The organism is Desulfovibrio aminophilus DSM 12254, assembly GCF_000422565.1.
Classification (GTDB): Bacteria; Desulfobacterota; Desulfovibrionia; order Desulfovibrionales; family Desulfovibrionaceae; genus Aminidesulfovibrio; species Aminidesulfovibrio aminophilus.
Genome location: NZ_AUMA01000003.1, coordinates 281,365 through 337,925, shown reverse-complemented (window position 1 = coordinate 337,925; position 56,561 = coordinate 281,365). Strand labels below are relative to the sequence as shown.

At 64.9% G+C, this 56,561-nt stretch carries 49 protein-coding genes, 3 tRNA genes and 1 other RNA gene (2 of these 53 only partly in view); 25 read left to right on the top strand and 28 right to left on the bottom strand.

What is annotated here, in order from left to right:
- The 3 genes in view from H587_RS0101720 to H587_RS0101710 are tightly spaced (at most 25 nt apart) and all read right to left on the bottom strand, a layout consistent with a single transcriptional unit that may run on beyond the window.
- Window positions 1-186, bottom strand: the 5' portion of a protein-coding gene (locus H587_RS0101720; protein WP_027174782.1) for a 4Fe-4S binding protein. Its footprint begins 957 nt before the window's first position; 186 of the gene's 1,143 nt are visible here — the first part of the coding sequence; the start codon lies at window positions 184-186; the stop codon falls past the left edge of the window.
- Between the two features lie 25 nt (window positions 187-211).
- The gene (locus H587_RS0101715) at window positions 212-682 is read right to left on the bottom strand and encodes a hydrogenase iron-sulfur subunit (RefSeq protein ID WP_051202363.1); all 471 of its coding nucleotides are present in this window, start codon (window positions 680-682) and stop codon (window positions 212-214) included.
- A 24-nt stretch (window positions 683-706) separates the two neighbouring features.
- Complete coding sequence (locus H587_RS0101710; protein WP_027174780.1) at window positions 707-2,704, bottom strand: CoB--CoM heterodisulfide reductase iron-sulfur subunit A family protein; 1,998 nt, start codon at window positions 2,702-2,704, stop codon at window positions 707-709.
- Between the two features lie 271 nt (window positions 2,705-2,975).
- Here H587_RS0101710 and H587_RS16890 point away from each other — a divergent pair, with 271 nt between their 5' ends.
- Window positions 2,976-4,919: a hybrid sensor histidine kinase/response regulator gene (locus tag H587_RS16890; RefSeq protein WP_051202362.1), complete on the top strand. Its 1,944-nt coding sequence runs from the start codon at window positions 2,976-2,978 to the stop codon at window positions 4,917-4,919.
- Window positions 4,916-6,313, top strand: coding sequence for a sigma-54-dependent transcriptional regulator (locus tag H587_RS0101700; RefSeq protein WP_027174779.1), 1,398 nt, complete (start codon window positions 4,916-4,918; stop codon window positions 6,311-6,313). The genes H587_RS16890 and H587_RS0101700 overlap by 4 nt, the downstream gene beginning before the upstream one ends.
- 120 nt (window positions 6,314-6,433) lie before the next feature.
- Here H587_RS0101700 and H587_RS0101695 read toward each other — a convergent pair.
- Window positions 6,434-6,510, bottom strand: a tRNA-Arg gene (locus H587_RS0101695).
- A gap of 116 nt (window positions 6,511-6,626) precedes the next feature.
- Between H587_RS0101695 and H587_RS0101690 the strand changes: the two genes are divergently transcribed.
- Both H587_RS0101690 and H587_RS0101685 read left to right on the top strand, forming a co-directional pair.
- A complete protein-coding gene (locus H587_RS0101690) occupies window positions 6,627-7,205 on the top strand; it encodes a UbiX family flavin prenyltransferase (RefSeq protein ID WP_027174778.1) in 579 nt (192 codons plus the stop codon).
- Window positions 7,206-7,214: 9 nt separating this feature from the next.
- A complete protein-coding gene (locus tag H587_RS0101685; RefSeq protein ID WP_027174777.1) occupies window positions 7,215-7,895 on the top strand; it encodes a metal-dependent hydrolase in 681 nt (226 codons plus the stop codon).
- Here H587_RS0101685 and uvrC read toward each other — a convergent pair.
- Window positions 7,892-9,703, bottom strand: a complete 1,812-nt coding sequence (uvrC, locus tag H587_RS0101680; protein ID WP_034608397.1) for an excinuclease ABC subunit UvrC — start codon at window positions 9,701-9,703, stop codon at window positions 7,892-7,894. The two genes, H587_RS0101685 and uvrC, sit on opposite strands and share 4 nt — an antisense overlap.
- Window positions 9,704-9,942: 239 nt before the next feature.
- Between uvrC and H587_RS0101675 the strand changes: the two genes are divergently transcribed.
- The 14 genes from H587_RS0101675 (at window position 9,943) to H587_RS0101605 (ending at window position 23,876) form a co-directional block, all read left to right on the top strand.
- Window positions 9,943-11,352, top strand: coding sequence for an outer membrane homotrimeric porin (locus tag H587_RS0101675; RefSeq protein ID WP_027174775.1), 1,410 nt, complete (start codon window positions 9,943-9,945; stop codon window positions 11,350-11,352).
- 323 nt (window positions 11,353-11,675) lie between these two features.
- Entirely contained in the window at window positions 11,676-12,995 is a 1,320-nt protein-coding gene (locus tag H587_RS16885) for an outer membrane homotrimeric porin (RefSeq protein ID WP_156904418.1), read from the top strand.
- 146 nt (window positions 12,996-13,141) lie between these two features.
- Complete coding sequence (gene hisD, locus H587_RS0101665; protein ID WP_027174774.1) at window positions 13,142-14,461, top strand: histidinol dehydrogenase; 1,320 nt, start codon at window positions 13,142-13,144, stop codon at window positions 14,459-14,461.
- Window positions 14,462-14,465: 4 nt separating this feature from the next.
- A complete protein-coding gene (locus H587_RS0101660) occupies window positions 14,466-15,368 on the top strand; it encodes a phosphoribosylaminoimidazolesuccinocarboxamide synthase (RefSeq protein WP_027174773.1) in 903 nt (300 codons plus the stop codon).
- 29 nt (window positions 15,369-15,397) lie between these two features.
- Window positions 15,398-16,162 (top strand): enoyl-ACP reductase FabI, encoded by a 765-nt coding sequence (locus H587_RS0101655; RefSeq protein WP_027174772.1) that lies wholly within the window; start codon window positions 15,398-15,400, stop codon window positions 16,160-16,162.
- A 232-nt stretch (window positions 16,163-16,394) separates the two neighbouring features.
- Complete coding sequence (gene rpsF / locus H587_RS0101645) at window positions 16,395-16,697, top strand: 30S ribosomal protein S6 (protein ID WP_027174771.1); 303 nt, start codon at window positions 16,395-16,397, stop codon at window positions 16,695-16,697.
- Window positions 16,698-16,709: 12 nt separating this feature from the next.
- Window positions 16,710-16,970: a 30S ribosomal protein S18 gene (gene rpsR, locus H587_RS0101640; RefSeq protein ID WP_027174770.1), complete on the top strand. Its 261-nt coding sequence runs from the start codon at window positions 16,710-16,712 to the stop codon at window positions 16,968-16,970.
- A 10-nt stretch (window positions 16,971-16,980) separates the two neighbouring features.
- Window positions 16,981-17,508, top strand: a complete 528-nt coding sequence (gene rplI, locus H587_RS0101635) for a 50S ribosomal protein L9 (RefSeq protein WP_027174769.1) — start codon at window positions 16,981-16,983, stop codon at window positions 17,506-17,508.
- On the top strand, window positions 17,471-18,910 hold the full coding sequence (gene dnaB, locus H587_RS0101630; protein WP_027174768.1) for a replicative DNA helicase: 1,440 nt from the start codon (window positions 17,471-17,473) through the stop codon (window positions 18,908-18,910). The genes rplI and dnaB overlap by 38 nt, the downstream gene beginning before the upstream one ends.
- Before the next feature lie 16 nt (window positions 18,911-18,926).
- A complete protein-coding gene (locus tag H587_RS0101625) occupies window positions 18,927-20,219 on the top strand; it encodes a phenylacetate--CoA ligase family protein (protein ID WP_027174767.1) in 1,293 nt (430 codons plus the stop codon).
- On the top strand, window positions 20,219-20,728 hold the full coding sequence (locus H587_RS0101620) for a DUF456 domain-containing protein (protein WP_027174766.1): 510 nt from the start codon (window positions 20,219-20,221) through the stop codon (window positions 20,726-20,728). The genes H587_RS0101625 and H587_RS0101620 overlap by 1 nt, the downstream gene beginning before the upstream one ends.
- Before the next feature lie 19 nt (window positions 20,729-20,747).
- Complete coding sequence (gene thrC / locus H587_RS0101615; RefSeq protein ID WP_027174765.1) at window positions 20,748-22,193, top strand: threonine synthase; 1,446 nt, start codon at window positions 20,748-20,750, stop codon at window positions 22,191-22,193.
- Window positions 22,193-22,942 (top strand): TlyA family RNA methyltransferase, encoded by a 750-nt coding sequence (locus H587_RS0101610; protein WP_027174764.1) that lies wholly within the window; start codon window positions 22,193-22,195, stop codon window positions 22,940-22,942. The genes thrC and H587_RS0101610 overlap by 1 nt, the downstream gene beginning before the upstream one ends.
- A gap of 40 nt (window positions 22,943-22,982) precedes the next feature.
- A complete protein-coding gene (locus H587_RS0101605; RefSeq protein WP_027174763.1) occupies window positions 22,983-23,876 on the top strand; it encodes a DMT family transporter in 894 nt (297 codons plus the stop codon).
- Here H587_RS0101605 and H587_RS0101600 read toward each other — a convergent pair.
- The gene (locus H587_RS0101600; protein ID WP_034608395.1) at window positions 23,873-24,715 is read right to left on the bottom strand and encodes a rhodanese-like domain-containing protein; all 843 of its coding nucleotides are present in this window, start codon (window positions 24,713-24,715) and stop codon (window positions 23,873-23,875) included. The two genes, H587_RS0101605 and H587_RS0101600, sit on opposite strands and share 4 nt — an antisense overlap.
- 80 nt (window positions 24,716-24,795) lie before the next feature.
- Here H587_RS0101600 and H587_RS0101595 point away from each other — a divergent pair, with 80 nt between their 5' ends.
- Together H587_RS0101595 and H587_RS0101590 are read left to right on the top strand one after the other, a co-directional pair.
- The gene (locus tag H587_RS0101595) at window positions 24,796-25,269 is read left to right on the top strand and encodes a rhodanese-like domain-containing protein (RefSeq protein ID WP_169432738.1); all 474 of its coding nucleotides are present in this window, start codon (window positions 24,796-24,798) and stop codon (window positions 25,267-25,269) included.
- Window positions 25,266-25,688 carry a MauE/DoxX family redox-associated membrane protein gene (locus tag H587_RS0101590; protein ID WP_027174760.1) on the top strand — a complete coding sequence of 141 codons (423 nt, stop codon included), beginning with the start codon at window positions 25,266-25,268 and terminating at the stop codon, window positions 25,686-25,688. Before H587_RS0101595 ends, H587_RS0101590 begins: the two co-directional genes overlap by 4 nt.
- On the opposite strand, the gene H587_RS16880 is transcribed toward H587_RS0101590, so the two are convergent.
- The 8 genes from H587_RS16880 to H587_RS0101555 form a co-directional block, all read right to left on the bottom strand.
- On the bottom strand, window positions 25,662-26,369 hold the full coding sequence (locus H587_RS16880) for an energy-coupling factor transporter transmembrane component T family protein (RefSeq protein WP_034608393.1): 708 nt from the start codon (window positions 26,367-26,369) through the stop codon (window positions 25,662-25,664). The two genes, H587_RS0101590 and H587_RS16880, sit on opposite strands and share 27 nt — an antisense overlap.
- The gene (locus tag H587_RS0101580) at window positions 26,362-27,093 is read right to left on the bottom strand and encodes an energy-coupling factor ABC transporter ATP-binding protein (protein WP_027174759.1); all 732 of its coding nucleotides are present in this window, start codon (window positions 27,091-27,093) and stop codon (window positions 26,362-26,364) included. Before H587_RS0101580 ends, H587_RS16880 begins: the two co-directional genes overlap by 8 nt.
- 113 nt (window positions 27,094-27,206) lie before the next feature.
- Window positions 27,207-28,448, bottom strand: a complete 1,242-nt coding sequence (locus H587_RS0101575; protein ID WP_084630319.1) for an OmpP1/FadL family transporter — start codon at window positions 28,446-28,448, stop codon at window positions 27,207-27,209.
- Window positions 28,449-28,769: 321 nt separating this feature from the next.
- Window positions 28,770-29,534, bottom strand: coding sequence for a DUF4198 domain-containing protein (locus H587_RS0101570; RefSeq protein ID WP_027174757.1), 765 nt, complete (start codon window positions 29,532-29,534; stop codon window positions 28,770-28,772).
- Window positions 29,535-29,734: 200 nt separating this feature from the next.
- An RNA gene (gene ffs / locus H587_RS20115) (signal recognition particle sRNA small type) lies at window positions 29,735-29,830 on the bottom strand.
- 9 nt (window positions 29,831-29,839) lie between these two features.
- Window positions 29,840-29,930 (bottom strand) — tRNA-Ser (locus tag H587_RS0101565).
- 59 nt (window positions 29,931-29,989) lie between these two features.
- Window positions 29,990-30,907, bottom strand: coding sequence for a dihydroorotate dehydrogenase (locus tag H587_RS0101560; RefSeq protein ID WP_027174756.1), 918 nt, complete (start codon window positions 30,905-30,907; stop codon window positions 29,990-29,992).
- 10 nt (window positions 30,908-30,917) lie between these two features.
- Window positions 30,918-31,700: an iron-sulfur cluster-binding protein gene (locus H587_RS0101555; protein WP_027174755.1), complete on the bottom strand. Its 783-nt coding sequence runs from the start codon at window positions 31,698-31,700 to the stop codon at window positions 30,918-30,920.
- 44 nt (window positions 31,701-31,744) lie between these two features.
- On the opposite strand from H587_RS0101555, the gene H587_RS0101550 reads away from it, so the two are divergent.
- Window positions 31,745-33,718, top strand: a complete 1,974-nt coding sequence (locus H587_RS0101550; protein WP_245560801.1) for a peptidase U32 family protein — start codon at window positions 31,745-31,747, stop codon at window positions 33,716-33,718.
- A 4-nt stretch (window positions 33,719-33,722) separates the two neighbouring features.
- Here the strand turns inward: H587_RS0101550 and H587_RS0101545 are convergent, their stop codons facing one another.
- From H587_RS0101545 to carB, 6 genes are read right to left on the bottom strand one after another with little or no spacing between them, the layout of a single operon-like run.
- Complete coding sequence (locus tag H587_RS0101545; protein WP_027174753.1) at window positions 33,723-34,508, bottom strand: PhzF family phenazine biosynthesis protein; 786 nt, start codon at window positions 34,506-34,508, stop codon at window positions 33,723-33,725.
- Between the two features lie 25 nt (window positions 34,509-34,533).
- Complete coding sequence (locus tag H587_RS0101540) at window positions 34,534-36,882, bottom strand: penicillin-binding protein 1A (RefSeq protein WP_034608392.1); 2,349 nt, start codon at window positions 36,880-36,882, stop codon at window positions 34,534-34,536.
- Window positions 36,883-36,895: 13 nt separating this feature from the next.
- On the bottom strand, window positions 36,896-37,465 hold the full coding sequence (locus H587_RS0101535; protein ID WP_027174751.1) for a hypothetical protein: 570 nt from the start codon (window positions 37,463-37,465) through the stop codon (window positions 36,896-36,898).
- Between the two features lies 1 nt (window position 37,466).
- Entirely contained in the window at window positions 37,467-38,486 is a 1,020-nt protein-coding gene (locus H587_RS0101530; RefSeq protein WP_027174750.1) for a KpsF/GutQ family sugar-phosphate isomerase, read from the bottom strand.
- A 13-nt stretch (window positions 38,487-38,499) separates the two neighbouring features.
- Window positions 38,500-39,918 carry an amidophosphoribosyltransferase gene (gene purF / locus H587_RS0101525; protein WP_027174749.1) on the bottom strand — a complete coding sequence of 473 codons (1,419 nt, stop codon included), beginning with the start codon at window positions 39,916-39,918 and terminating at the stop codon, window positions 38,500-38,502.
- 21 nt (window positions 39,919-39,939) lie between these two features.
- Window positions 39,940-43,182, bottom strand: a complete 3,243-nt coding sequence (gene carB, locus H587_RS0101520) for a carbamoyl-phosphate synthase large subunit (protein WP_027174748.1) — start codon at window positions 43,180-43,182, stop codon at window positions 39,940-39,942.
- A gap of 308 nt (window positions 43,183-43,490) precedes the next feature.
- On the opposite strand from carB, the gene H587_RS21015 reads away from it, so the two are divergent.
- Window positions 43,491-43,718, top strand: a complete 228-nt coding sequence (locus H587_RS21015; protein ID WP_027174747.1) for a FeoA family protein — start codon at window positions 43,491-43,493, stop codon at window positions 43,716-43,718.
- Between the two features lie 55 nt (window positions 43,719-43,773).
- Complete coding sequence (locus tag H587_RS0101510; RefSeq protein WP_027174746.1) at window positions 43,774-44,739, top strand: YbgA family protein; 966 nt, start codon at window positions 43,774-43,776, stop codon at window positions 44,737-44,739.
- 52 nt (window positions 44,740-44,791) lie between these two features.
- On the opposite strand, the gene metG is transcribed toward H587_RS0101510, so the two are convergent.
- The 5 genes from metG to H587_RS16870 form a co-directional block, all read right to left on the bottom strand.
- Entirely contained in the window at window positions 44,792-46,717 is a 1,926-nt protein-coding gene (gene metG / locus H587_RS0101505; protein ID WP_027174745.1) for a methionine--tRNA ligase, read from the bottom strand.
- 29 nt (window positions 46,718-46,746) lie between these two features.
- Window positions 46,747-47,781 (bottom strand): PSP1 domain-containing protein, encoded by a 1,035-nt coding sequence (locus tag H587_RS0101500; RefSeq protein WP_027174744.1) that lies wholly within the window; start codon window positions 47,779-47,781, stop codon window positions 46,747-46,749.
- A gap of 103 nt (window positions 47,782-47,884) precedes the next feature.
- Entirely contained in the window at window positions 47,885-48,289 is a 405-nt protein-coding gene (locus H587_RS0101495; protein ID WP_027174743.1) for a response regulator, read from the bottom strand.
- 71 nt (window positions 48,290-48,360) lie between these two features.
- Window positions 48,361-49,215 carry an MBL fold metallo-hydrolase gene (locus tag H587_RS16875; RefSeq protein WP_034608391.1) on the bottom strand — a complete coding sequence of 285 codons (855 nt, stop codon included), beginning with the start codon at window positions 49,213-49,215 and terminating at the stop codon, window positions 48,361-48,363.
- A 91-nt stretch (window positions 49,216-49,306) separates the two neighbouring features.
- On the bottom strand, window positions 49,307-51,736 hold the full coding sequence (locus tag H587_RS16870; protein WP_034608390.1) for a DNA internalization-related competence protein ComEC/Rec2: 2,430 nt from the start codon (window positions 51,734-51,736) through the stop codon (window positions 49,307-49,309).
- A 93-nt stretch (window positions 51,737-51,829) separates the two neighbouring features.
- Between H587_RS16870 and H587_RS0101480 the strand changes: the two genes are divergently transcribed.
- A complete protein-coding gene (locus tag H587_RS0101480; RefSeq protein ID WP_027174742.1) occupies window positions 51,830-52,114 on the top strand; it encodes a c-type cytochrome in 285 nt (94 codons plus the stop codon).
- Window positions 52,115-52,186: 72 nt separating this feature from the next.
- Here H587_RS0101480 and murA read toward each other — a convergent pair whose 3' ends face one another.
- On the bottom strand, window positions 52,187-53,437 hold the full coding sequence (gene murA, locus H587_RS0101475; RefSeq protein WP_027174741.1) for a UDP-N-acetylglucosamine 1-carboxyvinyltransferase: 1,251 nt from the start codon (window positions 53,435-53,437) through the stop codon (window positions 52,187-52,189).
- Between the two features lie 111 nt (window positions 53,438-53,548).
- On the opposite strand from murA, the gene H587_RS0101470 reads away from it, so the two are divergent.
- A tRNA-His gene (locus H587_RS0101470) sits at window positions 53,549-53,624 on the top strand.
- A gap of 58 nt (window positions 53,625-53,682) precedes the next feature.
- On the opposite strand, the gene selB is transcribed toward H587_RS0101470, so the two are convergent.
- Together selB and H587_RS0101460 are read right to left on the bottom strand one after the other, a co-directional pair.
- Entirely contained in the window at window positions 53,683-55,602 is a 1,920-nt protein-coding gene (selB, locus tag H587_RS0101465; protein WP_027174740.1) for a selenocysteine-specific translation elongation factor, read from the bottom strand.
- Window positions 55,603-55,633: 31 nt separating this feature from the next.
- Window positions 55,634-56,561 carry the 3' portion of an aminopeptidase gene (locus tag H587_RS0101460; protein ID WP_027174739.1) on the bottom strand. 455 nt of this gene lie beyond the right edge of the window, so the window shows 928 of its 1,383 coding nt (coding positions 456-1,383); the start codon falls outside the window, past its right edge; the stop codon is at window positions 55,634-55,636.

Sequence of the window (56,561 nt, the reverse complement as noted above, 5' to 3'; positions counted from 1 at the left end):
GGGATCGGCGTCCCGCAGCTCGGCCGGATCGGTGATGAGCGCGGGCATGGTCCCATTGGTTCCGGGCAGACGCCGAGGCACGAGCACGGCCGCGATCTCATCGTCCCCCAGCAGCTGGACGCAGAGTTCTTGCACCGCGGCCACCGGATTGCCGTCCTTGACCTCGATTCTGGCGATGGTTCCCATGACGTTCCTCCGCTCGATCAGGGGTTCAGAGCAAGGGCAGGCGCCGGGTGTCGATGGGCCCCAGCTCCTTGATCTCGGCCACGAAGGAATTGACCGTGGCGGCGAATTCGTTGCCCTCGCTTGCGCCCACCCAGGTCAACTTGAGCCGCCGCTCGTCGATGCCGAAGCGCGGCAGGATCTCCTTGAGCAGCTTGATGCGCCGGCGGGCCTTGTAGTTGCCGTTGATGTAGTGGCAGTCCCCGGGGTGACAGCCGGAGACGAGCACGGCGTCGGCCCCGCTCAGAAGGGCCTTGATGACATACTTGGGATCGACCATGCCGGTGCACATCATGCGCACCAGGCGGACGTTGGGCGACTGGACCATGCGCGCGGTGCCCGCCAAATCGGCGGCGGTGTAAGTACACCAGTTGCAGACAAAGGCCACGATGGCGGGCTCGAAGCTCTCCCCCGGGACTGTCCGGGATTCCGTTTGCGGAACGACGACCAGTTCTTCCATGACTTCCTCCCGTTTCTTCCAGAATCAGACGGCTTCCGCGCCGGGCGCTTCCGGAGTCGGGCTCAGAAGCCCCTCCATCTCCGCGAAGACCTGCTTGCCGTTGAAATGGCGGATCTGGGCCGCCCCGCTGGGGCAGTGGCCGGCGCAGCTGCCGCAGCCCTTGCACATGGCCTCGTTGATCACCGAGACCTTGCGCCGCTCGTCGAACTCGATGGCCGAGTAGGCGCAGAGGTCGATGCACATCTTGCAGCCCACGCAGATGTCCGGGTTGATCCAGGAGACCGTGGGCGAGATGTCCACCTCGCCGCGCGCCGCCAAGGCCAGGGCCTGTCCAGCGCCGCCCGAGGCGTGAGCCACGGCGTCGGGGATGTCCTTGGGCCCCTGGCAGGTTCCGGCCAGGAAGATGCCGTCGGTGGCCGTGGATACCGGCCCGAGCTTGGGGTGCTCCTCCAGGAAGAAGCCGTCCTGGCCCTGGCTGATGCCGAAGACCCGGGCTACGTCCGAGGCGTCGCGCCGAGGCGTCATGGCCGTGCAGAGCACCACCATGTCCACGGGGACACGCAGGGTGCGTCCCAGCAGCGTGTCCTCGCAGACCACCACGAGCTTGCCCTTCTCGGCGGGAGTGGACGCGCGGTCGGTGATCTCGGCCGGCCGGCCCCGGATGAAGGTCACGCCCTCCTCCTGGACCCGGCGGTAAAATTCCTCATAGCCCTTTCCGAAACAGCGCATGTCGATGTAGAAATTGTAGACCCGGGTGGCGTGACCGACCTTGTCCTTGATGAGGTGGTCGTACTTCAGGGCGTACATGCAGCAGACCCGGGAACAGTACGGATGATGATTCGCGTCGCGGCTGCCCACGCAATGGATGATGCCCACGCTCTCCGGCGGACGGCCGTTCTTCATCACGATCTTGCCGCCTGTGGGGCCCACGGCGTTGTTCAGACGTTCAAACTGCAACCCTGTGTAGACTTCGGGATAGCGGCCGAAGCCATACTGCGGCAGGCTGGACGGGTCGAGGATGTCGAAGCCGGTGGCCAGAACCACGGTGCCCACCTGCAGGTCCAGGAAGGATTCGGTCTGCTGGAAATCGATGGCCCCGGAGGGGCAATGCTTCTCGCAGGCTCCGCACTTGCCTTTGACGAAATGGATGCAGACGGCGGGGTCGATCACCGGGGTGTTGGGCACGCTCTGGGGCGAGTTGCGGTGGATGGCCTTGCGCTTGCCGATGCCTTCCTCGAACTCGCTGGTCACGCTCTTGGGGCACTTCTCCATGCACAGGCCGCAGCCCGTGCAGAGATCCTGGTTCACATAGCGCGGCGCGGTCCGCACCCGCACCGTGTAGTTCCCCACGTAGCCCTTGACCTCCACCACCTCGCTCATGGTCATGAGATTGATGTTCGGTTCCTGGGCCACGGCCACCATCTTGGGCGTGGAGATGCAGGCCGCGCAGTCCAGGGTCGGGAAGGTCTTGTCGAACTGGGCCATGTGACCGCCGATGGAAGGCCCCTTCTCCACGAGGTGGACCTTGTGGCCCGACTTGGCGATGTCCAGGGCGGCCTGGATTCCGGCGATTCCGCCGCCCACCACGAGCACGTCGGGGTGTACGGCCTCCACGCGGGAATGCAGTTCGTCATGGTAATTGACCCGGGACACCGCCGCGGCCACCAAGTTGCGGGCCTTGGCCGTGGCCTCTCCCGGATCGGCCACTACCCAGGAGCAATGCTCCCGGATGCAGGTCATCTGAAAGAGAAAGGGGTTCAGCCCGCCGCGTTGGCAGGCCTTCTGGAAGGTCTTCTCGTGCAGCCGCGGCGAACAGGACGCCACCACCACCCGGGTCAGGCCCATCTCCCGGATGTCCTTGATGATCATGTCCTGCCCCGGGTCCGAACACATGAATTTGTAATCCCGGGCCACGACCACGTTCTTGAGTCCCGCCGCGAAGCGCGCCACGCCCGCCGAATCCACCCTGCCGGCGATGTTCGTGCCGCAATGGCATACGTACACACCGATTCTGCTGGCCATGCCGTGCCCTCCCGTTCCTTGCGCGGTCCCGCCCGGCGTTTCCGTTCGGGACCGCGCGGTCGCTGGCTGCATGGCTCTACTCAAGAATCATGCCCAATCCCCCCAGTCGAAAAATTGATACGCATTTCAAAATGTTGACGATTATGTTCCGATCCAGACTCCATTCCAGGGCGCAAGAAACGTCTTGCGCGGCAAGACAAAGTCTTCCATAAGAAGATAACAGCCTTTTCAGGTGCGTGCTCGGCGCACACCGAGAAGACGGGGAGGCCGCATGCGCTCCAGACGCCCTGCCGCCACGTCCCGCCGCTGCCCGCGACGGCCCGGGGAGGATCTCGTCCACACCCTGCTCAACGCCGCCTCGGACCATGCCCTGCTCCTCCGCCGGGACGGCACGGTCCTGGCCTGCAACCGCTCCATGGCCGCCATCTTCCACCTTGATCCCGGGCAACTCGCCGGAGAACGCATCTACGACTTCTTCCCCCTGGAGACGGCCCGAAAATGGGCCGAGTCCGTGGACCGCGCCCTGGACGGACAGGATTGCCGGCTGGAGGAGAACCTCATCCCAGGTCTGGACCTGGAGACGCGCATGCATCGGGTCACGGGAGCAGACGGGGAGCCGGACCGCGTGGCCGTATTCAGCCGGGACGTCACCGCGCGAAAGGCCGCCGAGCGCGAACGCACGCGTCTGGCCTCGGCCATCGAGCAGACTGCCGACGCAGTGATCGTCTACGACGAGAACATGCGCGTGGAATTCATCAACCAGTCCTTCGAAGCCCTCACCGGATACTCGCTCAAGGACGTGCGCGGTTGTGAGCCCTCCACCTTCTATGTCGGCCCCGAACAACGCCGCTGTCTGGAAGAAATCATGGATTGCCTCGCTCGGGGCGATATCTGGACCGGACGCGTGAGCAACACCTGCAAGGACAACAAGGTCATCCGCTGCGAAAAGACCCTGGCGCCCATCCGGGGCAAGGGCGGCAGCATCCTCGGCTACGTGAGCGTCTGGCGCGACGTCACCGAGGTGGAGATCCTCGAACGCCAACTGCGCCGGGCCCAGAAAATGGAGGCCCTCGGCACCCTGGCCGGGGGCATCGCCCACGACTTCAACAATATCCTGGCTCCCATCGTGCTTCTGGCCGACATCGGTCTGTGCCGCCTGCCCGAGGGCGACCCGCTGCGCTCGGTCTTCGAGCGCATTCTCAAGGCCACCAAGCGGGCAGGCGACCTGGTGCGCCAGATTCTCGGTCTGAGCCGCCGCCACGAGTCCGACCACCCCATGCCGGTGCGCCTGGCCACCATCCTGGAGGAATGCCTGAAACTCCTCCGCCCCACCCTGCCGAGCACCATCGCCATCAGCCTGGAACTGGAGACCAAGCGCGACGTGGTCCTGGCCGATCCCTCGCAAATCCACCAGATGGTCATCAATCTCTGCACCAACGCGGCCTGGGCCATGCGCGGCAGCGGCGGGGCCCTGGAGCTGCGCGTCACGGAACGGGATGTGCCCAAGGGCGGGGATCGGTCGTTTCCCTGCGTCGCGCCAGGCCCGCATGTGCTCCTCAGCGTGCGCGACACGGGCCACGGCATCGACGCCGAGCACATGGAGCACATCTTCGAGCCCTTCTTCACCACCCGGGGCGACGGCTCGGGCACCGGCCTGGGCCTGGCCGTGGTCCAGAACATCGTGGACCAGTTGCGCGGCGGGGTACGGGTACGCAGCAAGCCAGGCTCGGGCACCTGCTTCGAGATTCTCCTGCCGCGTTCGGAGGCCACGGCTCAGGCGATCCCGGAACTGTCGCCGGTTCCCCTATTGGAAGCCACGGATGGCGGCCGCATCCTGGTGGTGGACGACGAAGTGGAAATCCTGGACGCCTGCACCATGGGCCTCACGGCCCTCGGTTACGAGGTCACGGCCTGCTCCCGGGGCGAGGAGGCCCTGAGCCTGTTCCGCGATGCGCCGCATGGCTTCGACCTGGCGCTCACCGACGCGACCATGCCGGGAATGACCGGGCCAGATCTTGTGCGCGAACTGCTCAAAATCGAGCCGCATCTGCCGATCATCCTGGCCTCCGGGCACAGCGACCTGGTTTCCCGGGAAAAAGCCTGGAAACTCGGCGCACTGGAATATCTGGACAAACCCTACGGAATGGATCAACTGGTCGTTCTCGTCCGGCGGCTTCTCGGCCGTGGACGGCGCTCCGGAGGGGAAGGCGCATGACCCAGCCGCGCGTGCTCATCGTGGACGACGACGCCATGCTCCGCGACGCGCTCCAAACCGCCGTGGAGCAGATGGGCTGCACGGCGGACGGCGCGGGCACCCTCAAGGAGGGCCTGGCCATGGCGGAGGCCGGGGACTACGACGTGGTCGTTCTGGACGTGCGCATGCCCGACGGCAGCGGCCTGGACTGCCTGGGCCGTTTCCAGGAGTGTCCATCGAATCCCGAGGTCATCATCCTCACCGGCGTTGGCGATCCAGACGGCGCGGAACTGGCCATCCGCAGCGGCGCCTGGAGTTACATCGCCAAGCCCCCCACCCTGAATAAGATCCGTCTGCCGCTCCAACGGGCCATCGAGCACCACCGGGGCAAGAGCAAGCTCCTTCCCCTGGGGCTCAAACGCAGCGGCATCATCGGAGACAGCCGAGCCGTGCGGCGCTGTCTGGACCTGGCGGCCCAGGCTGCGGTCACCGACGCCTCGGTGCTCATCACCGGCGAGACCGGCACGGGCAAGGAACTCTTCGCCCGGGCCATCCACGACAACAGCGCCCGGGCCGATGAGCCCTTCGTGGTGGTGGATTGCGCCGCCATGCCGGAACAGCTGGTGGAAAGCCAGCTCTTCGGCTATGAACGGGGAGCCTTCACCGGCGCGGACCGCCGTTTCGAAGGTTTGGTGCGCCAAGCTCACCGGGGCACCCTCTTCCTGGACGAGATCGGGGAACTGCCGCTGGCGGTGCAGAAATCCTTTTTGAGGGTTCTGCAGGACGGCTGCTACCGGCCGGTAGGCGGTGTCAAGGAAGTCCGTAGTGAATTCCGCCTGGTGGTGGCCACCAACCGTGATCTGGATGCCATGGTGGAACAGGGACGTTTCCGTCAGGATCTGCTCTTCCGTGTGCGGACCATGACCCTCAACCTGCCGCGCCTCAAGAACCGACATGGGGACATCGCCTTGCTCTGCCGCCATTTCCTGGCCCGACAATGTCGGCTCAACGGCCTCCCGGCCAAGCGCATCTCGCCGGATTACCTGGACGCCCTGGAGAGCTATGACTGGCCAGGAAACGTCCGCGAACTGCTCCACGCCGTGGAACGCTCCCTGGCCGCAGCCCTGAACGACCCGGTGCTCGTCCCGGCGCATCTGCCCACGAACATCCGGGTGAGTCTGGCGCGTGCCTCCGTGCCCAACCGGGAACCATCGGTCGAGAAGCCGGGGGCGGCTGGCGACGAACCATTTCCTTCGCTGAAGGAAGTCCGGCTCCAGGCCGTGGCCGAAGTGGAGTCGCGCTATCTCCGTGATCTGTTGGCCGAAGCTGGGGGCGACATCCAGCAAGCCTGCGCCTTGTCCGGCCTGTCCCGGGCCCGCCTGTACGCTTTGTTGAAAAAGTACGATCTGCCCTGAGGGATGCTCGACGTCGATCGCCCCAGTCAACCCCAAAGAGACACGCGGGGCCAAGAGAGCCGCCTGGCGCAGAAACGAAAAAAGGACTTGCGACGCTATGTCGTAAGTCCTTGTTTTCGCTGGTGGGCAATAGGTGATTCGAACACCTGGCCTTTGGCTCCGGAGGCCAACGCTCTATCCAGCTGAGCTAATTGCCCGCGAGGGGGTTTAGCTATCCTCAGCGCCCGCTCCTGTCAAGGGCGAGGGCACGGATTCACTCTCTACGGCATCAAGGCTCCTTGTCAATGGCCGAGGGGCCGTTTACACTCTCATCATGAGCACTGAATCCCCCAAAAAACGAGTGGTTCTGGCCGTCACCGGGGCCAGCGGTCTGATCTACGCCGGAATCCTGGCCCGTGAACTCGGCTCCCGCGAGGACGTGGAGTTGTTCGCCATCATCTCGGACGCGGCCCGCGAGGTCATGCGCCATGAGGACGGACTGGACGAGGCGTTCCTGCGGAGCACCGCTCGGGCCCTCTACTCGGAAAAGGACATCGCCGCCCCCCCGGCCAGCGGTTCCTGGCGACACCAGGGCATGATCGTCTGCCCCTGCTCCATGGCCAGCGTGGCGGCCATCGCCCAGGGCCTGGGCAACAACCTGATCCACCGCGCGGCGGACGTAACGCTCAAGGAAGGCATGAAGCTCGTGCTCGTGCCACGGGAAACGCCGCTTTCGACCATCCATCTGCGCAACCTTCTGGCCGCCCGCGAAGCGGGCGCGACGATCCTGCCCGCCTGCCCCGGCTTCTATCACCGCCCGACGACGATTCAGGATATGGCCGCCCATCTCGCGGGCAGGATTCTGGACCAACTGGACATCCCCAACACGCTGTTCCAGCGCTGGGGGGAATAGGAGGCGTTCATGGAACTGACCTGGTTCGGCCACTCCAATTTCCGCCTCGCCCACGGCGGCGCGGCCTTTTCCATCGATCCCTTCTTCACCGGCAACCCCAAGGCTCCCGGACCCTGGCGCAAGACGCTGGGGTCGGTGGACGCCGTGCTGGTGACCCACGACCACGGCGACCACCTCGGGCAGGCCGTGGAAATCAGCACCGAACGCGACATTCCATTGGTGGGCGTCTTCGACACCGTGTGCAAACTCGTGTCCCAGGGCCTGCCCCAGGAATTGGGCCTGGGCATGAATCTCGGCGGCGCGGTGCGCCTGGCGGACGTGGAGGTGCAGATGGTCCAGGCCATGCATTCTTCGGCCAGCGGAACCTGCGCGGGCTACATCCTGACCTGGCCGGACGGCTTTTGCGCCTATCATTCCGGCGACACGGCCCTGTTCGGAGACATGGAGATGTTCGGCCGGTTCCAGCACATCCACTTGGCCATGCTGCCCATCGGCGGCCACTTCACCATGGACCCGAAGTCCGCCGCCCACGCCTGCGGATTGCTCGGCTGCGACATGGTCGCGCCCATGCACTGGGGCACCTTCCCGATCCTGGAGCAGGACACGGCGGGTTTCAGCAAGCAGCTGCAAAAGATCGCGCCGAGCGTGAAACTGCTCGACCTCGCGCCGGGCGGGGCGCTGACCGTCTAGCCCAGACGGGCCAGCGCCTCGACGATCTTCTCCGCGCGCCTGTCGCCGAGCCCGGGCACACTCCTCAGGTCATCCTTGGTCGCGGCCCGCAATGCCTCCAGACTGCCGAAACGCTCCCAGAGCAGCCGCGCGGTCTTTGGTCCCACGCCGGGCAAATCCAGCACCGCGCTCTTCAGGGCCTTGGAGGCGCGGCTGCGGCGCTGGCCGCCGAGTACGAAGCGATGGGCCGCGTCGCGCACGGACTGGAGAAAGAGCAGTTCCGGCCCGCCAGGCGGCAGGTCCACGGGATTCTTTCGGCCCGGGCGGAAGATGAAGTCGCCCAGTTCCCCGGCCCGGCGCGTCTCGCCCTTGGCGATGGCCGCCAGTTCCAGGATCGGGGCGTCCTCCATGCCGCGCATGGCTTCGAAAAATGCCCGCTCCACGGCCGCCAACTGACCTCGTCCACCGTCCACAAGCACGAGGTCCGGCCAGGGCGGGCCGGACTCCACACGACGCGCGGCCCAGGCCGCCAAAGCCGCGTAGTCGTCGGAGGAACCCTCGAGTTCGGGGAAGGCGTAGTGCCGGGACTCCTTGGGCAGGCGTCGGCCTTCCTCGAAGACCACCATGCCCGCGCGGGTGCCGGTGCCGCCGAGATGCGAAATATCCACGCCCTCGACGCGAACGGGACGTCGCCCCAGACGCAAACGTCGCTCCAGTCCGGCCAGGAGGTCGGCGCTCCGGCGCGGCGCCGCCCGCCGGGCCACCTCTCGGGTCAGTTCGAGCAGGCCGCGTTCCGCCTGCCCCCGGGGACGCGCCAACCGCACGTCTCCACCCCGGCGCTCGGCCAGCACCTCGGCCAACAGGTCCGGCAGCGCCTGTTCCGCCACGATACGCGCGGGGATGAACCGTTCCTCGTGGTAGAACTGCACGAGGAACCCCTCCAGCACCTCGGCGGCCTCCTGTCGGCTCATGTCCGGAAAGTGGAAGGCCTGCTCGTCCAGAACCCGGCCCCGGCGCACGAAAACCACTCCCAGGCCGAGGCCCTCCTCCACCGGCTCCAGCCCCAGCACGTCGAGGTCGCCGCCGCCGGGCAGCACCACGGCCTGGCGCTCCACCGTGCGCCGGATCGCGGCCATGCGGTCGCGGATCACGGCCGCCTGCTCGAAGCGCAACGCCTCGGCCGCCTCGTTCATCTCGCGCTTGAGTTCGGCCAGAACGGATTCCGCACGGCCGGAGAGAAAACGTTCCACCCGGCGCACCAATTCGCGGTAGGCTTCCTCGTCCACCTGCCGCACGCACGGGGCCAGACACTGATTCAGATGATGATGGAGGCAGGGGCGCACCCGGTTGCGGAAAACCTTCTCGGAACATTTGCGCAACGGGAATATCCGCCCCAGGAGCTTCCACGTTTCGCGCGCGGATTGGGCCGAGGTGAACGGGCCGAAATAAAGCGCTCCGTCGCGCGTCACCCGCCGGGTGATCTGAAGCCGGGGAAATTTGGAAGTCTTGTCCAGACGGAACAAAAGGTATTGCTTGTCATCACGCAGAACCACGTTGTAGCGCGGCCGGTGTTTCTTGATCAGGCTCTCCTCCAGGAGCAGGGCCTCCTTCTCCGTGGTCGCGGCCAGCACGTCCACCCGGGCCACCCGGGCCACCAGGGCGCGCGTCTTGGCCGAGAGGTTGCGCGGCCCACGAAAATAGGAAGCCAGACGCTTGCGCAGGCTGATGGCTTTTCCCACATAGATGATGCGCCCCCGTTCGTCCTTCATGAGATAGACCCCGGGCGAGTCGGGAAAATCCGCGGAGCGGAAGTGAAACAGCGCGGCCATGCTCATTCCTTTCATGAAGCGGTTCGGGGTTCTCTACGCCCCTCCCGGAATCATGACAACGTTCGTTCCCAGGCGCGGATTTCCGGCGGCGAGGGGTCGTCCCGTCTCATTGTAAAAATTTTGATACTTTTTGCCCCTGGAGGCTTGTAAAAATTTTTGAACCTTGCTAGAAGTCGACTCAGGGCATGGCGTTGGAAGGGCAATCGCATTACGCAACCGCAAAAGAAAGGAAGGATAACATGAAACGTTTGGTTCTTTTGGCCACGCTTCTGGCCTTCGTCTTCGGCATGGCCGCTTCGGCCCACGCCGTCAAGGTGGAGGCTTCCGGCGCTTGGGCCGTGGAGTTCCTGTTCTCTGAGAACTTCGACATGGATAAGAACGGCGGTGCTGGCGACGGCCAGGGCGACTTCAACGTCTACCAGCGTCTCCGCACCCAGTTCGACTTCATCGCCAACGAGAACCTCCGCGGCGTGCTGGCCACGGAAATCGGCTCGACCGCTGCGGAGCAGCGTTGGGGCGGCGACAACTACCGCTTCCATGACCGCTTCAACGGCATCAACGTGCGCCGGGCCTATGTCGACTTCGCCATCCCGGGCACCAAGATCACCAACCGCATCGGCTACCAGAACATCAACCTGCCCGCGGCCGTCGGCGGCGGCAGCATGATCCTGGACGACGAAGTGGCCGGCGTGGTCACCGCCATCCCGGTCATCGACGAGCTGAGCGTGGTGGCCGGTTACGCCCGCCTCTACGACTTCGACAACGACGACAACATTAGCGGCACCCAGAACACCTCGCTTGACGCGGGCGTCCTGATCCTGCCCGTGACGTTGGACGGCTTCAAGTTCGCGCCCTTCTTCATGTATGCCTACGCTGGCTCCGCTGCCGTCAACGAAATGGTCCGCACCGATCCGGTTACTCTCGACCTCATTGGCCCCGGCACCTGGGGCCTGACCGGCCCCGGCGCCATCAGCACCGCCGGCCGCAAGGTTTACTGGGGCGGCACCAGCTTTGAGATGACCTACTTCGACCCGATCAAGGTCATGGCCGACGTCAACTACGGCAAGGCCACCGGCAGTGACAAGGTCGACAACCGTTCCGGCTGGATGTTCGACCTGGCCGTGGACTACACCGGCTTCGACTTCATGACCCCCGAGCTGTTCTTCGCCTACACCTCTGGCGAGGACAGCGACGTGACCGACGGTTCCGAGCGTATGCCCACGCTGAACGCTCGTAACTGGGCTCTCGGCTCCTTCTTCTTCGGCGGCGACACCCTGCTTCAGGGCTCCAAGGGCTACGGCGTCGAGCAGACCGGCTTCTGGGCTCTCGGCCTCAGCCTGAAGGACATCAGCTTCCTCGAGAAGCTGTCCCACACCTTCACCGTCATGTACGCGAAGGGCACCAACGACAAGGCCCTCATCGGCAACGCGGCCATCACCTACGGCCAGACGCTGACCGAGGAAGACCACATCGTGGAAGTGGACCTGAACACCAAGTACCAGCTCTACGAAGAACTGTGCCTGACCCTGGACCTCGGCTACATCAACAACGGCTACGACAAGGACAAGTGGCGTGCGGCCCCTGGTATGGGCGGTCTGGACAAGAACGACGCCTACAAGCTGAGCACCGGTATCCTGTACCAGTTCTAGTCCTTGCTTCCAGCCCCACGTCTTTCCCACGCCTGACCCGGGCCGGGGCGTAAGCCCCGGCCCTTTTTTTTCATCTTTTGAATGGGATACCTCGAGTTAAAAAATTTTAACTTTGTAACGAATTTCCTCTTGTAAAAATTTTTGAACATGGATACGACAAGTGCAAGGGTATCGGCGAAGGATCGGACATTTATTTGCGAACACCGCAAAAGAAAGGAAGGATAACCATGAAACGCTTGGTTCTGCTGGCCACCCTCCTGGCCTTCGTGCTCGGCATGGCCGCTTCGGCCCACGCCGTGACCATGAAGGCCTCCGGCCAGTAGATCATCGAGTTCCTCGTTTCGGACAACTTCGACCTGAACGAGAAAGCCAACACGGCGAGCGACCGCAACGGCGACTTCAACGTGTTCCAGCGCTTCCGCACCCAGTTCGACTTCATCGCCAACGAGAACCTGAAGGGCGTGCTGGCCACGGAAATCGGCTCCACGGCCGACGAGCAGCGTTGGGGCGGCGACCAGTACCGCTTCCATGACCGCTTCAACGGCATCAACGTGCGCCGGGCCTATGTCGACTTCAAGATTCCGGGCACCAAGATCGCCAACCGCATCGGCTACCAGGGCATCAACCTGCCCGCGGCCTACGGCGGCGGCAGCCTGATCCTGGACGACGAAGTGGCCGGCGTGTTCACCACCATCCCGGTGATCGACGAGGTGAGCGTGGTGGCCGGTTACGCCCGCCTCTACGACTACGATAACACCACCACCCCGCGTGGCACCTCGAACACTTCGGTTGACGCCGCCACCCTGATCGTGCCGGTGAAGCTCGACGGCTTCAAGTTCGCGCCTTTCTTCATGTACGCCTACGCCGGTTCCGCCGCCGTCAGCGATCTGGCCACCGACACGAGCTACTCCAACAGCGCGCGCCGCATGATCCGCGGCCTCACCGGCCCCGGCGCCCCGACCATCAACGGCCGCAACGCCTACTGGGGCGGCACCAGCTTCGAGATGACCTACTTCGATCCGATCAAGGTCATGGCCGACGTGAACTACGGCAAGGCCACCGGCAGCATCGACTCCGATGACCGTTCCGGCTGGATGTTCGACCTGGCCGTGGACTACACCGGCCTCGACTTCATGACCCCCGAGCTGTTCTTCGCCTACACCTCCGGTGAAGACGACAAGACCAGCAACGGTTCCGAGCGCATGCCCATGCTCACCGCCCGTAACTGGGGCGTCGGCTCCTTCTTCTTCAACGGCGACACCCTGATCGAGGGCACCCCCAACGGCACCACCGACGCCCGCAACCTGGGCTTCTGGGCCGTGGGCCTGCAGTTGAAGGACATCAGCTTCATCGAGAAGCTGAAGCACACCTTCATCGTCATGTACGCCCAGGGCACCAACGACAAGGATCTCGTCGGCGTCGCGGGCAGCAACTACTACTCCTACGGCTACACGCTGACCGAGAAGGACCACATCTGGGAAGTGGACCTGAACACCAGCTACAAGCTGTATGACGAACTGACCCTGAGCTTCGACCTCGGCTACATCAACAACGGCTACGACAAGGACGTGTGGGCCTCCTCGGCCACCCGCGATCCCGCCGACGCCTACAAGCTGAGCACCGGCATCAAGTACGAGTTCTAGTCCAGACTGGGACTCGGATCCCACGCCATACCCGGGCCGGGGCGCAAGCCCCGGCCTTTTTTTATGCCCTGGCCCGACTCGACTTTCCAGGCCGCCTCCCGTATATTTCCGCTTCGACGACAACCCCTCGAACCACGGAACACCTCATGCCCCTCAAACAGATCATCTACTCCAGTCCTGACGACTGGCCCGCCCTGAGCGGACGCCTCGCGGGCCGCCGCAATCCGGAATCCAAGGTCCGGGATGTCGTCCGCGACATCCTGGCCGACGTGCGCGAACGCGGCGACGTCGCCCTGGCGGACTACACCCGCCGCTTCGACTGTCCAGGCTTCACGGCCTCCCGCCAGCGCGTCCCCAAGACGGCCATCACGAAGGCCCTCAAGGCCATTCCCGCCGAGGACGCGGCCATCCTGGCCGAGGCCATCGCCAATGTCCGGGCCTTCCACGAGCGCCAACGCGAGAATTCCTGGCTCACCACGGCCCCGGACGGCACCATCCTGGGCCAGCTGGTCCTGCCGGTGGACCGCGTGGGCCTGTATGTCCCCGGCGGACAGGGCGGCGAAACGCCGTTGGTCTCCAGCCTGATCATGAACGCCGTGCCCGCCCGGGTGGCCGGAGTGCGCGAGATCGCGGTCGTCTCCCCGCCCCGGGCCGACGGGACGCTCAATCCATATATATTGGCCACCGCCGCCCTGCTCGACATCGACGAGGTCCACCTCTCGGGCAGCGCCTGGGCCGTGGCCGCCCTGGCCTACGGCACCAAGACCATCCGCCCCTGCGACGTCATCGCCGGGCCGGGCAACATCTACGTGGCCACGGCCAAATCGCTCCTGGTGGGCGAAGTGGGCATCGACATGGTGGCCGGACCGAGCGAGATCGCCGTCCTGGCCGACGCCTCCGCCGATCCCGCATGGCTGGCGGCGGACCTGCTCTCCCAGGCCGAGCACGATCCCCTGGCCGCCTGCGTCCTGGCCACGCCGGACACAAAGCTGGCCAAGGCCGTGACCGCCGAGCTGGCCGCCCAGCTCAAGCTCCTGCCACGCGGCGAGATCGCCGCCAAGTCGCTGGCCGACTGGGGCGTCCTGGCCCTCACCCCGGACCTCGCCACGGCGGCGGACATGGTCAACCGACTGGCCCCCGAACACCTGGAGCTGGCCGTGGCCGAGCCCTGGGCCCTGCTGCCGTCCATCCGCCACGCCGGGGCCATCTTCATGGGCCACCACTGCCCCGAGCCCGTGGGCGACTATTTCGCCGGGCCCAACCACGTCCTGCCCACCCTGGGAACGGCGCGGTTCTCCTCGGCCCTGTCCGTGCAGACCTTCTGCAAGAAGTCGAGCATCGTGGCCGCCTCCCCGGCCTTCGTCGGCGCGCACGGAGCCAAGATCGCCCGGCTGGCCCGGCTGGAAGGACTGGAGGCCCACGCCCGTTCCGTGGAATGCCGCATCCCCAAGAAGAAAAAGAGGTAGCACCATGAGCGCACCCGCCGTCATCACCACCGACATCAAGGAATTCAAGCTGGCTTCCAGGGGCAAGGTCCGGGACATCTACGAGATCGACCCCGTGACCCTGCTCATCGTGACCACCGACCGAATTTCGGCCTTCGACGTGGTCATGCCCGACCCCATCCCGCTCAAGGGCGTGATCCTGAACCAGATCACCCTGTACTGGATGAAGATGATGGAAGATCTCGTCGGGAACCACATTCTGGCCGCCGACACCGCCGACTTCCCCAAGGCCCTGGCCCCCTACTCGGCCATGCTCCGGGGGCGCTCGGTGCTGGTGCGCAAGGCCAAGCCCCTGCCCATCGAGTGCATCGTGCGCGGCTACATCACCGGCTCGGGCTGGAAGGACTATCAGAAAACCGGCATGGTCAGCGGGCACAAACTGCCCACGGGCCTGCGCGAGTCGGACATGTTGGACACACCCCTGTTCACGCCGTCCACCAAGGCCGAGATCGGACAGCACGACGAGAACATCACCGTGGACCAGGCCGCGGCCATGCTCGGCCCGGCGCTCATGACCAAAGTCCAGGATCTCGCCCTGGCCATCTATTCCCGGGCCCGGTCCCACGCGCGGACGCGGGGCATCCTCATCGCGGACACCAAGTTCGAGTTCGGCGCAACCGATGACGGCCTGCTGCTCATCGATGAGGTTCTGACCCCGGACTCCTCGCGCTTCTGGCCCGCCGACGGCTATGCCCCGGGCCGGGGCCAGCCGAGCTTCGACAAGCAGTTTCTGCGCGACTGGTTGGAGGAGATCGGCTTCGACAAGCGCCCCCCGGCCCCGCGCATCCCGGAAGAGATCGCCCTGAAAACCCAGGAGAAATATCTGGAGGCCTACCGCCTGTTGACCGGAACGGAGCTGACGGTATAGCCTTCCAAGACGAACCAAGGAGAATGAACATGCTTCTGCAAGGAAAGAGGGCCCTCGTCTTCGGCGTGGCCAACGACAAGAGCATCGCCTACGGCATCGCCGAGGCGTTCAAGAAGAACGGTGCGCGCCTGGCCTTCAGCTACGTCAACGAGGCCATCCAGAAACGTGTGGAGCCCATCAGCGAGACGCTGGGCGGCGAATTCATCTTCCCCTGCGACGTGACCGACGACGCGAGCATCGCGGCCTCCGCCGAGATGGTGCGGGAGAAATGGGGCGGAGTGGACGTGCTCGTGCATTCGGTAGCCTTCGCCAACCGTGACGACCTCAAGGGCCGCTATATCGAGACTTCCCGCGACGGCTTCAAGCTGGCCCTGGACATTTCGGCCTTTTCCCTGGTGGCCCTCTGCCGGGCCTACGAAGACCTGCTGAGCCCCGACGCCTCGATCCTGACCATGACCTACCACGGCTCCACCAAGGTGGTGACCAACTACAACGTCATGGGCGTGGCCAAGGCCGCCCTGGAAGCCAGCGTCCGATACCTGGCCGCCGACCTGGGACGGAAGGGCGTACGCATCAACGCGGTCAGCGCCGGTCCCATCAAAACCCTGGCCTCCTCGGGCATCTCCGGCTTCAAGAGCATCCTGGCCCACGTGGAGGAGCACGCTCCCATGCACCGCAACGTGACCATCGAGGACGTCGGCAACACGGCCCTGTTCCTGGCCTCCTCCCTGGCTTCCGGGATCACCGGCGAGGTCCTCTACGTGGACTCCGGCTTCAGCATCATGGGGATATGAGATGCTCAAGGGAATCATCGTCCTGGCCGTTCTGGTCGCGGCCTTCTGGCTCTGCCGCAAGGGACTCTCGAACCTGGGCCTCGGTTGAGGCCCCAAGAAGGAGTGCGGCTGGACGCCGCCCGGCACGGACAAGACGAAACGGCCTTGACAGCAACGGAGCGAACGAATAAGTTGCCCGTTCTGCCTTGCTCTTCCCGCAACGGGAAGGGCCATAGACCAAAAGGAGGAACACATGTCTCAGACCTACGAGACACTGGTTCTTCTCTCGCCTGAACTGGCCGAGGAGAACCGCAAGACGCTCATCGACAACCTCTCCGCCATCGTGGACCGCGAGGGGGGCAAGGTGAACGTCGTGGACGATTGGGGAATCCGCACCCTGGCCTATCCGGTCCAGAAGCAGACCCGTGGCTATTACGTGCGCCTGGAGTATGCCGGGCCCGGCCCGCTCGTCGCGGAGCTGGAGCGCAACATCCGCATCACCGACGGCATCTTCAAGTTCGTCACCGTCCGCTTGGCGGACGCGACCGCCGCGTAAGGAGGACTGGCCATGGCATTCCGCAAGAAGTTCACCCCCCGCAAGAAGTTCTGCCGCTTCTGCGCGGACAAGAATCTGCCCCTGGATTACAAACGCGCCGACATCCTTCGGGACTACATCACCGAGCGCGGCAAGATCATCGCCCGCCGCATCACCGGCACCTGCGCCAAGCACCAGCGGCAGCTGACCACTGAAATCAAGCGCGCCCGCCAGATGGCGCTGCTCTTCTACACCACCGTGCACAGCACGGACGTGAAGAAGCGGACCCTGTAGGAGGCCGGAGATGAAACTCATTCTGCGCGCCGATGTGGAGGCCCTCGGCCGCCTCGGCCAGATCGTCACCGTCAAGCCCGGGTACGGCCGCAACTACCTCGTGCCCCAGGGCTTGGCCATGCCGGCCACCGAGGCCAACCTGAAGCAGTTCGAACTGGAGCGCAAGAAGCTCCAGGCCAAGGCCGACACGCTGCGCACCAGCGCCGCCGACGTGGCCGAGCGCATCAACGGCGTGGCCCTGACCATCGCCGTCCGCGTGGGCGAGAACGACAAGCTCTACGGCTCCGTGACCTCGGTGAACATCGCCGACGTCCTGGCCGCCGAGAAGGGCATCGAAATCGACCGCCGCAAGATCGTCCTGCCCGAAGCCATCCGCGCCCTGGGCGAATACGAGGTCGAGGTCAGGCTGCATCCCGACGTCCACGCCGCCATCAAGCTCTCCGTGGTTCGCGAAGGCCATGTAGCCGAGGAGCCGGAGCAGTCCGCTCCCGAGACGACCGATGAACAGCAGGCGGAAGGAAACGACCAGCAGGCCTAGGGGCCGCGACAGAAATCCATCGGGGGAGGCCCAGCCGAGGGCCTCCTCCGATCTCCTGCGCAAGGTCCCCCCCCAGAACCTGGAAGCCGAACAGGCGGTTCTGGGGGGCGTCTTTTTGAAGAACAGCCTCTTCAACTCCCTGGTCGACCTCGTCGGCCCCGACGATTTCTATTCTCCGGCTCATGCGGCCATCTTCCAGTGCTTCATCGACCTCTATAATCTGAACCGGCCCATCGATCTGGTCACGGTCACGGATGCGCTCAAGCAATCCGGCGAGTTGGACCAGGTGGGGGGGCCGGTATATCTGGCGGAGCTTGCCGATTCCCCGGTAAGCGCGGCCAACGCCCTGTTCCATGCCCGCATTGTACGCGACAAGTCGATTCTGCGCCGTCTCATCGACGTCTCCAGCGAAATCATCTCCGAATGCTACGAAGCCCGGGATGTGGACGCCCTGCTGGACGCCTCGGAAAAACAAATATTCGAGATCGCGGAGGCCAAGGCCCAGAGCCCCTACATGGCCTCCAAGGATCTGGTGCACAAGGTCTTCGACCAGCTCGAGCAGCGCTACGAGAACAAGTCCGCGGTCACGGGCATCCCGACGACCTACGTGCGCTTCGACGAGATGACCTCCGGCCTGCAGAACTCCGACCTGATCATCGTGGCCGGTCGTCCGAGCATGGGCAAGACGGCCTTCGCCCTGAATCTGGCCCTGCGCGCGGCGGTCAAGTCCGAGGTGCCCACGGCGGTCTTCTCCCTGGAAATGAGCATGGAACAACTCATGACCCGCCTCCTGGCCTGCCAGGGCATGGTCGAGCTTTCCCGTCTGCGCAGCGGTTTCATCGAGGACGCGGATTGGGCCAAACTCCAGGACGCCGCAGACACGCTGGGCAAGGCGCCCATCTTCATCGACGACACCCCGGCGCTGTCCACGCTGGAGCTGCGCGCCCGCTGCCGTCGCCTCAAGGCCGAGCACAAACTCGGTCTGGTGGTCATCGACTACCTCCAGCTCATGCGCTCCAGCCGGGACATCGACTCGCGCGAACAGGAAATTTCTGATATTTCGCGGAACTTGAAGGCTCTTGCGAAGGAGCTGAACATCCCGGTCATCGCCTTGTCGCAGCTCAACCGCAAGGTCGAGGAACGCACGAACAAGCGCCCCATGCTCTCGGACCTGCGCGAATCCGGCGCCATCGAGCAGGACGCCGACGTGATCGTGTTCCTGTACCGGGACGAGTTCTACAACAAGAAGGACGACAACCCCAAGGCCGGCGTCGCCGAAATCATCATCGGCAAGCAGCGCAACGGCCCGGTGGGCGAGGTGGAGCTGGCCTTCCTGAAGAAATACACGGCGTTCGAGAATCTGAGCGCCACGCCCTATCCGTCCGAGTCGCCCTACGAATAACATGTCGGGAGGATCCATGTTCTACACTGCGGAGGAGACCCTGCCCCGCGCGGACCTGCTTCGCCTGCAGGCCGAGCGTCTGCGGGCCGTTGTGGAAAACGCCTGTAATTCGCCGTTCTACAAGGAGCATCTCGCCAAGGCCGGTGTCCGTCCCGAGGACATCAGGAGCGTGGACGATGTGCGCCGCCTTCCCTTCACCACCAAGAACGACCTGCGCGCCCAGTATCCCCACGGCCTGCTCTGCCGCCCGCTGGATCAGTTCGTGCGCCTGCACGCCTCATCCGGCACCACCGGTTCCCCCACGGCCATCTTCTATACCCAGGCCGACCTGGACCGCTGGGCCGACCTGGTGGCGCGCAGCATGTACTCCGCCGGAATGCGCAAGGGCGACATCTTCCAGAACATGAGCGGCTACGGTCTGTTCACCGGCGGCCTGGGCATCCACTACGGAGCCGAGAAGCTCGGTTGCCTGACCATCCCGGCCGGAGCCGGAAACTCCAAGCGCCAGGTCAAACTCATCCGCGACTTCGGCGTCACGGCCGTGCACATCATCCCCTCCTACGCCCTGTATTTCGGCGCCTTCCTCAAGTCCGAGGGCATCGATCCGGCGAACCTGAAATGGCGCATCGCGCTCATCGGCGCCGAGCCGCACACCGAGGAGGTGCGCCGCCGCGTGGAGGAGTTGCTTCACCTCAAGGCGTACAATTCCTACGGCCTTTCCGAGATGAACGGCCCGGGCGTGGCCTTCGAATGCGAACGCCAGAACGGTATGCACCTCTGGGAGGACTCCTATCTGGCGGAGATCGTCGACCCCGAGACCGGCGAGCACGTGGCCGAGGGCGAGGTGGGCGAACTGGTCATGACCACCCTGACCCGCGAAGGCATGCCCATCCTGCGTTACCGCACCCGCGACCTGACCCGTTTCCTGCCCGGGGAATGCGCCTGCGGCCGGACCCACCGCCGCATCGACCGGATCACCGGCCGGGCCGACGACATGCTCATCATCAAGGGCGTGAACATCTACCCCATGCAGGTGGAGCAGGCTCTCATGTGTCTGCCGGAGGTGGGCCAGAACTACGTCATCGAACTCTTCACCGAGGAATTCATCGACCAGATGCGCGTCAAGGTGGAGATCAAGGAAGAATTCTTCGTCGAGGACATGCGCGTCCTGCGGAAGCTCCAGAAGCGCATCGCCGACCGGCTGCGCGACGAGCTGCTCATCACGCCCCGCGTTGAGCTCGTGCAGCACGACTCCATTCCCAAGGGCGAGGGCAAGGCCAAACGCGTGGTGGACTTGAGGAACGCCTGATGGACTACGTCTGGGCCGCGCTCTTCCTGTCCCTGATCACGGCCGTGCAGTTCCTGCACGTCTTCGGCCTGCCCGCCAACTGGGTGGCCCTGACCTTGCTGGCGGCCTGGACCTGGCTGCATCCGACCCAGCCCGAGGGCATGACCTGGCTGTTCATGGGCCTGCTGCTCGTCCTGGCCCTGGCGGGCGAGGCCGCCGAGTTCGCGGCCCAGGCCCATGGAGCCCGCAAGTACGGGGCCAGCGCCAAGGGCAACCTGGGCGGCATCATCGGGGCCATCGCCGGGGCGATCCTTGGAGCTCCATTCCTGTTCGGCCTGGGAGCGCTCATCGGCTCCTTGGCCGGGGCCTTCACCGGCTGTCTGCTGATCGAGATCATCCAGGGCAAGGCCCTGCCCGAGGCTCGACGCGCGGCCATGGGCGCGTTCTGGGGCAAGGCCCTGGGCACCACCCTGAAAATGAGCCTGGGCGCGGTCATGATCATCCTGAGCATGCCGCGCGTCTGGCCGTAACTGAATTCGGAGAAGACGGATGAACCCGCACTTTCCTTCCTACCGCGGCGTCATGGAATACCACTGCCTGGGCTGCGGCAAGACCTACGGCATCGACGAACTGCTCTACACCTGCCCAGAATGCGGCGGCGTCTTCCTGCTGCGCGACACGACCTTCGACAGTCTGAAGAAGACCTCCGGCCGAGAATGGCGCGAGATCTTCGACGCCCGCGCGGCATCCAAGAACCCGGCCCTGCGCGGCATCTTCCGCTTCTACGAACTCATGGCCCCAGTGCTGGAGCCCGAGGACATCGTCTGCCTGGGCGAGGGCAACACGCCCATCGTGGAATCCAGCCCGGCCCTGCGGGAGATCACGGGTCTGCGCACGGCCTACAAGAACGACGGCCAGAATCCGAGCGCGTCCTTCAAGGACCGGGGCATGGCCTGCGCCTTCAGCTATCTGCGCAACTGCATCCGCCGTCAGGGTTGGGACCAGGTGCTCACGGTCTGCGCCTCCACGGGCGACACCTCGGCTTCGGCGGCCCTCTACGCCGCCTACGTCGGCGGCCCGATCAAGAGCGTGGTCCTCCTGCCCCACGGCAAGGTCACTCCGCAGCAGCTGGCCCAACCCCTGGGCAGCGGGGCCATCGTCCTGGAAGTTCCCGGGGTCTTCGACGATTGCATGAAGGTGGTCGAATACCTAGCCGACAACTACCGAGTGGCCTTGCTCAACTCCAAGAACGCCTGGCGCATCCTGGGCCAGGAGTCCTACGCCTTCGAGGTGGCCCAATGGTACGGCTGGGACATGGCCGGGAAGTGCGTCTTCGTGCCCATCGGCAACGCCGGCAACATCACCGCGGTCATGGCCGGTTTCCTCAAGCTCCTGGACCTTGGCGTCATCGAGACCCTGCCGCGCATCTTCGGCGTGCAATCCCACCACGCCGACCCGGTCTACCGCTACTACGCCGTGGACGACCCGGCCAAGCGGAGCTACGCGCCCGTGCCCGTGACCCCGAGCGTGGCCCAGGCGGCCATGATCGGCAACCCGGTCTCCTTCCCGCGCGTGAAACACTTCGCCGAGCGCTACGAGACCCTGGGCGGCGAGAATGCCTTCCAGGTGCTCCAAGTCACGGAACAGGCCATCATCGAGGGCATGCTCCTAGCCAACCGTCACGGCCACATCGCCTGCACCCAGGGCGGCGAATGCCTGGCCGGCGCTCGCCGGGCCAAGGAGCTGGGCCTGCTCTCCGACGACGAGTCCTGCATCCTGGACGCCACGGCCCATCACCTGAAATTCGTGGGCTTCCAGCAGCAGTATTTCGACAACACCTTCCCGGCGGAGTTCGGAATCACGCCCGATCCGACCCTGGCCAACCGCCCCGAATTGATCCTCCAGCCCGAGGACAAGGCCTCCCTGAGCCCGGAGGAATATACGGCCAAGGCCGCCGTCAACGTAGTCCGGCGTCTGGGCCTGACGAAACGCTGATGGCCGCGCGGGAGCGGGCCGACCAGCTCCTGGCGCTGCGGGGCCTGGCCGAAAGTCGCGAAAAGGCCAAGCGCCTCGTCATGGCGGGCCAGGCCTTCGTCATCGAACGCGGGCAGAAGACGCCCATCGCCAAGCCCGGCCAGATGCTCCCGGCCGATGCCGAACTGCTGGTGGAGGGTGTGGAACGCTTCGTCAGCCGAGGCGGTTTCAAGCTGCTCACGGCCGTCGAACGATTGGGCTTCGACCCCTCGGGCATGATTTGTCTGGACGCCGGAGCCTCCACCGGCGGATTCACCGACTGCCTGCTCCAGCACGGCGCGGTCCGCGTCTACGCCGCGGACGTGGGCTACGGCCAGTTGCACTGGAAGCTGCGCCAGGATCCGCGCGTTGTGGTTCTGGAGCGGGTCAACCTCAAAGAGCCTCCGGACGCCCTTCTTCCCGAACTCGTGGACTGCATCACGGCCGACGTCTCCTTCATTTCCGTAACCCGCGTGTTGGAAGGCTGTTTGCGTTTTCTCAAACCCGGCGGACTGGCCGCCGTGCTCGTCAAGCCCCAGTTCGAGCTGGGGCCGGGCCGCACGGACAAGGGAGTGGTGCGCGACGAGGCGGATCGGGAAGAGGCCGTGGAGACGGTTCTCCGGTTCTGCGAGAGGCTGGGCTTGACCTGCCTCGGACGGGTCGCCGCGGACATCCGCGGCCCGAAGGGCAACCAGGAATACTTGATCCTGCTCAAAAAGCTTGGCGGGTAGTCACTTCGGGGGTAGGTTCCCCTCCTTTGCGGGAGGACTCATGATCCGGGGTATGCTCTATTCCGTCATTTCGGCCATCTGCTACGGCCTGATGGCCATCATGGCCAAGCTCGGCTTCGCGGCGGGCATGGATACATGGGGCATGCTCCAGCACCGCTTCGCCTTCGGCGCGCTCATCCTGGCCGTGGTCCTGCTCATCCGCAATCCCGCCGCCCTGCGGCCAAGCCCCCGCCTCCTGGCCAAGGCCGCGCTGCTGGGTTGCGTGTTCTATGTCTTCCAGAGCGTGCTCTTCTTCATGGCTCTGGAGCGGATTCCGGCCTCCACAACGGCCCTGGTCTTCTATTTCTATCCCGTGGCCGTGACCCTGCTCTCGGCCCTCATCTTCCGCCTGCGCATCGACCGCTGCGTCGTCGCCTCGCTCACCCTGGTCATGCTCGGATGCGCCCTGGTCTTCTACGACGCTTTCCTCAAGGGACTCTCGGGCGCAGGTGTGTTCTACGCCCTGGCCTCCATGATCCTGTTCTCCGCCTATCTCATCGCGGTACAGCTCCTGCTGAAGAACGAAGAGCCGCTCCAGGCCACGTTCTTCGTGGTCCTGTTCGCGGCCCTGGCCTTCACCGTGATCAACGGCCCGGGAACTATCCTCCAGCTGAACTCCTTCGAGCGCCTGGGCATCGGCCTGAGCCTGGGCATCATCCCCACTGCCGTGGCCATTTCCCTGCTCTATCTGGCCATCGAAAAGATCGGCAGCGCCTGGACCTCCATCTTCTCCACCTTCGAACCCGTGGCCACCCTTGCTGCGGCCGGGCTGATCCTCGGTGAGCAGGTGGTGGCCCTGCAACTCTTCGGCGTGGCTTTCATCGTGGCTGGAATCGTCCTGCCCAACGCCCGTATGCTCACGGCCCGCAAGGTCACGGGGACGAAAGCCGCCTAGCCTCGCTCGGCACGACGCTCCAGCAACCCGCCGAGCATGCGCAGATGGGCTCGCTCCTCCTGCCCGAGCTGCAAAAGCATCTTGGCCTTTTCGGCGTCGGCCGGCTCCTGCTCGGAACAACGAAGATAAAAGTCCAGGGCCTGGGCTTCGAACTGCATGGCCAGCTCCAGTGCATCCCGAGCCTGGGTCGCGCGCAGGCCCATGTTTTCCAAGAAATGCCCGGGCTCCACGCCGCCTTCGGCCATTTCCTCACCACGCGCGTTTCTGATCCGGCTCCGAGCCTGATCCTCGAAGGACGCCCTGTCCTGAGCCCCGGCATCCTCCTTGACATGAAGACGGTAGAGCCGCTCCCGGTGCCGCACCTCGAAACCGGCCAATTGCCGAAAAGCCAGGCGAACGTCCTGGCTTTCGGCCCGAGCCATGAGATCTTCGTAAAATTCCTGCAGGATCATCTCCATGCCGCAAGCCAGAAGGAGCACATCTCCCTTGTCCGCCGCAACAAGGCAGAAATTCAGCCCCTGATGGCCAGGACCGATGGCCACGCCGCCCTGCCAAGCCGCGATACCGCCCTGCAGGTTGATCACTCGGGAGAATCCCAGGCCCTCCAGCAGACCGGCGGCGGCCACGCTGCGGCTTCCTGAACGGCAATACACCAGCACCAGCTTGTCCCGCTTGAGTTCACCCGCACGTTCCGGCAATTCCCCCAGGGGGATGAGACGCGCTCCCGGCAGATGGAATTCCTGATATTCGAAGGGCTGCCGGACATCCACCAGGACATGCTCCTCGGCCGCGCGGCTTTCCAAAAAACGTCGGGCCTCCTCAGCGGTCATCTGCAACATGGCGGAACCTCCATCTTCGCCAAAATACCCCGCCAACGGCGGCATTGCAAGAAACCCAGCGTTTCAGTATGAATCCCGACATGAGTTGGTCCGTACGCCGCGCGTTCAGGGAAGCGCTCCTGCTGGTGCTCTTGGCTCTGCCTCTGGCGGCGGGAGTCAACGCCATCCGCCCCAATGGGCTGCCGCTGTTGGAAAATTTCGCGGAGCGCGAAGCCGCCGCCGCACGCGCCCGCTTCAAGACCCTCTCACCGCTCCAGGCGGCGGAACTGCTGAAGCAAGGCCGGGCCGTCTTCGTTGACGCGCGCCAACCCGATGCGTTCGCCATGGCCCATGTACCCAAGGCCGTCAATTTGACACCGGCGCAGGCGGCGGCCGGTGAAGGCCGGGATCTGCCCCGGGACAAAACCATCGTGATCTACTGCGACGGCATGGCCTGCGGCGCGAGCCACGCGGTGGCCGAGGAACTGCTTCGGCACGGCCTGGACGTGGCCGTGCTGGACAACGGCATCGAAGGCTGGATCATGACCCGCGGGCCCCTGGAGCGCGCGGAATGAAACACATCAGGCTCCTGCTCCGGGTGACCCTCGGCCTGGTCTTCCTGGCCGCTTGTTGGGACAAATTGCTCCATCCCGAGGCCTTCGGGCGGATCATCCTGAACTACCGCATCCTGCCCGGCGCGTTGGTGGCTCCGTTGGCGGTGCTCCTGCCTTGGCTGGAGCTGCTCTGCGGCCTGGCCCTGATCGTCGGCGCGCTTTCCAGTGGCGCGGCCCTGCTCTGCGTGCTGTTCATGGCCACGTTCCTCACGGCCGAGGCTTCGGCCCTCTGGCGCGGCCTGGACATCGTCTGCGGCTGTTTCAGCACGGACCCTTCGGCCTCGGGCAGCCTTTCCCTGGCCATGCTGCGCGACAGCGGCCTGCTGCTCCTCTCCCTGGCCGTGCTGTCGTTTTCACAAAAACGACAACGCGCCGAGTAGCGCCAGCAACATCGCCGCCTTCAACCAGCTCCGGTCCGGCGGGTCGAATCCCGCCGCCCAGGCTTGAGGCTCGTCCAAGCCCCGCGAGGCCACTGCCAGAGTCTGTTCCCAGGTCCGCCGTCCCAACGCCCGCAATACGGCCGAGGCGAACAAGGTCCAGCGGCGCATGAACGACACACGGCGGCAACGCTGCTCCAGGCTACGGCGTACCGCGCTCATGACGCGCCAACATTGCGGCAGAAAATGAATCATGAGCGTCAAGGCCAAGGCCGGTTCCCAGGATCGGCGGCCAAGAAGAGGCCGTCCGGTCCAGGACAGGGCCAGACCGCACTGTCTCGGCGGGGTGGACAAGGCCAGGGTCAGGCCCAACAGCACCAAGGCGAAGAGCCGCATGGTCAGGAGGGACGCCTGTCCCAGAATATCAGGGAACGGCAGGTCGTCCAGCCACAAAAGTCCGGCCTTGAGCGCCCCCCAGAACAACGCGAAAAGCACCCCGCTCCGCCAGATGCCGGACATGCCCCGCCAGAACGGGCGCAAGAACACCGCCAGAATCGACAGCGCCACGATCCAGGCCGCCAGCCCGAACGCGCCGCCACGCCAGATGAACCAGCCCGCGGCCAGCGCCCAGCCGAGCTTGAGCCGGGGGTCCAGGCCGTGCAAACGCCGCGCGGCCTCAGCCATACCCGTCGTCCCAGGGGACAAGCCCTCTTCCCGCCAGCCAGGAGCACGGCGGACGTACGCCATGGGTCCGCACCCCATCCATGACGGCGGCGGGCCGACCGGACAGGACCAGCCGCCCCCGGTCGAGCACGAGCATCTGGTCGGCCAGATCGGCCACCGGGTCCAGGTCATGGACCGCAACCACCTGGGTCAGACTTTTCCGGCGATTTTCGGTAAGGATGCGCCGCATCTCCAGCGTCCCGTGATAGTCCAGACCGGCGAAAGGCTCGTCCAGGAGCAACAGGCGCGGATCGTCAAGCAAGGCCGCCGCCAGACAGAGCTTTCGCCGCATGCCCCAGGACAACGTGTGCGCGGGCTGATCCCAGGCCCCGGCCAGGTCGAAACGCCCGGCCATGGAGCGGACCATGGCCTCATCCGTGGCGGATCGCCCCAACATGAGATCTTCACCCACCGTGGCCCCAAGGATCTGGAGATCGGCATCCTGGACTACGAGACGGCTGATGCGCCGTAACGCGCGCTCCTGGCCCGGAAGCCGAAGATCGGCCACGCGCAGCAGACCGGCGCCTGGGCTTGCCAGACCGGCGAGAACGGCTAAAAGCGTGGACTTGCCGCTGCCGTTGGCCCCGGCCAGGAGCACGAGATTTCCCGCCGCGACGCCGAAGCTCACGTCGTGCAGGGCGGGCGTATCGTCGTAGGAGAAGCCGAGAGTGCTGGCGCTGATCATCTGGGGTTCCATGCCGATCCGGTTCGAAGCTTGAGAGCTAGCACGGGTTCGCTGGAAAGAAAACGGGGGGACCATTCGGTCCCCCCGCACATGATCCTGGGCAGTGGATTAGATTAGAACGTATAGCCGACGGTCGCGCCGATGAGGTGTGTGCGGTTGTTCTTGAAGCTCACATTGGGCGTGGCGAACGGCTCCGAAATCGCGAAGTTGTCGCGATCCCTGGCCCAGAGGAACTGGTAGGAGAGGTCCAAGGTCAGATCATCCCACTTGAAGCCAAGACCGCCGGTGACCAACTGGCGGTCGTTGGCGGTCACCATGTAGTCCTCATGGCCGTCGCGGATGGGTTCCTGGTCCCAGACATAACCGGCCCGCAGGGCCAGCCAATCCATGGCCCAGTATTCCAGGCCCACGTTGAGACGCCAAACGTTGCGCCAGTACTTCCAGTCCGTGGTGTCGGCGGGCGGATTGTTGTCGAAATCGTAATTGAAATTGTTGTATTGCTCCCAGCGGGTGAAGGTGGCCCCGGCCTCCACGCTGAAACGTTCGTTGGGCGTCCAACTCACGGCCAAGGTGTAGCTGTCGGGCAGAGTGGTGGTCATGCTCATGCCGCCTTCCTGATAGGCGTTGAACGGCGCCGCCCTGGTGCCGGAGTAGCTCACCGAGCCTGAACCATAGAGATCCATGGGCGTTCGGATGACAAGGCCCGCGGCCCACTCCTCGTTGAACTTGTACAGAGCGGAAATGTTGGCGCCGATGGCCACGCCCTCGGACTGCAGATGCATGTCGAAGTCACTGCCGCCAAACGTGATGTGCCGCCAGATGTCCACGCCGGCCTTCATGACCTCCAGTCCCACGCCGATGCTCAAGGCGTCCGAACAACGGAAAGCCACGGTGGGAGCCACGGAATAGGATTCGAAGAGCACGTCGTACATTTTGGCCGCGCCCGCCCAGTCGTAGGGATATTTGGTGCCCAGACCGAAACGGGTGAATTCGCCTATGCCCAGAACCACGTCCTCGTTCACGGGTTGAACGTAATACGCATGCGGGACCGCGAAGGTCTGATCCTTGAGCTTCTGGTCCACACCGTTCCGCACGACGGTGGCCGACGGCGTGATGAAGGTCACGCCCGCCACGGCCTGCGGCTTGCTCATCAGGGCCAGGGTGGCAGGATTGAAGGCTATGGCCGACGCGTCGGGGCGTTGGGTGGCGGCCAAAGCACCGCCCATGGCGTTCCCCCTGGCGCTGTATTCATACAGGGCGAAACCGGCGGCCCGGACAACCCCGGGCACGGCCAAAATGCAAACGAACATGCACATGAACAGCCAGGACGGCCGCCCCCCCCTCCACATTCTCATCGTCTTTCCCCCTCCTCGGGCCTGCGCATTCCTGAATCATAGCGATCCATCACGAACTGGCGGCGACCGCCGAAATGACTATGGAAAGCGAAATCCCGCGGGAGGACTCGGGACAGGCCCTCAAGGTGCGAGTATTCGCTTGCATGGCTAACTATATGATCCGATACGATTTGTAAAGAAAAAGTGGGCATTTGCCCGAAGATTAGACAGCGTCTTCCTGTCGCTTGGCGGCCTGGAGAATGAACACTTTGGAATCCCTGACAAAAAAAGAAAAAGCCGGGGGTTCCCGGCTTTTTCGCATTCAATCCGAAAACGGATCAGTTACTTCTTGGTCTTGAAGTCGTGCATGTATATCCAGAGAACCGCGCCAACTTCCACTTCCTTGCCGTTGATCTTCTCATCGTCGGCGTTCAGGGCGGCGAAACCCCACCACCCCGCCTTGGGGCAGGCATAGGTGAACACGCCGTTCTGGTCGGTCTTGACCACCTGGGTGACCATGTACTCGGTGGGGGCCTCGTACTTGCCGTCCTTGTTGTACATCTCCACTTCCACGTCGCAGTTGGGCACGGGCTTGCCCTTGAACTTGACCACGCCCTGGAAGACGTTGCCCGCGTAATTGCCGAAGGGACGGGACAGCGGCACGATCTCGGCCTTGAGGCCCAGATCGGCGTCCCAGCCGTCCTCGTCGCCGAAGGCGGCCACCACGGTCTTGGTGTAGTGAATGATGTAGTTGTCTTCGGCCGGTTCGGGATAGGGCTGGGGCTCCACCGCGAAAATGTACACGCCGGGCTTCTTCACCGCATAACTGGCCTTCCAGGCCTTGTGGTCCATGACCTTGGTCTCGGTCAGACTACCCAGCAGATCTTGCGGCTTGCCGTCGACGTACACGGCGAAATTCTTGGGCTTGACCATGTCCATGCCCACCATTTCCATGGGATGAGAGAAGGAGATGGTCAGGTCCACGGCCTTGTCGCCTTGGGCCAGCATGGGCTTGTTCGGAATGACCATGCCGAAGTGGGCCCAGGCGGTGGCGGCCACGCCCAGCAGGAGCGCGGCCGCGGAGAGGGTGGAGATAATTCGTTTCACAGGTGCACCTCCGCGTCTTGATGTCTCGTGAACATACGATTGGACAGTTCATCACACATGAATGCACACATTTTCAAAAAAAATGTCATGCGTCAAGCACGGGTTTAAAAAAAGAAACACCGCCATGCGGCGGTGGACAACGTGGGAAGGGATGCAGAGGAAAAGAAAAAAAATAAGGGCGAGTCGTGCAACGCGCCCTTATTCAAGGGAAGCCGGACACCCGGGATCAGGCGATACCGCTGCTTCCTTTCGGACCTGACGGGGTTCTCGAATCACCCGCCGTCCGGCTTCCCTGAAAAGCTATGTGGCGGAGAGGAGAGGATTTGAACCTCCGGTACCCGTAAAGGTACACACACTTTCCAGGCGTGCTCCTTCAGCCAACTCGGACACCTCTCCGCAAGAGGAAGGTCTACCTAATACAATTCCGTTTTCCTGGCAAGAGGTCGAAGGGCATTTCAATCCGGCAGGATCAGCCCTCCTCGGTATTCCGAAAGGTTGGATGCGCCCGCCGAGGCCAATGCCTCCGGCAATTCTCGGGCCAGCCCGAAGGCGAAGTCGGGGCGCAGGAAGTTGGCCGTGCCCACCTGGATCGCCGTCGCGCCCACCAGCAGAAATTCCAAGGCGTCATCGGCCGAGGCGATGCCGCCCAGGCCGATGACCGGGATGCCGACCGCCCGGACGCATTGGAACACGCAGCGCAGGGCCACTGGCTTGATGGCCGGTCCCGAGAGGCCGCCCACCACGTTGGCCAGGCGTGGACGGCGGGTGCGGGCGTCCACGGCCATGCCCAGGAGCGTGTTCACGGCCGAAAGGGCGTCGGCCCCGGCCGATTCGGCGGCCCGGGCGCAGGCCGTGATGTCCGTGACGTTCGGCGAGAGTTTGACGATGACCGGCTTGCTTCCGGCCCGCCTCTTCACCGACTCCGTCACCCGTCCGATCTGGACCGGATCCTGGCCGAAGGCCGCGCCGCCCTCCTTGACGTTGGGGCAGGAGACGTTGACCTCCAGGGCCGCCACACCTTCCTCGGCCGAAAGCACTCCCGCCAGCTCGCCGAACTCCTCCTCCCCGCAGGCATAGAGGTTGGCGATGATCGCGGTCTCGCGCCAAGGCAGGCGCGGCAGCTTCTCCTTGAGGAAGCATTCCACGCCGGGATTCTGGATGCCGATGGCGTTGAGCATGCCGCACGGCGTCTCGGCCAGCCTCGGCATGGGGTTGCCTTCACGGGGCTTGAGCGAGAGCCCCTTGACCACGATGCCGCCCAATTCGCGCAGGTCGCCGTAATCCTCGAATTCCAGGCCGAAGCCGAAGGTGCCCGAGGCGGTGAGCACGGGATTCTTGAGCCGCAAACCCGCTATGGTCGTCGTCAGGTCCATGCCGCGCCTCCTAGAGCTGTACGTCGCCAGCCCAGAACACCGGTCCCTGGGTGCATACCTGGACATGATGCCCCAGGCCGTCCCGGCAGACACAGCCCAGACAGGCGCCCACGCCGCAGGCCATGCGGTTCTCCAGGGACACTTGGGCCCGAACCCCGTGATCCAAGGCGGCCTGGCGCACGGTGCGCAGGAACGGCGTGGGGCCGCAGGCCAGCACCAATCCGTCTGGGGCGTATTCCGCGATTTTTTCCGTGATCCCCGCGATGATCCGGGGCAGGTCCGCCGGGGTCGCCTCGTGGATGGCCTCGACGCGTAGACGCGCGGCCATTTCCGCATAGGGATAGCAGCTCAGGGGGAGCCGGTGGGCGAAAAGCAACTCCAGTTTCCCGGGCGCTGGATGCGCGGCGGCGTAGCCCAGGAACGGGGCCAGCCCGACTCCCCCTGCCAGCAGCAGGGTGCGCGTGTCGGACTCCAGGGCGAAGCCGTTGCCCAACGGACCCCAGACCGAGACCCTGTCGCCGGGGGCGAGACCGGCCAGACGCTTCGTCCCCCGGCCCACCACTTGGAAAAACACGGAGATGCCCTCCTCGTCCGCTCCGGCCAGGGAAAACGGCCGCCCCCACAAGAGCTCCAAGTCCCAGCACGACGGCCGGAGCATGACGAACTGCCCGGGCTTCCAGTCATCGAATCCTGGACCGAGCAGGCGCAGCCGATAAAATTCCCCCGGTCTTTCCGATTGACCAAGCGGGGTCAGTTCCCCTACCGTCAACTCGCGGCATGTCCGTCGCGTCATGAACAACCCTTCCGGCAAGAATGAATAATACGACACCCGAAATCATGGCTCCGGCCGGCGACGTTCCGGCCTTCCTGGCCGCCCTGGCGGCCGGAGCCGACGCCATCTACCTGGGCCTCAAGCATTTCTCGGCCCGCATGCAGGCCGAGAACTTCTCTATCAGCCAACTGTCCCGGCTGGCAAACCTGGCCCACGACCGGAACGCCCGGGTCTATGTGGCCATGAACACCCTGCTCAAGCCCGGCGATCCCGAGGCCGCGGGCCGCCTGCTGGACCGGCTGAACCGCCTTGTACGGCCGGACGCGATCATCGTCCAGGATCTGGGGCTGGTGAATCTGGCCCGACAGACCGGCTTTTCCGGCGAAATCCACCTCTCCACACTGGCCAACCTGACCCACGGCGCGTCCCTGCGGGCTGCGGCGGAACTGGGAGCCAGCCGCGTGGTCCTGCCCCGCGAACTGAGCCTGGACGAGATCAAGATGTTGGCTTCCTCCTGCCCTGCCGGGCTGGACCTGGAGGTCTTCGTCCACGGCGCCCTCTGCTACTGCGTCTCCGGCCGTTGCTGGTGGAGCAGTTGGCTGGGCGGCAAGAGCGGTCTGCGCGGCCGCTGTGTACAGCCCTGCCGCCGCCTCTATCGGCAAGGCCCCAAGGGCAAGCCGGAGCGGCTCTTCTCCTGCCTGGACCTGTCCCTGGACGTGCTGGCCCGTCCGCTCCAGGACGTGCCCAGGGTGCGGGCCTGGAAGATCGAGGGCCGCAAGAAGGGGCCGCATTACGTCTACTACACGGTCAAGGCCTACCGCCTGCTGCGCGACGAGGGCAATACCCCGGAGGCCCGCAAAACCGCGCTGAGTCTGCTGGATCAGGCTCTGGGACGGCCCCGGACTCATGCCGGATTTCTGCCCCAGCGACCGCACAAGCCCGTGGACCGCTCCCAGGAAACCGGCTCGGGGCTCTTCCTGGGCACGCTCAAACGCGAGACGGCCAAGGCCGGCGGACGGCCCATCACCCGCATTTCCTTCCAGTCCCGCGAGGAACTGCTGCCCGGCGACCTGTTGCGCCTGGGTTACGAGGACGAGCCCTGGCACCGTACGGTGAAGGTCCGCCAGCATGTGCCGAAGCGTGGCCGCCTGGATCTGCGCCCGGAGAAAGGCCTGCCCGCGCCGCCTGCCGGGGGAGCGGTCTTCCTGGTGGACCGGCGCGAACCGGAGTTGGCCCGGGCCATCGCCGAACTGGAACGCGTGGTCGTGGCCTCGGGACCGTTGCGCGAGGAGGCCGCCTCGGAATTCCGCCCCACCCTGCCCGCTCCGGCCCCGCGCCGCCGATCCCAATTTCGGACCCTCTGCCGGGTTCTGCCCAAGGGCCGCCTGGACGGCGAACCGTCGCTCTGGCTTGAGCCCAAGGCCCTGCACACCCTGCCGCCGCGCATGGCCGCGCGTGTCCAATGGTGGCTGCCGCCCGTGATTTGGCCCGAGGAAGAGGCCCGTTACGCCGAGGCCGCGGATTCCCTGCGTCGAAAAGGCGCGCGGGACTTCGTCTGCAACGCGCCCTGGCAGATCGCGCTCTTTCCCGAACGCAAGGGGTTGGAATTTGCGGCCGGGCCCTTCTGCAATATCTCCAACGCCCTGGCGTTGGAAGAGCTTCGAGCCATGGGCTTCGGTTCGGCCTACGCGAGCCCCGAATTGCCCGCTGAAGACCTCCTGGCCCTGCCGAGCCAAAGCCCCCTGCCCCTGCACATCGTGCTCAAGGGCCTGTGGCCTTTGGGGCTGTCCCGGCATCTGGCCGACGGCGTGCATCTGGAGGAACCCATGAGAAGCCCCATGAACGAGATCTTCTGGGTCAGGAGGATCGGGCAGAACCACTGGGTCTACCCCAACTGGGAGTTGGATCTCTCGCCGCACAAGGCGGAATTGGAAAAGGCGGGCTACTCCTGCCTGCTGACCATCCGGGAGTTCTGGCCCAAGACCGTGCCGCACTCGGACCGCCAGGGGCGGTTCAATTGGAGCCTGAGACTGCTCTGATTCCTCAATCCGGCAGGCGGATCGCGCCCTTCAGGTAACAGACCGCGTGGCCCGCGATCTTGACCCGATCGCCCATGGCCTCACAGAAGAGCTCGCCGCCCCGGGACGAGGCCTGGAACGCGGTGAGCGTCTTCTTGCCCAGCCTGCGGGACCAGTAGGGAGCCAGGGTGCAGTGCGAGGAACCCGTGACCGGATCCTCGGGAATGCCCACTCCCGGGGCGAAGGAACGGGAGATGAAATCGTAGTCCCCGCCAGGGGCCGTGCAAATGACGCAGATGGTCTCCAGCTCGGCCAGCAGGCCCATGTCCGGTCGAAGCGCCCGAACCTCCTCCTCGGAGTCGAACACGGCCAGGTAGTCACGCGTGGCCCACATCTCCCGGGGCTTGGCCCCCAGGCCGCGAATCACCCGTTCAGGCACGGGAAAGGGCTTCGGCTCCCAGGCCGGGAAGTCCATGAACAGCAATCCGCCCTCGCGTTCCACGAACAGCCGCCCGCTCTGGGTTTCGAAGACGATGCAGGCGTCGGGATATTTCTTGTGCTCAAAAAGCACGTGCGCGGTGGCCAGGGTGGCGTGGCCGCAGAGGTCCACCTCGGTCTCGGGGGTGAACCAGCGCAGCTCGTAGTATTCGCCCTTCTTCAGATAGAAGGCCGTCTCGGCGAGGTTGTTCTCCGAGGCGATCGCCTGGAGCGTGGCGTCGGGAAGCCACTTCCTCAGCGGCACCACGGCCGCCGGGTTGCCGCTGAAGACCCGGTCGGCGAAGGCGTCCACCTGGAAGAGTTCGAGTTCCATCGTTCCTCCCCGCCGCCGGCGGCGCTCAGTAGACCTGCTTGAACAAGTCCTCTTCCGATCCCGAGGCGCCGCCCGAAGAAACGTCGCCTCCGCCGCGCGAGACTTCCGTGGGCTGCGTACCCTCCTTGAAGGGCAGGAAGAGATCCTCGGTGGTGCCGGGACCGGCCAGAAGGCCGTTCTTGGCGTCCACATGGACCATGACCACGCCCGTGGGCTGCTCGAAGTCCTGGTAGGGGAACTTGTCCTCCACCTGCTTGCGGTAAGCGACCCAGATGGGACTGGCGGTGCGTGATCCGCTTTCCAGACGGCCCATGGGCTGCAGCTGGTCGTAGCCCACCCAGACCCCGGTGAGCAGATACGGCGTGTAGCCCATGAACCAGGCGTCGTGCTCGTCGTTGCTCGTGCCGGTCTTGCCCGCCACGGGGCGGCCCAGTTCCTTGGCCCGCCAGCCAGTGCCGAACTGGACCACGTCCTTCATCATGGTGGCCATGATGAAGGCGGTCTGGGGGCTGATGGCGTCCTTGACCTCGGGAATGGAGCGATAGAGCTCCTCTCCCCAGGCCGAGAGCACCCGGTGGACCATGACCGGCTTGATGGTCGTGCCGCCCCGGGGGAAGGGCGTATAGGCCTGGCAAAGATTGAGCAGGCTCACCGAAGCCGAGCCCAGGGCCACGGAAAGATCCTCGGGCAGGTCGGCGGTCAGGCCCATGACCTTGGCCCGCTCGATGATCCGGCGTACCCCGATCTTCTGGGCCACCCGGATGGTGACCAGGTTGCGGGACTTGACCAGGGCCGTGCGCAGGAGTGTGGGCCCGTAGAAGATGCCCTCGTAGTTCTCGGGTTTCCAGATCTTGCCCAGTTCCACGTTCTCGAAGACGATGGGCGCGTCCAGCACCATGGAGGCCGCAGTGAAGCCGTTGTCGATGGCCGTGCAGTAGACCAGGGGCTTGAAGGCTGAACCGGGCTGCCGCAAGGCCTGGGTGGCCCGGTTGAACTGGCTCAGTTCGAAACCGAAGCCGCCGGACAGGGCCACCACGTCGCCAGTGTCGGGCTTGAGTGAGACGAGCGCGCCCTCGGGACCGGGCAGACGCTCCAGATCCAACAGATGTACGCCCTTCTCCGGCGAGGGCTTCTCCGACAGAGTGGCCCAGACCACGTCGCCGCGTTTGAGCACGCGCGTGGCGTCCGTGACCTTGGGCACGTCCTCCGGGGCCCTGCGGGGATTGGGCGTCCGGCACCAGCCCATGCTGGACACCGGAATGATCCCCTGCTGCTTGCCGAACTGCACCCGCACCTGACCGGGCGCGACGGCCGTGACCAGGACCTTGATCCAGCGGCCGGGCCAGATGTCCTCCGGGCCGTAGTCCGTGTCGCCGAGGAAGGCCTGGAACTGGTGCTGCTCAAGATGCTGCACCGGCCCGTCCCAGCCGCGGCGCTTGGCCGCATCCAGCAGGCCCTGCTTGAGCGCGGCGTCGGCCGCGGCCTGGTGCGTCAGATCGCACGGGGTGGAGACGTGCAGACCGCCCTCATAGACCGCGTCCTCGCCGAACTTGTCGATGAGCCAGCGGCGCACTTCCTCCAGGTAGTACGGGCCCACCTTCCAGGAGATGTCCGGCATGCTCTTGTAGACCAGCGGCTGGGCCAAGGCCTCCTCGTATTGCGCGCGGTTGATCCAGCCCATCTCGAACATGCGCTCGAGCACGTACTTCTGGCGGTTCTTGGCCAGGTCCGGATCCCGGTTGGGGCTGTAGCGGCTGGGGGCCTGAGGCAATCCCGCGAGGATGGCGCACTCGGCCAGGGTCAGCTCGTTCACGTGCTTGCCGAAGTACTCCCGGGCGGCCGCCTCCACGCCGTAGGCGTTGGAGCCGAGGAATATCTGGTTCAGATAGATGGTGAGTATCTCGTCTTTGGTCAGGTAGTGCTCCAAGCGGTAGGCCAGGATGGCTTCCTTGAGCTTGCGTTCGTAGCTGCGCTCGGAGGTCAGCAGAAGGCGCTTGATGATCTGCTGGGTGATGGTGCTGCCGCCCTGGCGGATGTGCCCGGACTTGAGGTTGATGAGCGCGGCGCGCAGGATGGCCGTGATGTCCACGCCCTCGTGCTGGTAGAAACCCGCGTCCTCGGCGGCCAGGAAGGCCTTGGGCAGCCAAGGGCTCATCTGATCCAGGCGGGCCAGGAAGCGTTTCTCGCGGTAAAAGTAGCCCAGGACATGGTTGTCCGAGGAATACACCGTGGTCACCAGGGGCGGCCGGTAGTCGGTGATCTTCTGGAACCCGGGCAGGTCGCGGGAAGCCCAATGCACGAGCATGTACAGTCCGGCGGCCGAAAGAAGCAGGCCGGAAACCAGAAGAACCAGCAGAACTCGTAGAACCTTCATCACATCCTCGTCCTCAGAAACCGCGCCGGACCGGCGCCAGGCCGCGTCGGGGCGGCAGGCCCCAGGCCAGGCGCAGGCGCCCATGCAGGTCGAAAACTTCGGCCCGGGTCATGGCAAGCCGCTCCAGAAGCCCGGCGACGCTCCGGGATTCCCGGCGGACCAAGCACCCCTGGGCGTCGAACACCGTGATCTCCACGCCCGTGACCCACAGCGGAAACAGGCGGCAGTAATAGGGCCGCCCCTCGCGAGGCAGCAGGCAGCCCTGGGTTCCCAGGAGCCGACAGGCTCCCCGTTCGTCCAAGGCCAGACGGAAATGTTGCTTGCGGGCCGGAAACAGCGCCCGGACCTCCGCCTCCTCCCCCGGGAACAGGCGGCAGACCCCGTCCACGAAGGCCGCCGTGTTGTCCTGGAGGGCGAAGCCTCCAGACGCGGGCAGAATGTCACGGATGCGGGCCTGCTCCACTTTGGACAGGGGAAAGCAGAACTCTTCCCGCCCGATTTCGGTGCGGCAGCAGGTGGGGCCTTGCAGCGCGCAGCGGGCGCAGACGCCCGGATCGCCCGCCTGGCTGTGGGCCGTCACCATGTCAGTCGCCGACACCGCCGCTGGACGAACCGGAGGCAAAGCGGAAGCGGCCCTTGCCCAACAGGTCATGGAGGTGGATGAGCCCGGCCAGTCGCTCGTTCTCGCCCACCACGGGCAGGACCAGGATCTGGTGCGCCTCCATGATGTCCAGGGCGCGGGCCGCCGAGTCCCCCACGCGGACGCGCCGGGGGTTGCGGGTCATATGCGCCTCCACCGGATCTTTCGCCTGGAAGCCGCCCTTGCAGACCATACGCCGCACGTCGCCGTCGGTGAGCACCCCGCTCACGCGGCCGTCCGCGTCCAAAACAGCCACCAAGCCCAGCCCGCCCCGGTTGAGCGTTTCCAGGGCCTGGGACAGGGGCGCTCCGAGCCGCGCCAGAGGGAGGTTCTCCGTGTGCATGAGCGACTGAACGAAGAGCGAGAGCTGACGCCCCAGGCTGCCGCCCGGATGGACGCGGCGGAAGTCGTTCGTGTCGAAACCCTTGTACTCCATGAGGCAGACGGCCAGGGCGTCGCCGACGGCAAGGGTCGCTGTGGTGCTGGCCGTGGGGGCCAAGCCCAGCGGGCAGGCTTCGCGCGGCACATGCACCGGAATGACCGCGTCGGCCAAACGCCCCAGGGAGGATTCGGGATTGCCGGTAAGGGCCGCGATGAACGCGCCCAGGGTTCGGAACGCGGGCAGGATGTTCAGCAGTTCGTCGGTCTCGCCGCTGTTGGACAGGGCCAGGATCACGTCGTCGGAGCGGATCATGCCCATGTCGCCGTGCGCCCCCTCCACGGGGTGGAGGAAATAGGACGGCGTACCGGTGCTCGACAAGGTGGCCGCGATCTTGCGCCCCACCAGCCCGGACTTGCCGATGCCCGTGACCACCACGCGACCGGTGCAACGGGCCATGTTCCGCAGAACCTGGAGGAATCCCGGGCCGATCTGGTCGCGCGCGGCGGCCAGTCCCTCGACCTCGATGTCCAGAACCTCGCGGGCCAGGGCCAGCCAGTCGCGTTCCGGGGCCAGGCTGTTCATTGGCATGCGTCTCCTAGCAGAACTGCTTGATGATGCCGGGAGCGGCCTGATCCTCCAGGCACATCTTGCCGAGGTGGTCCGGCAACGCCACGGGATAGTCCCCGTTGAAGCAGGCCAGGCAGTAGGAATCCCTGCTCTTCACCGAGGAGAGAAGTCCCTCGATGGAGAGGTAGTGCAGGGAGTCCAGACCGATGAAGCGGGCGATGTCGGCCACCGGCGTATTGGCCGCGATGAGTTCGCCCTTGGAGGAAAAATCGATGCCGTAGAAGCAGGGGAACTTGATGGTCGGACAGGCGACCCGCATGTGGATCTCCCGCGCTCCCAGTTCCCGCAGCTTCTTCACGCGGGTGCGGATGGTCGTGCCGCGCACGATGGAGTCCTCGACGATGAGGATGCGCTTGCCCGCGATCATGCTCCGCACGGGATTGAGCTTCACCCGCACCCCGAAGTCGCGCATGTTCTGGGAGGGCTGGATGAAGGTGCGCCCCACGTAGTGGTTGCGGATCATGGCGAATTCCAACGGCAGACCGGAGGCCTGGGCGTAGCCCAGGGCGGCGTAGGAACCGGAGTCCGGGAAGGGCATGACGTAGTCAGCCTCCACCGGGGCTTCCAGGGCCAGAATCTTGCCCATCTCCTTGCGGCGCTCGTAGACCACCTCGTCGAAGACCAGGGAGTCGGGCCGGGCGAAGTAGATGAGTTCGAAGATGCACTGGCTCGTGCGTCCGGGCTCGGCGATGCGGTAGCTCTGCATATGGTTGCCCTGGATCACGACCATTTCGCCGGGCTCCACGGAACGCAGATATTCGGCCTCCACGAGGTCGAAGGCGCACGTCTCGGAGGCGAAACAGTAACTCGTGCCGAGACGGCCCAGGGCCAGGGGCCGAAAGCCGTTCGGATCGCGCACGGCGATGAGCTTGTCGTTGGCCATGATGAGCAAGGAGTATGCGCCCTTGATCTTCTGGCAGGCCTTGATGACGGCCTCCTCCAGAGTGGAGCCGTTCATGTTCTTGGCGATGAGGTGGACGAAGACCTCGGTGTCCATGGTGGTCTGGAAGATGGACCCCTGGGCTTCCAGTTCACGGCGCAGCTCGAAGGTGTTCACGAGGTTGCCGTTGTGCCCCACGGCCAAACGGTAGTCGCCGAAGCGGACCATGAAGGGCTGGGCGTTGCGCAGCAGCGAGACGCCCGTGGTGGAGTAGCGGATGTGGCCCATGGCCACATTGCCCTTGAGTTCCTTGCCCAGGTGCCGCTCGTTGAAGACCTCGGCAACCAGGCCCATTCCCCGCTGTTCGCGGAGCTTGGTCCCGTCCCAGGAGACGATGCCCGCCGACTCCTGCCCCCGGTGCTGGAGGGCGTAGAGGCCGAAATAGGTCATGCGCGCGGCCTCGGGATGGCCATAAATGCCGAAGAGACCGCAGTATTCCTTCTTCATTCGCGAATCCGTCCTGGAGCGTCAGCCCCGTTTCAGGCCGTAATGGTCCTGCATGCAGCGCACCTTGAGGCCGCTGCCCCGCACTTCGCCGATGGCCTGGGCCATGGCCCGGGCGCCCGTGACGGTGGTGGTGTAGGGAACGCCGTAGAGCAACGCAGCCTGCCGGAGTTTCTTGGAGTCGTGCACCGTGCGCCTGCCCGAGGGCGTGTTGATCAGGAGATTGATGGCCTTGTTCTTGATGTGGTCCACCACGTTGGGGCGTCCCTCGAAGACCTTGAAGATGGTCTCGGTCTCCACCCCGTGCTCGTTGAGATAGATGCCGGTCCCGGCCGTGGCCATGATCTTGAAGCCAAGATCCTTGAACGTCTTGGCCACGGGCACGATGGCCGCCTTGTCCCGGTCGTTCACGGAGATGAACACGCACCCCTCGCTCGGCAAGCGCTGCCCCGAGGCCAGTTGGGCCTTCATGAAGGCCAGGCCGACGCCCTGGTCGATGCCCATGACCTCGCCGGTGGAGCGCATCTCGGGCCCCAGGAGCACGTCGACCCCGGGAAAGCGGTTGAAGGGGAAGACCGATTCCTTGACCGAGACATAGCCGGACTTGCGCATGCTCCAGGGGTCCAGATCCTTGACCTTCTCCCCGAGCATGACCCGAGTGGCCAGCTTGGCCAGGGGCACGCCCGTGGCCTTGGAGACGAAGGGCGAGGTTCTCGAGGCCCGGGGGTTCACTTCCAGAATGTAGATCTCGCCGTCCTTGATGGCGTACTGGATGTTCATCAGGCCGACCACGTTCAGTTCACGTGCCAGGGCCTCGGTCTGACGCTCGATCTCGGCCACCAGATGGGCCGGGATGGTATGCGGCGGCAGGACGCAGGCCGAATCGCCGGAGTGGATGCCGGCCTCCTCGATGTGCTCCATGACCCCGCCCACATAGGTGTCCGTGCCGTCGGACAGGGCGTCCACGTCCACCTCGATGGCGCTCTCCAGGAACTTGTCCAGAAGAATGGGGTGCTCGGGCGAGAGCACCGCAACCTGCTTGAAAAACTCCTCGAACTCATCCATGGAGTAGACGATCTCCATGCCCCGGCCGCCCAACACGTAGGACGGGCGCACGACCAGGGGAAAGCCGATCTCGGCCGCCGCGACCTTGCCCTGCTCCAAAGACTGCACCGTGGCGTTGCGCGGCTGTTTGAGCCCAAGCTTCTGGAGGAGCTGCTTGAAGCGTTCGCGATCCTCGGCGCGGTCGATGCTGTCCGGCGAGGTGCCGAGGATCTTCACCCCGGCGTTGAGCAGCGGCACGGCAAGGTTCAACGGGGTTTGGCCGCCGAACTGGACGATGACCCCGTCGGGCTGCTCGAAGTCGATGATGTTCAGCACGTCCTCGTAGGTCAAGGGCTCGAAGTAGAGCCGGTCCGAGGTGTCGTAGTCCGTGCTCACGGTCTCCGGGTTGGAGTTGACCATGATGGACTTGATCCCCATCTCGCGCAGAGCGAAGGATGAGTGGCAGCAGCAGTAGTCGAATTCGATGCCCTGGCCGATGCGGTTGGGGCCGCCGCCGAGGATGACCACCTTCCTGCCTTCGCTGGGCGTGACCTCGCGGCCGGACTCGTAGGTGGAATAGTAGTACGGCGTATAGGCCTCGAACTCCGCGGCGCAGGTGTCCACCAGGTAGTAGGTGGGCAGGATGTCCAGGGACTTGCGCAGGGCCCTGATCTCATCCTCGCTCTTCTTCCAGAGGGTGGCCAGCTGGCGGTCGGAGTAGCCGTACTCCTTGGCCTTGCGCAACACGGCCGGGAGTTCTGCGTTGCCCGCGTCCACATGTCCGGCGCAACCGAACCGTTTGAGTTCGGCCTCGAAGTCCAGCACGTCCCGGATCTGTCGCAGGAACCAGGGGTCGATGGAGGTGGCCTTGAATATCTCCTCCTCGGAGAGGCCCGCCAGCATGGCGTGACGCACGGCGAAGAGCCGCTTGGAATTGGGCTTGCGCAGGCTGGCCATGATCCCGGCCTTGTCCAGGCCGTTGGGCTCGAAATTCTTGCCCAGGCCCGGCACGCCGATCTCCAAGGAGCGCAGGCCCTTCTGCATGGCCTCCTTGAAGGTCCGGCCGATGGCCATGGTCTCGCCCACGCTCTTCATGGCCGTGGTCAGGTAGTCCTCGGAGCCCGGGAACTTCTCGAAGGTGAAGCGTGGAATCTTGATCACGCAGTAGTCGATGGCGGGCTCGAAGGAGGCCATGGTCTCACGCGTGATGTCGTTGGGAATCTCATCCAGGGTATAGCCCACGGCCAGTTTGGCCGCGATCTTGGCGATGGGGAAACCGGTGGCCTTGGAGGCCAGGGCCGAGGACCGCGACACGCGCGGATTCATCTCGATGACCACCATGTCGCCGTTGGCCGGGTTGAGGGCGAACTGCACATTGGAGCCGCCGGTCTCCACGCCGATCTCACGCATGATCGCCAGGGAGGCGTCGCGCATGAGCTGGTATTCCTGGTCCGTGAGGGTCTGGGAGGGAGCCACGGTGATGGAGTCGCCGGTATGCACGCCCATGGGGTCAAGGTTCTCGATGGAGCAGATGATGACGCAGTTGTCCTTCTTGTCGCGCATCACCTCCAACTCGAACTCCTTCCAGCCGAGCACGGATTCCTCGAGCATGACCTCGTGCTTCATGGACGCGGCCAGTCCCTGGGCCGCGATGGCCTCCAGATCTTCCATGTTGTAGGCCACGCCGCCGCCGGTTCCGGCCAGGGTGAAGGCCGGACGGATGATGATCGGGAAGGGCAGCTTCTGACCCCAGAGGCGCACCTCGTCCATGGTCCGGGCGATGCCGCTCTGCGGCACCTTGAGCCCGATGTTCTCCATGGCCTGGCGAAACAATTCGCGGCTCTCGGCCTTCTTGATCACCGGCAGGGAGGCGCCGATGAGTTCCACGCCGAAGAGGTCCAGAACGCCGGACTCGGCCAGGGCAACGGCCGTGTTCAGGCCGGTCTGACCGCCCAGGGTGGGCAGGATGGCGTCGGGCCGCTCCTTCTCGATGATCTTGGCCACGGTCTCGGGCTCGATGGGCTCGATGTAGGTGCGGTCGGCCAGCTCCGGGTCGGTCATGATGGTGGCCGGATTGGAGTTGACGAGGACCACCTCGTAGCCCTCTTCCTTCAAGGCCTTGAGGGCTTGGGTGCCGGAGTAGTCGAACTCGCAGGCCTGGCCGATGACGATGGGCCCCGAGCCGATGAGCATGATCTTCTTCAGGTCCGTACGCTTAGGCATGGATTCCGCCGGGTCGGTTTGATGGTTCCGAGGGATGCTCCGGAAGCACCGGATGGTAAGCATTCACGAGTCGAAGGGCAAGTGGGGAGAGCTGACGCACGGCCCCCCTGATAGCCCAGAACCGCCACGGGGGCAACATCCAAGACGAGGCTTGTCCCACAAGGCTTTCAGAGTTCACGCGATACCTGTTGACAGCCACGAAATTGATTCTTATTCTCACGTCCATGAAGTTTCCTCACTGCGGTTGCCACGGCGTATCGAAGCACCACCAGCATCATTCGGGGCACGGCCAGGACGGGCTCCGCTCCCTGGCTTCCTTCCCAAACGGATCCATCGTGCGCATCGCCCGCGTGGAGGACTGCGCCTGCCCCCGCTGCCGGGTCTTCGCCCTGGGCCTGACTCCGGGCACCACGGTGGAAATACTCTCCTCCAGCCCCGGCCCCTGCCGTCTCCGCGTGCGCGGCTCCGACCTCGTGGTGGGGCACGGCATCGCCGAAAAGATCCTGGCCGTCGAGGAAGCTGTCTGTCCGGCCTGAGCAGACCGCTCTCGCCCCCCTTGCCATTTCGGCTCTTCAGTGCTTTTCTGGGTCAATGAACGCCCCAGCCGCCCCCATTCTGAAACTCGGCGTGAGCCGCTGCCTGCTCGGCGAGAACGTGCGCTTCGACGGCGGCCACAAACTGGACCATTTCCTGCGTGACACCCTGGGGCCCTTCGTCCAGTTCGTTCCGGTCTGCCCGGAGGTGGAGTGCGGCCTGCCCGTGCCGCGCGAAGCCATGCGTCTGGTGGGCGATCCCGAACGCCCGCGCCTGCTGACCCGGAAAACCGGCATCGATCACACGGAGCGCATGACGGCCTGGGCCGCGACCGCCCTGGACCGCCTGGAGTCCGAAGACTTGTGCGGCTTCATCTTCAAGTACGGCTCCCCCTCCAGCGGCATGTCCCAGGTCAAGGTCTACCCTCCCGATGGCGGAGTGCCGTCCAAGCGCGGAGTGGGCCTCTTCGCCCGGCTCTTCATGGAACGCTTTCCGCTGCTGCCCGTGGAGGATGAGGGACGACTGCACGACCCGGCGTTGCGGGAAAACTTCCTGACCCGAATCTTCGTCATGCGCCGTTGGCGGGACTTCCTGGAAAACGATCCCACCCCCGGAAAGCTGGTGGACTTCCACACCCGGCACAAGCTCCTGATCATGGCCCACGCCATCCCGGCCTACCGCGAACTGGGCCGCATGGTGGCCGCCGCCCGGGGCGAGGAATTGGGCGCCCTGGCGGGGGATTACGCCACGCTGCTCTTCCCCACGCTCAGCCTGCTCTCGACGGTAAAGAAGAACGTCAACGTGCTCCAGCATATCATGGGCTATTTCAAGAAAGTGCTCGAGCCCGACGAGAAGCGGGAGTTGCTGGAGGTCATCGGGGCCTACGGCCGGGAGCTGACGCCGCTCATCGTGCCCGTGACCCTGCTCAACCACTACGTGCGCAAATACGGCCAGGAGTATCTGGCGGGGCAGGTCTACCTCAATCCCCACCCCCTGGAACTGAAGCTGCGCAATCATGCTTGAAAAAAAGGCCGCCCGGAACCGGACGGCCTTTTCAATACAATTCCCGCTCCGATTAGGATACGCGGCTCCCTCCGGGAACCTGGCCCGGAGTGGCGAGCAGTTCCATGCCCGCTTCGGTCTTCACCGTCAGGATCATGCCCTGGGAGAGCTGTTTGCGGATTTTGCGCGGCTTGAGGTTGGCCACGACCACGACCTGGCGGCCGGGCAGTTCCTCGGGCTTGAAGAATTCGGCGATGCCCGAGACGATCTGTCGGGGTTCGGCCTCGCCCAGGTCCACGCGCACCACCAGGAGCTTGTCCGCGTCCGGATGACGCAGGGCTTCCAGCACGGTGCCCACGCGGATGTCCAGTTTCTGGAAATCCTCGAACTCGGCCTCGGCCAGGGGCTCGGCCTTGGGCGCGGGCTTGGGCGCGCCTTCGGGCTTGGGCGTGGGCGCGGGCTCGGGCAGCTCCACGCGCGGGAAGAGATTGGAGGACTCGGCCACCTGCGAACCGCTGTCCAGGATGCCCCAGGCGTCCAACTCCTTGGGCAGATAGACCTTCTCCTTATCGAAGGTCATGCCCAGCTGAGCCAGCATGCGCTCGGCGGACGCGGGCATGACCGGCCAGAGATGCACGGCGATCTTGCGCATGTTCTCCAGCAGCACATACATGACCGTGGACAGTCGGGCCGTGTTCTTGTTCTTGAAAAGCGTCCAAGGTGCGGTGGAATCGATGTACTTGTTCAGGCCGCGCACCATCTCCCAGAGGCCTTCCAGGCCGCGTGAACACTGAAATTCCTCGAAGTGCCGCTGGAACTTCTCCATGGCCTCGCGGCCCAGACGCTTGATCTCCGCGTCCTCCGGCCCCTCCTCCTGCGGTATGGGGATCTTGCCGCCGAAGTACTTGTGACACATGGCCAGGGAGCGGTTGAAGAGGTTGCCGAGGTCGTTGGCCAGGTCGGCGTTGAGCCGCCCCACGAGGGCTTCCTCGGAAAACGCGGCGTCCGAGCCGAAGACCATCTCGCGCAGCAGGAAATAGCGGAAGGCGTCCACTCCGTAGGCGTCGACCATCTTCAACGGCTCGATGACATTGCCCAGGGACTTGGACATCTTGGCTTCGCGCACGAGCCAGTAGCCGTGGACGTTCAGGCTCAGGTACGGCGTCAGTCCGGCGGCCTTGAGCATGGTCGGCCAAAAGATGGCGTGCGGCTTGAGGATGTCCTTGGCGACGATATGGTTGGCGAAGGGCCAGAATTTCTTGAACTTTTCCCCTCGCGGCCAGCCCAGGGCCGAAAGGTAGTTGATGAGCGCGTCGAACCAGACGTAGCAAACGTAGTTCGAGTCGAACGGCAGATCGATGCCCCAGGTCAGCCTGGACTTGGGCCGCGAGATGCAAAGATCCTCCAGCGCGCCGGACTCCAGGAGGCTCAGGACCTCGTTGCGGTACTGGCGGGGGCGGATGAAGTCCGGGTTGGCCTTGATGTGGTCGATGAGCCAGCCCTGGTACTTGGACATGCGGAAGAAGTAGTTCTTCTCCGCGATGTACTCCGGCTTGGTCTGGTGGTCCGGACAAAGGCCGTCCACCAGCTCCTTCTCGGTGTAGAAGCGCTCACAGCCGAAGCAGTAATGCCCGCCGTACTCGCCGAAGTAGATGTCCCCGGCGTCGTAGACCTTCTGAAGCACCTCCTGAACCACCTTGACGTGCTTGGGATCCGTGGTGCGGATGAACTGGTCGTTGGCGATGCCCAGCTTGGGCCAAAGGTCGCGGAACAGGGAGCTGATGTGGTCCGCGTATTCCTTTGGCGACTGGCCCGAGGCCGCCGCGGCCTTGACGATCTTGTCCCCGTGCTCATCAGTGCCGGTGAGAAAATAGGTCTGGGCTCCCATGAGCAGATTGAAGCGGGTCAGGGTGTCGGCCACCACCGTGGTGTAGGCGTGTCCCAGGTGGGGTTTGGCGTTGACGTAATAGATGGGCGTGGAGACGAAAAAGCGTTCCAAGACGCGTCACTCCTTGGCTTGGAAAACGATCAGGATTCTTCCGGCTTGGGGCCGCGCCCGGGACGGCGTGAACGGCGGCGCTTGCGGGGCTTGCCGCGCCGGGGCTCTTCGGTCCCGTCGGCTCCGGATTCACGCGGGGCCTCCCCCTCCTCGGCCAGGGCGTCGACGGGCTCGTCGAGGATCTCCCCTTCGGCCTGGGCGGCTTCCGGCCGGGAAGCCGGTTCCTGGCGCTCCTCGGCCTGCTGCTGGCCCTTCTTGGAAATCTGCTGCCACTGTTCGAGGGGAATCTCCTTCTCCTCCAGTCCCTCCACCCACAGGGTCAGAGTCTTCTTGAAGAAGTTGGAGCGCAGGATCTTCACCTGGCCCAGCGTGGTCTGGTACTTCTTGCCGATCTTCGGGCACTGCTTGTGGAACTCCTCGTAGCCCTGCTGCTCGTACGACAGGCAACAGAGGAGGCGGCCGCAGATGCCGGATATCTTCGTGGGATTGAGGAACAGGTTCTGCTCCTTGGCCATCTTGATGGTCACCGGAGCGAACTTGCGCAGGAAACGGCGGCAGCAGCAAAGCTGACCGCAGTTGCCGATGGCCCCGAGCATCTGGGTCTCATGGCGCACGCCGATCTGGCGCAGCTCGATGCGGGTGCGGTACTCACGCACCAAATCCTTGATGAGTTCGCGGAAATCGATGCGGCCGGGAGCGGTGAAGTAGAAGATCATCTTGCCGCGATCGAAATGGACCTCCACGTCCACCAGCTTCATGTCCAGGCTCAGCCGACGGATGCAGTCGCGGCAGAAGCGGTAGGCGTCACGGGCCAGACGCTCGTTCTCCGCCGCCGAACGCAGGTCTTCCTCATTGGCCAATCTGTAAATGGGCTTGATCTCGGAGTCCTGCTCCTCGCCCTCGGCCGAAACCTCGCCGGGCCGCACATCAATGACCGTGCCGAGGCCCATGCCCTGCTCCGTGCGCACGATGACGGACTGGCCCGCCTGAACCACGAACGGGCCCGAGGTGAAATAATACACCTGTCCGTAATCGTTGAACTTTACACCGAGTATTTGACTCATGCATTCCTTCACAGACAAAGTGGCCCCACGACGGCGTCGAGCAAGTGGAGAGCCTTACCCCAGATCAACGCAAACAGCAAACAGGCCGGGAGCCGCGACGTGCCTATTCGACGGAGAGGAAACCCAGGTTGCGCAATTCTTCCAGCAGGGCCTCCTCGGAGATGGGCTTGACCAAATAGGAAGCGGCTCCGCCCAGGAAGAAGGCGTCATGCGTCTCCTTCTTGTCGTCGAGCATGGTGGTGACGATGACCTTGACCTCCTGGCCGGAATTCCCTCCCCGATCGCTCTCCAGGGCGCGGATCTCCCGCAGGGCCTGATGTCCGTCCATCTCCGGCAGGACAAGATCCAGGCAGATGAGGTCGTAGGGCCGCGTCTCCTCCAGCGCGCGCTTGAAGGCGAAGACGGCTTCCTCGCCGTTCACGGCGATGTCGCATTGTCCGAAGGGCCGCAGGATATCGTGCAGCATGGTGCGGCAATAGAAATCGTCTTCAACGATCAAGACCCGCATGCGTCCTCCCGGGAGAAAAAGGTCGGAATCTGACGAAACGAAGTATCTTGTAAGGCGGTGGGCAGTGAAAATCAAGACGGGAGCGGCCTGACCTCGAACTCGGCGTCCTGGCGCACGCCGAAGCATTCCGGACCGCTCCCCAGGACGCTCACGGTTTCGCGGCAGGCGCGGACCATGCGGTCCACTCCGGCGTCGTCGCGATCCTGGTTGTGGTGGTAGAGGCCGAAGCGGCGGACGCCCGCGGCCACGGCAAGATCCAGGGCGGCGCGGGAGTGGGAATGGCCCCAGGTCCGTTTCTGGAGGTATTCTTCCTCGGTGTATTCGGCGTCGTGGAAGAGCAGATCCGCCCCCCGGCAGAACTCCACATATTCCTCCACGCTCCGGCCGCCGCGATGGCGGTGCGACAATTCGTTGTCGGTAAGAAAGACGAAAGCCGCCCCGTCCTCCTCGAAACGATAGCCCACGCCCATGTTCGGGTGCGAGAGCGGGATGGCCCGCACGGTCAGCCCGCCCAGGCGCAGGACATCGCCGCAGGTGGAAACGAAGTCCAGCTTGGCCCGAATCTCGCCGAACGGCACGGGAAAATGCGGCGGAGCCATGATCCGCGCCAGCAGCTTGCCCATATCGCCCTGGAGGCTTCGGCAGCTGTGAATGGTCAACGCGGCCCGCTCCATATAGATGGGCTTGAAGAAGGGAAACCCCAGAATGTGATCCCAGTGGGTGTGGGTGAAGAGCAGATCGTAGTCGAGGATGCCCTCGGCCAGGAGGCGATTGCCCAGACGGCGGATTCCCGAGCCGGCGTCCACGATGACGACTCGGCCGTCGCGGGCGCGCACCTCGATGCAGGCGGTATCGCCGCCGTATTTGACGCACTCCTTCCCTGAAACGGCGATGGAGCCGCGCGCGCCCCAGCAACGGACGATCACGAGCCGTTCCTGACGGGCCGGAAACCCCGTCCGCACGAGCCTATGGAGGTTGTGCTCAGCATCAGACACTTCCCATAGCCTGTCGCCAGTCTCATGGCAATAGACCAAGCGATGTGGTCTCGGGAGACGACGGCAGGAACGGCTCCAGGACACCCGGAGAGCTTGGGCTGGACCAGCGGACTTCCAGTCGGCCGCTCGCGGCGGTGCTCCAGAGAGCCACCCCGCGTCGTCTGAAATCGTCCACCACGGTCTCATTGGGAAATCCGTAACCATTGAGAAAACCGCAGGAAACCAAGGCCGTGGACGGACTGACGGCGTCAATGAAACGCGGCAGGAACGACCCTTTGCTGCCGTGGTGCGGCAATACGAGCACCTCGGCCCGGAAATCACGGCCGGAGCCGAGCGCCTGCCGCAGCCCCACACGGTCCACGTCCCCGGGCAGAACGAGGAGTCCCCGGCCATCCCAGGTCAACCGCAGAATCAACGAATCGCGGTTGGAACGATTTGGATCGTCCAGTTCCGGGTGCAGCACCTCCAGGCGCAAGCCGCGCCCCAGGTCGAGGGCATCCCCGGCCTGGACAGTTCGTTGGGGCACGTCGTGCGCCGCGATTGCCTCGCGCAAGGCTTCGGGCGGTTCGGCGGCCGAGGCGAAGAGGCCCACGTCGAATCCCCGCAAAATCGCGCCCAACCCCCGCGCATGGTCCGTATCCGGGTGGCTCATGAGCACCGCCTCCAGCCGGGGCGGCCGTCCCCAGGTCAGGGCCGGGGCCACCACCGCCGCGCCGACGTCGAAGGTCGGGCTGTTGAATCCCCCTCCGTCCACCAGCACGCGCCGCCCGCCCGGCAGACCGATGAGCGCCGACTGGCCCTGCCCCACGTCCAGAAGGTCCAGGCGCGCCCCGCCCACGGCGTCGGAAACCGTGATCCAAAGATGCGGGCCGAGGAGAAGCCCCAGACCGACCCCCAGGAGACGGACGGGAACCCGCCGCGCCCGGAGCAACACCGGCAGACAGCCCAGGAGCAGCGCGGCCCCAAGCAGTTCCGACCAACGCGGGCGCAGGGTCAAAACCAGCGGCAGCCAGCCCCGGCCATCGGCCCAGGACAACAGTTCCATCACGGAGTCGGCCAGGGCGGCCGCCGTCGACAGGCAAGGCGCGGCGAGATCCGGCAAAACCGGCGCCAGGAGCAGACCCGCCAATCCCAAGGGCATGACCCCGAATCCCAGCACGGGCAGCCAGACGAGATTGGCCAGGAAGTTGGGATTCACGGCGCCGAAATGCCAAGCTTGCAACGGCAGGATGGCCAGGTTGGCGCAGAAACTCACCAGAAGCAGGCCCAGGGCCCAGCGCAGCGGCAGCCAAAGTCTCCGATTTCGACCGGGCAGAAGCCGCCACAGCGGCGGCAGGAACACCGCGATTCCGGCCACGGCCGCCGCAGAAAGCTGGAGGCTCAATTCCTGAATTTCCAGAGGATCGACCAGAAGAATCACGGCCAAGGCCAGGAAAAGGCCGTCCAGAAGCACACGCTCCCGGTCCAGGAGAAGCAGAACGGCCCAGGAGGCGAACATGCAGGCGGCCCGGATGAGCGAGGGCGCGGGTTGGCCCAGCCAAGCATAGCCGAGCACCAGGGGTGCGGCCAGGAGCACGGCCAGCTTGGGTCGGGGCAGGCGCAGCAGCAAGCCCGGCCGCAGCAACCCGAGGATGTGAGCCAGCCCCAATCCCAGGGCCGAGACGAAGCCGAGGTGCAGGCCGGACAGCGCCAGACTGTGGGACAGCCCGGCGTCGCGCATGAGTTCCAGCGTGGCCGGCTCCAGCAGAAAACGATCGCCCGTGGTCACGGCCAGGACCACGGCGCCGCCCTGGGTCGGCGGCGTCAGAATTTCCACTGCACTCCGCAGGGAGAGCCGCAGACCACCGACGCTGGCCGCGGGCTCCCGCCCGAGAACCACGCCGTCGTCGTCTCCCCGGGTGTAGACGCGCCAACCAACTCCCCGGCGCTCCCAGAATCCTTCCCAGTCCCAGGTTCCGGGATTGCCGAAGCCTCGAACCGGACGCGGACGCGCGGGAAACTCGACCTCCTGGCCTGGCCGTGGACGGGCCGAAGGGTATTCCCAGGTCCAAGCCACCATGCCGGGCGGCCTCCAGGATATTCCGTCCACGATACAGGTCACGTCGCGCAGCAGGATCACGAGCCGCTTGCCGGGGCGCGACTGGACCTCCTCCACCACCCCGCGCAGGGGAACGGTCCCGCGTTTCTCCACCCATGCGGGAGTTTCGGGGGCGGGGCCGGGCGCGCGCAAAACCATGTAGCCCAGCCCCAGGGCCCAGGCCAGAAGCAGAAGCCAAGCAGCCAGGGGCCGTGCCCGCAGATCGCGCCCGGCAAGCCAAAGCAGGGGCACGCCCAGGGCGGCTTCTGGATGGTCCAGGGAGAACAGACCGAGACAAAAAGCCAGGAACAGGATCTGCCAGGCGAAGAGACTTGGGGCGGGGCGAACGGCCTCCGGCGGCGTCCCCCGGCTCATGCAGCAAAGCCGCCGACGTTCATACGGCACCATGCAGTCGGCCCTGTGCTTTTCACGGAAAAATGATAGAGTGCCTCAAAACAGGAGGCTTCCATGAAACGCATGCTCCTCGCATCCTGCATCATCGCCCTGGGCCTGTTCGTGGGCCTGAACATCGCGTCCGCAGCCGATCCCGCGGCGGGAAAGGCCCTGGCCAAGAAGTGCAGCTGCCACAACGCCAAGAAGAACCTGGACGGCATGGACGCCAAGAAGTTCACCGGCCTGATGATGAACTACAAGGGAGGCAAGGGCGAACCCAAGTCCATGATCGGCATCGCCCAAAAACTCTCGGACGCCGATATCCAGGATCTGGCCGCCTACTATTCCGGCCTGAAGTGATCGCGCGCGCGGAGGGGGCCGGGGGAGGAGTCCCTCCCCTCTCTCGGCGTCCCGCCCCGACGCGGCGCTTCCTCATTCCGGGGCCCGGCGGATGCGCGCGCCCACGGCCGAGAGCTTGGCTTCGATGTTCTCGTAACCCCGATCCAGATGGTAGATGCGCTGCACCTCGGTGACGCCTTCGGCGGCCAGTCCGGCCAACACGAGGGAGGCGCTGGCCCGCAGATCCGAGGCCATCACCGGCGCGCCGACCAGCTTGGGCACTCCGCGCACCACGGCCGTACGGTCCTTGAGCTTGATGTTCGCGCCCAGGCGCACCAGCTCCAGGACGTGCATGAAACGGTTCTCGAAAATCTTCTCCTGAATGGACCCCGCACCCCTGGCCACGCACATGAGAGCCATGATCTGGGCCTGCATGTCCGTGGGGAAACCCGGATGCGGCTGGGTGGTCACGTCCACGCCGGTCAGTTCGCCGTCCCGGCGCACGATGACCCGCTCACCGTCCTCCTGGACCCAGACCCCCATCTCGCGCAATTTGTAGACCAGGGCGTCCAGCTCCTGGAATGGGCAGTCCAGGATCTCCAATTCTCCACCGGTGATGGGCGCGGCGATGAGAAACGTCCCGGCCTCGATGCGGTCGGGCATGACCCGATAGTCGCAGCCGCGCAGGGAGGAAACGCCCTCGACGCGGATGACGCTCGTGCCCTGGCCGCTGATCCTGGCTCCGCAGGCGTTCAGGAAATTCGCCAGGTCGGCTACCTCCGGCTCACGAGCCGCGTTCTCGAGCACGGTTTCGCCCTCGGCCAGACTGGCGGCCATGAGCAGATTCTCGGTGCCGCCCACGGTGGGAAAATCGAAGGTGATGTGGGCTCCCTTGAGCTTCTTGCAGCGCCCCAGGATGTAGCCGGAGGTCAACTCGAAGGTCGCGCCCATGCGTTCCAGGGCTTTGAGGTGCAGATCCACGGGCCGGGCGCCGATGGCGCAGCCGCCGGGCAGGGCCACCCGGGCCTCGCCCAGCAGGGCCAACAACGGCCCCAGACAAAGCACCGAGGCGCGCATGGTCTTGACCAGATCGTAGGGAGCCTCGGGCTTCAACTGCACGACCTGAGCCCGCACCACGTTCTCCTCGAATTCGCTCTCACATCCGAGGATATTCAACAATTTAAGCGTGGTGCGTATATCACGCAAGCGCGGCACGTTGCTCAGACGCACCGGGGTTTCGGCCAGCAGACAAGCCATGAGGATGGGCAGGGCGGCATTCTTGGAGCCGCTCACGCGGATGCGACCGCGCAAGGGAACGCCGCCCTCGATGATGAGTTTGTCCATGCAACCTTTCCTTGTTTTCTTCGCTGATGGAACCAGAGTTCGATAAGCACCCGGAGCACGAAATCACTTGACCGCCGCTCGGGCCTCGTATATACGCATCTTCCTTCTGTGGTGAGTGTAGCTCAGTTGGTAGAGTCCCAGATTGTGGCTCTGGTTGCCGTGGGTTCGAGTCCCATCACTCACCCCATTTTTCCGGGGATCATTCCCCTTCCAAGGCCGGGCGACAACCCGGCCTTTTTTCCGTCCTAGCCCACGGCATCGCGCTTGCGCAACCTGCGGTTGTCGCCAACCCGCACCGTGACCTTCTCCTTGTCCAGCCATTCCAGCAGCGGAATGGAATATTTGCGGGACAAACCGCTCAGATCGCGGAAGTCCGATGGCTCCATCTCCTCGCGCCCGGCGGCGAACCAAGCCCTGACCCGGTCGGTCAGCCCGGTCACGGCCGGAGTGGCGAAGTACATCTCCTCCTTGATCTTGGTCAGCTTCCCTTCGTCCTGGAGCATCTTGAAGACCGGCGCGGCCTCCTTGAACTCCACGCCCAGTGGGCCGAGCACGTCCTTGAGGTTCGGCGGGGTCAGTCCTCCTGCCTCGTAGGCCGTGAGCACGGCCTCGCGCAGCTTGGCCGTGTCCGAGGCCAGGGACACGCGATGCCCAGGCAGACGGAACAGGTCGTTCTCCAAGGTCACCGTTCCCTGACGCGCGGCGCGCTCGACGAGGAAGTGAAAGAGTTTAGAGGGCAGCTCGCGGCCCCAGGTGGAGGCCAGTTCGCCCCGGGCCAGGCCCGGCCGCATGGGTTCGCGGCGGTGAAACTCGCCCAGGAAGCGAGTCAGGCAATCGATCAGTCCCGCCACCACGCTCCCTGCCACGTAAGTTCGCGTCTCGCGGTCGAACTGCAGGGCCTCCTGGCGGCCGCCCAGCAGGCCCAGAGCCTTTTCCAGGGCCTTGGACTCCATATCCGTGAGGATCAGGAGCTGGGCCTGGGTCAAGCCCGAGGGACCGACAAGTTCAAGCTGGGCCCGCAGCACGTCCTCGCCCTGCCCCAGGCGCAGGGCCTCGATGCCCTTGGCTTGGGACGAGAAGCGCCGCACCCGGCGTCCCAGGGGATTGACGATGCGACCACCGGCTATGGTCCGCAGGGGCGAAAACGAGCGCAGCACCACACGATCGCCGTAGACCCCGGCCAGAGGCTCCTCGAAACGCACTTGGCAGAGGGCCGTGTCCCCGGGCTTCAGCTCTTCGCGGTCCAGGAAGTAGACCCGAGCCATGACTTCGCGCGCGCCGTGGTGGAAATGCACCTCCTTGCGGTGCTTGAGCGACCTGGGGGTCGAGGCCAGACAGGTGAGTTCCACGTCCCAGACCTGGCTGGGGAACAAGCTGTCCGGCCGGGCCAGCACGTCACCGCGTTCCAGCTCGGACACTTCCAGCCCGCCCAGATTCACGGCCGTGCGCACCCCTGCCGGGGCCTCGTTCACCATCGCGCCGTGGCACTCCAGACCGCGAACCTTGGCTTTGCGGCCCTTGGGATAGACCTGAACCTCCTCGCCCACGGCGATCTTCCCCGCCAGCGACGTGCCTGTGACCACGGTGCCGTGGCCCTTGATGCTGAACACGCGGTCCACGGGCAGACGGAAGAGGTCCGAACGCCGCCGGGGCGCGAAGTCCGCGGCCAACGCGGCGATTGCCGCGCGCAGTTCGTCCAGGCCCTGGCCCGTGACGGCCGAGACCGGCACCATCGGGGCCCCGCCGAGAAAGGTGGGCTCCAGGTAACGGGCGGTCTCGTCACGGACCATCTCCAACCACTCCTCGTCCACCATGTCCGCCTTGGTCAGGGCCACCAGCCCGGCCTGAACGCCTAGGAGCGAGCATATCTCCAGGTGTTCTCGGGTCTGGGGCATGATTCCCTCGTCGGCCGCGATGACCAGAAGCACGAAATCGATGCCTGCGGCCCCAGCGACCATGTTCTTCACGAAGCGTTCATGTCCTGGCACGTCCACGATGCCCAGACGACTGCCGTCCGGCAGATCCAGGAAGGCGAACCCGAGTTCGATGGTGATGCCCCGGCGCTTCTCCTCGGCCAGGCGGTCGCAGTCGATGCCCGTGAGCGCCCTGACCAGGCTCGTCTTGCCGTGATCGATATGACCGGCGGTGCCCATGATGACCGGCATGATCGCTCCTTCGCGGCGGAAACGTCCGCCGCTAGCTCTTCAAGAACGCCCGCAAAGCCAGAACCGTGGCGTGGATGTCGGCCTTGCTGGTGAGCTCGAACGGGCTGTGCATGGAGAGCACCGGCGTGCCCATGTCGATGATGTCCAGACCATAGCGGGCCAAGTGCTTGGCCACGGTGCCGCCGCCCCCCAGGTCCACCTTGCCCAGTTCGGCCATCTGCCAGGGGACGCCCGCGCCGTCCAACACGCGGCGCAGGCGGGCGATGTATTCGGGGTGGGCGTCGTTGGCCCCGACCTTTCCCCGGTGGCCGGTATACTTGCAGAAGCAGGGACCAAAGCCGAGGTAGGCGGAGTTGAGCTTCTCATGCACATCCTGATAGTCCGGGTCCACGGCCGGATGCACGTCCGCCGAGATCGCCTCCGAGGCCAGGAATACCTTGGACAGTCGGGATGCGGACTCCCACGCGTCCAGCAGATCCTGGAGGCAGTACTCCAGGAACAGGGACTGGGCCCCGGTGGAGCCTTCGGAGCCGATCTCCTCCTTGTCCCAGATGACCACCACCTGGGTATGTTCGGGCGTCTTCTCGGCCAACAGGGCTTCCAGGGCGCAGAACACCGAGGAACGGTCGTCCTGACCGTAGCCGCCGACGAGCGAACCATCCAGGCCCACGAAGCGGGCCGGTCCGGCGGGCACAGCCTGCAGTTCGGCGCTCAGCAGGTCAGCCTCGACGATGCCGAAGCGCACGTGCAGCAATTCAAGCAGGCGCTTTTTGATCCGGCCGTTCTCCTTGTCGTCCTTGCCCTTGATCGCCGGGGCGTGGCCCAGAATGACGTTCAGCTTCTCGGCCTCGAAGGCCTCGGAAAGCTTCTTCTCCACCTGCTTGTAGGCCAGGTGCGGCAACAAATCGGCGATGGTGAAGACCGGGTCCGTCGGTTCCTCGCCCAGGGTCACCGGAATC

What these genes read in the sequence shown, in the direction of transcription:
- H587_RS0101715 (WP_051202363.1), bottom strand. Translation starts at nt 682, where the DNA reads ATGGAAGAACTGGTCGTCGTTCCGCAAACGGAATCCCGGACAGTCCCG.
- H587_RS0101710 (WP_027174780.1), bottom strand. Translation starts at nt 2,704, where the DNA reads ATGGCCAGCAGAATCGGTGTGTACGTATGCCATTGCGGCACGAACATC.
- H587_RS16890 (WP_051202362.1), top strand. Translation starts at nt 2,976, where the DNA reads ATGCGCTCCAGACGCCCTGCCGCCACGTCCCGCCGCTGCCCGCGACGG.
- H587_RS0101700 (WP_027174779.1), top strand. Translation starts at nt 4,916, where the DNA reads ATGACCCAGCCGCGCGTGCTCATCGTGGACGACGACGCCATGCTCCGC.
- H587_RS0101690 (WP_027174778.1), top strand. Translation starts at nt 6,627, where the DNA reads ATGAGCACTGAATCCCCCAAAAAACGAGTGGTTCTGGCCGTCACCGGG.
- H587_RS0101685 (WP_027174777.1), top strand. Translation starts at nt 7,215, where the DNA reads ATGGAACTGACCTGGTTCGGCCACTCCAATTTCCGCCTCGCCCACGGC.
- uvrC (WP_034608397.1), bottom strand. Translation starts at nt 9,703, where the DNA reads ATGGCCGCGCTGTTTCACTTCCGCTCCGCGGATTTTCCCGACTCGCCC.
- H587_RS0101675 (WP_027174775.1), top strand. Translation starts at nt 9,943, where the DNA reads ATGAAACGTTTGGTTCTTTTGGCCACGCTTCTGGCCTTCGTCTTCGGC.
- hisD (WP_027174774.1), top strand. Translation starts at nt 13,142, where the DNA reads ATGCCCCTCAAACAGATCATCTACTCCAGTCCTGACGACTGGCCCGCC.
- H587_RS0101660 (WP_027174773.1), top strand. Translation starts at nt 14,466, where the DNA reads ATGAGCGCACCCGCCGTCATCACCACCGACATCAAGGAATTCAAGCTG.
- H587_RS0101655 (WP_027174772.1), top strand. Translation starts at nt 15,398, where the DNA reads ATGCTTCTGCAAGGAAAGAGGGCCCTCGTCTTCGGCGTGGCCAACGAC.
- rpsF (WP_027174771.1), top strand. Translation starts at nt 16,395, where the DNA reads ATGTCTCAGACCTACGAGACACTGGTTCTTCTCTCGCCTGAACTGGCC.
- rpsR (WP_027174770.1), top strand. Translation starts at nt 16,710, where the DNA reads ATGGCATTCCGCAAGAAGTTCACCCCCCGCAAGAAGTTCTGCCGCTTC.
- rplI (WP_027174769.1), top strand. Translation starts at nt 16,981, where the DNA reads ATGAAACTCATTCTGCGCGCCGATGTGGAGGCCCTCGGCCGCCTCGGC.
- dnaB (WP_027174768.1), top strand. Translation starts at nt 17,471, where the DNA reads ATGAACAGCAGGCGGAAGGAAACGACCAGCAGGCCTAGGGGCCGCGAC.
- H587_RS0101625 (WP_027174767.1), top strand. Translation starts at nt 18,927, where the DNA reads ATGTTCTACACTGCGGAGGAGACCCTGCCCCGCGCGGACCTGCTTCGC.
- H587_RS0101620 (WP_027174766.1), top strand. Translation starts at nt 20,219, where the DNA reads ATGGACTACGTCTGGGCCGCGCTCTTCCTGTCCCTGATCACGGCCGTG.
- thrC (WP_027174765.1), top strand. Translation starts at nt 20,748, where the DNA reads ATGAACCCGCACTTTCCTTCCTACCGCGGCGTCATGGAATACCACTGC.
- H587_RS0101610 (WP_027174764.1), top strand. Translation starts at nt 22,193, where the DNA reads ATGGCCGCGCGGGAGCGGGCCGACCAGCTCCTGGCGCTGCGGGGCCTG.
- H587_RS0101605 (WP_027174763.1), top strand. Translation starts at nt 22,983, where the DNA reads ATGATCCGGGGTATGCTCTATTCCGTCATTTCGGCCATCTGCTACGGC.
- H587_RS0101600 (WP_034608395.1), bottom strand. Translation starts at nt 24,715, where the DNA reads ATGTTGCAGATGACCGCTGAGGAGGCCCGACGTTTTTTGGAAAGCCGC.
- H587_RS0101595 (WP_169432738.1), top strand. Translation starts at nt 24,796, where the DNA reads ATGAGTTGGTCCGTACGCCGCGCGTTCAGGGAAGCGCTCCTGCTGGTG.
- H587_RS0101590 (WP_027174760.1), top strand. Translation starts at nt 25,266, where the DNA reads ATGAAACACATCAGGCTCCTGCTCCGGGTGACCCTCGGCCTGGTCTTC.
- H587_RS16880 (WP_034608393.1), bottom strand. Translation starts at nt 26,369, where the DNA reads ATGGCTGAGGCCGCGCGGCGTTTGCACGGCCTGGACCCCCGGCTCAAG.
- H587_RS0101580 (WP_027174759.1), bottom strand. Translation starts at nt 27,093, where the DNA reads ATGATCAGCGCCAGCACTCTCGGCTTCTCCTACGACGATACGCCCGCC.
- H587_RS0101575 (WP_084630319.1), bottom strand. Translation starts at nt 28,448, where the DNA reads ATGAGAATGTGGAGGGGGGGGCGGCCGTCCTGGCTGTTCATGTGCATG.
- H587_RS0101560 (WP_027174756.1), bottom strand. Translation starts at nt 30,907, where the DNA reads ATGGACCTGACGACGACCATAGCGGGTTTGCGGCTCAAGAATCCCGTG.
- H587_RS0101555 (WP_027174755.1), bottom strand. Translation starts at nt 31,700, where the DNA reads ATGACGCGACGGACATGCCGCGAGTTGACGGTAGGGGAACTGACCCCG.
- H587_RS0101550 (WP_245560801.1), top strand. Translation starts at nt 31,745, where the DNA reads ATGGCTCCGGCCGGCGACGTTCCGGCCTTCCTGGCCGCCCTGGCGGCC.
- H587_RS0101545 (WP_027174753.1), bottom strand. Translation starts at nt 34,508, where the DNA reads ATGGAACTCGAACTCTTCCAGGTGGACGCCTTCGCCGACCGGGTCTTC.
- H587_RS0101540 (WP_034608392.1), bottom strand. Translation starts at nt 36,882, where the DNA reads ATGAAGGTTCTACGAGTTCTGCTGGTTCTTCTGGTTTCCGGCCTGCTT.
- H587_RS0101535 (WP_027174751.1), bottom strand. Translation starts at nt 37,465, where the DNA reads ATGGTGACGGCCCACAGCCAGGCGGGCGATCCGGGCGTCTGCGCCCGC.
- H587_RS0101530 (WP_027174750.1), bottom strand. Translation starts at nt 38,486, where the DNA reads ATGAACAGCCTGGCCCCGGAACGCGACTGGCTGGCCCTGGCCCGCGAG.
- purF (WP_027174749.1), bottom strand. Translation starts at nt 39,918, where the DNA reads ATGAAGAAGGAATACTGCGGTCTCTTCGGCATTTATGGCCATCCCGAG.
- carB (WP_027174748.1), bottom strand. Translation starts at nt 43,182, where the DNA reads ATGCCTAAGCGTACGGACCTGAAGAAGATCATGCTCATCGGCTCGGGG.
- H587_RS0101510 (WP_027174746.1), top strand. Translation starts at nt 43,774, where the DNA reads ATGAACGCCCCAGCCGCCCCCATTCTGAAACTCGGCGTGAGCCGCTGC.
- H587_RS0101500 (WP_027174744.1), bottom strand. Translation starts at nt 47,781, where the DNA reads ATGAGTCAAATACTCGGTGTAAAGTTCAACGATTACGGACAGGTGTAT.
- H587_RS0101495 (WP_027174743.1), bottom strand. Translation starts at nt 48,289, where the DNA reads ATGCGGGTCTTGATCGTTGAAGACGATTTCTATTGCCGCACCATGCTG.
- H587_RS16870 (WP_034608390.1), bottom strand. Translation starts at nt 51,736, where the DNA reads ATGAGCCGGGGGACGCCGCCGGAGGCCGTTCGCCCCGCCCCAAGTCTC.
- H587_RS0101480 (WP_027174742.1), top strand. Translation starts at nt 51,830, where the DNA reads ATGAAACGCATGCTCCTCGCATCCTGCATCATCGCCCTGGGCCTGTTC.
- murA (WP_027174741.1), bottom strand. Translation starts at nt 53,437, where the DNA reads ATGGACAAACTCATCATCGAGGGCGGCGTTCCCTTGCGCGGTCGCATC.
- selB (WP_027174740.1), bottom strand. Translation starts at nt 55,602, where the DNA reads ATGCCGGTCATCATGGGCACCGCCGGTCATATCGATCACGGCAAGACG.